At 43.3% G+C, this 57,671-nt stretch carries 54 protein-coding genes and 1 tRNA gene (1 of these 55 running past the window's edge); 28 read left to right on the top strand and 27 right to left on the bottom strand.

What is annotated here, in order from left to right; translation table 11 throughout:
• Positions 1-223: 223 nt before the first annotated feature.
• The 4 genes from cdaA to AC07NA_RS17000 form a co-directional block, all read right to left on the bottom strand.
• A complete protein-coding gene (gene cdaA / locus AC07NA_RS17015) occupies positions 224-1,015 on the bottom strand; it encodes a diadenylate cyclase CdaA (RefSeq protein ID WP_345210958.1) in 792 nt (263 codons plus the stop codon).
• A 207-nt stretch (positions 1,016-1,222) separates the two neighbouring features.
• Positions 1,223-1,711, bottom strand: coding sequence for a group II truncated hemoglobin (locus tag AC07NA_RS17010; RefSeq protein WP_494898803.1), 489 nt, complete (start codon positions 1,709-1,711; stop codon positions 1,223-1,225).
• Positions 1,712-1,778: 67 nt separating this feature from the next.
• On the bottom strand, positions 1,779-2,837 hold the full coding sequence (locus AC07NA_RS17005) for a TerC family protein (protein ID WP_494898802.1): 1,059 nt from the start codon (positions 2,835-2,837) through the stop codon (positions 1,779-1,781).
• A complete protein-coding gene (locus tag AC07NA_RS17000) occupies positions 2,838-3,809 on the bottom strand; it encodes a polyprenyl synthetase family protein (RefSeq protein ID WP_494898801.1) in 972 nt (323 codons plus the stop codon).
• A gap of 659 nt (positions 3,810-4,468) precedes the next feature.
• On the opposite strand from AC07NA_RS17000, the gene AC07NA_RS16995 reads away from it, so the two are divergent.
• The 3 genes from AC07NA_RS16995 to AC07NA_RS16985 all read left to right on the top strand — a co-directional run bounded on the left by AC07NA_RS16995 (position 4,469) and on the right by AC07NA_RS16985 (position 8,924).
• Positions 4,469-5,188 carry a pyridoxine 5'-phosphate synthase gene (locus tag AC07NA_RS16995; protein ID WP_494898800.1) on the top strand — a complete coding sequence of 240 codons (720 nt, stop codon included), beginning with the start codon at positions 4,469-4,471 and terminating at the stop codon, positions 5,186-5,188.
• Between the two features lie 182 nt (positions 5,189-5,370).
• Positions 5,371-8,262 carry an aminomethyl-transferring glycine dehydrogenase gene (gcvP, locus tag AC07NA_RS16990; RefSeq protein ID WP_494898799.1) on the top strand — a complete coding sequence of 964 codons (2,892 nt, stop codon included), beginning with the start codon at positions 5,371-5,373 and terminating at the stop codon, positions 8,260-8,262.
• A gap of 245 nt (positions 8,263-8,507) precedes the next feature.
• Positions 8,508-8,924 carry a response regulator gene (locus AC07NA_RS16985; RefSeq protein WP_345210964.1) on the top strand — a complete coding sequence of 139 codons (417 nt, stop codon included), beginning with the start codon at positions 8,508-8,510 and terminating at the stop codon, positions 8,922-8,924.
• 5 nt (positions 8,925-8,929) lie between these two features.
• Here the strand turns inward: AC07NA_RS16985 and AC07NA_RS16980 are convergent, their stop codons facing one another.
• Positions 8,930-9,700, bottom strand: a complete 771-nt coding sequence (locus AC07NA_RS16980; protein WP_494898798.1) for an MBL fold metallo-hydrolase — start codon at positions 9,698-9,700, stop codon at positions 8,930-8,932.
• Between the two features lie 193 nt (positions 9,701-9,893).
• Here AC07NA_RS16980 and recJ point away from each other — a divergent pair, with 193 nt between their 5' ends.
• The 4 genes from recJ (at position 9,894) to AC07NA_RS16960 (ending at position 14,674) form a co-directional block, all read left to right on the top strand.
• Positions 9,894-11,594: a single-stranded-DNA-specific exonuclease RecJ gene (gene recJ / locus AC07NA_RS16975; protein ID WP_494898797.1), complete on the top strand. Its 1,701-nt coding sequence runs from the start codon at positions 9,894-9,896 to the stop codon at positions 11,592-11,594.
• A gap of 107 nt (positions 11,595-11,701) precedes the next feature.
• Positions 11,702-12,442 (top strand): LPS export ABC transporter ATP-binding protein, encoded by a 741-nt coding sequence (gene lptB / locus AC07NA_RS16970; protein WP_494898796.1) that lies wholly within the window; start codon positions 11,702-11,704, stop codon positions 12,440-12,442.
• An 18-nt stretch (positions 12,443-12,460) separates the two neighbouring features.
• Positions 12,461-13,984: a GH3 auxin-responsive promoter family protein gene (locus AC07NA_RS16965; RefSeq protein ID WP_345210968.1), complete on the top strand. Its 1,524-nt coding sequence runs from the start codon at positions 12,461-12,463 to the stop codon at positions 13,982-13,984.
• A gap of 159 nt (positions 13,985-14,143) precedes the next feature.
• Positions 14,144-14,674 carry a transposase gene (locus AC07NA_RS16960; RefSeq protein ID WP_494898795.1) on the top strand — a complete coding sequence of 177 codons (531 nt, stop codon included), beginning with the start codon at positions 14,144-14,146 and terminating at the stop codon, positions 14,672-14,674.
• A 320-nt stretch (positions 14,675-14,994) separates the two neighbouring features.
• Here the strand turns inward: AC07NA_RS16960 and AC07NA_RS16955 are convergent, their stop codons facing one another.
• The 3 genes from AC07NA_RS16955 to ileS are packed head-to-tail and all read right to left on the bottom strand — an operon-like array spanning position 14,995 to position 19,369.
• On the bottom strand, positions 14,995-15,600 hold the full coding sequence (locus tag AC07NA_RS16955) for a lipoprotein signal peptidase (RefSeq protein WP_494898794.1): 606 nt from the start codon (positions 15,598-15,600) through the stop codon (positions 14,995-14,997).
• Positions 15,600-15,986, bottom strand: a complete 387-nt coding sequence (locus AC07NA_RS16950; RefSeq protein ID WP_345210801.1) for a TraR/DksA family transcriptional regulator — start codon at positions 15,984-15,986, stop codon at positions 15,600-15,602. The genes AC07NA_RS16955 and AC07NA_RS16950 overlap by 1 nt, the downstream gene beginning before the upstream one ends.
• A complete protein-coding gene (gene ileS / locus AC07NA_RS16945) occupies positions 15,986-19,369 on the bottom strand; it encodes an isoleucine--tRNA ligase (RefSeq protein ID WP_494898793.1) in 3,384 nt (1,127 codons plus the stop codon). Before ileS ends, AC07NA_RS16950 begins: the two co-directional genes overlap by 1 nt.
• A gap of 139 nt (positions 19,370-19,508) precedes the next feature.
• Between ileS and AC07NA_RS16940 the strand changes: the two genes are divergently transcribed.
• On the top strand, positions 19,509-19,877 hold the full coding sequence (locus AC07NA_RS16940; RefSeq protein ID WP_494898792.1) for a diacylglycerol kinase family protein: 369 nt from the start codon (positions 19,509-19,511) through the stop codon (positions 19,875-19,877).
• Entirely contained in the window at positions 19,867-20,592 is a 726-nt protein-coding gene (recO, locus tag AC07NA_RS16935) for a DNA repair protein RecO (protein ID WP_494898791.1), read from the top strand. Before AC07NA_RS16940 ends, recO begins: the two co-directional genes overlap by 11 nt.
• 174 nt (positions 20,593-20,766) lie before the next feature.
• On the opposite strand, the gene AC07NA_RS16930 is transcribed toward recO, so the two are convergent.
• A complete protein-coding gene (locus AC07NA_RS16930) occupies positions 20,767-21,009 on the bottom strand; it encodes a hypothetical protein (RefSeq protein ID WP_494898790.1) in 243 nt (80 codons plus the stop codon).
• A gap of 582 nt (positions 21,010-21,591) precedes the next feature.
• Here AC07NA_RS16930 and AC07NA_RS16925 point away from each other — a divergent pair.
• The gene (locus tag AC07NA_RS16925) at positions 21,592-22,065 is read left to right on the top strand and encodes an OsmC family protein (protein WP_494898789.1); all 474 of its coding nucleotides are present in this window, start codon (positions 21,592-21,594) and stop codon (positions 22,063-22,065) included.
• A gap of 127 nt (positions 22,066-22,192) precedes the next feature.
• Complete coding sequence (locus AC07NA_RS16920; RefSeq protein ID WP_494898788.1) at positions 22,193-22,810, top strand: hypothetical protein; 618 nt, start codon at positions 22,193-22,195, stop codon at positions 22,808-22,810.
• A gap of 7 nt (positions 22,811-22,817) precedes the next feature.
• Here the strand turns inward: AC07NA_RS16920 and AC07NA_RS16915 are convergent, their stop codons facing one another.
• Together AC07NA_RS16915 and folP are read right to left on the bottom strand one after the other, a co-directional pair.
• Positions 22,818-23,381, bottom strand: a complete 564-nt coding sequence (locus AC07NA_RS16915) for a hypothetical protein (RefSeq protein ID WP_494898787.1) — start codon at positions 23,379-23,381, stop codon at positions 22,818-22,820.
• Between the two features lie 360 nt (positions 23,382-23,741).
• On the bottom strand, positions 23,742-24,593 hold the full coding sequence (folP, locus tag AC07NA_RS16910) for a dihydropteroate synthase (protein ID WP_494898786.1): 852 nt from the start codon (positions 24,591-24,593) through the stop codon (positions 23,742-23,744).
• Positions 24,594-24,645: 52 nt separating this feature from the next.
• On the opposite strand from folP, the gene AC07NA_RS16905 reads away from it, so the two are divergent.
• The 6 genes from AC07NA_RS16905 to AC07NA_RS16880 all read left to right on the top strand — a co-directional run bounded on the left by AC07NA_RS16905 (position 24,646) and on the right by AC07NA_RS16880 (position 28,613).
• Positions 24,646-25,185: a DUF1599 domain-containing protein gene (locus tag AC07NA_RS16905; protein WP_494898784.1), complete on the top strand. Its 540-nt coding sequence runs from the start codon at positions 24,646-24,648 to the stop codon at positions 25,183-25,185.
• On the top strand, positions 25,182-26,330 hold the full coding sequence (locus AC07NA_RS16900; protein WP_494898783.1) for a BT_3928 family protein: 1,149 nt from the start codon (positions 25,182-25,184) through the stop codon (positions 26,328-26,330). Before AC07NA_RS16905 ends, AC07NA_RS16900 begins: the two co-directional genes overlap by 4 nt.
• Before the next feature lie 4 nt (positions 26,331-26,334).
• Positions 26,335-27,393 carry an ABC transporter permease gene (locus AC07NA_RS16895; RefSeq protein ID WP_494898781.1) on the top strand — a complete coding sequence of 353 codons (1,059 nt, stop codon included), beginning with the start codon at positions 26,335-26,337 and terminating at the stop codon, positions 27,391-27,393.
• 32 nt (positions 27,394-27,425) lie between these two features.
• Positions 27,426-27,965: a shikimate kinase gene (locus AC07NA_RS16890; RefSeq protein WP_494898780.1), complete on the top strand. Its 540-nt coding sequence runs from the start codon at positions 27,426-27,428 to the stop codon at positions 27,963-27,965.
• Between the two features lie 51 nt (positions 27,966-28,016).
• Entirely contained in the window at positions 28,017-28,334 is a 318-nt protein-coding gene (locus AC07NA_RS16885; protein WP_494898779.1) for a hypothetical protein, read from the top strand.
• A gap of 201 nt (positions 28,335-28,535) precedes the next feature.
• Positions 28,536-28,613 (top strand) — tRNA-Val (locus AC07NA_RS16880).
• A gap of 144 nt (positions 28,614-28,757) precedes the next feature.
• On the opposite strand, the gene AC07NA_RS16875 is transcribed toward AC07NA_RS16880, so the two are convergent.
• Complete coding sequence (locus AC07NA_RS16875; protein WP_494898778.1) at positions 28,758-29,120, bottom strand: VOC family protein; 363 nt, start codon at positions 29,118-29,120, stop codon at positions 28,758-28,760.
• Positions 29,121-30,239: 1,119 nt separating this feature from the next.
• On the opposite strand from AC07NA_RS16875, the gene AC07NA_RS16870 reads away from it, so the two are divergent.
• The 3 genes from AC07NA_RS16870 to AC07NA_RS16860 all read left to right on the top strand — a co-directional run bounded on the left by AC07NA_RS16870 (position 30,240) and on the right by AC07NA_RS16860 (position 35,709).
• Positions 30,240-30,695, top strand: a complete 456-nt coding sequence (locus AC07NA_RS16870; protein ID WP_494898777.1) for a discoidin domain-containing protein — start codon at positions 30,240-30,242, stop codon at positions 30,693-30,695.
• 129 nt (positions 30,696-30,824) lie between these two features.
• On the top strand, positions 30,825-33,866 hold the full coding sequence (locus AC07NA_RS16865; RefSeq protein WP_494898776.1) for a SusC/RagA family TonB-linked outer membrane protein: 3,042 nt from the start codon (positions 30,825-30,827) through the stop codon (positions 33,864-33,866).
• A gap of 34 nt (positions 33,867-33,900) precedes the next feature.
• The gene (locus AC07NA_RS16860; protein WP_494898775.1) at positions 33,901-35,709 is read left to right on the top strand and encodes a RagB/SusD family nutrient uptake outer membrane protein; all 1,809 of its coding nucleotides are present in this window, start codon (positions 33,901-33,903) and stop codon (positions 35,707-35,709) included.
• Positions 35,710-35,815: 106 nt separating this feature from the next.
• Here the strand turns inward: AC07NA_RS16860 and AC07NA_RS16855 are convergent, their stop codons facing one another.
• The 4 genes from AC07NA_RS16855 to AC07NA_RS16840 all read right to left on the bottom strand — a co-directional run bounded on the left by AC07NA_RS16855 (position 35,816) and on the right by AC07NA_RS16840 (position 40,328).
• The gene (locus AC07NA_RS16855; RefSeq protein WP_494898773.1) at positions 35,816-37,135 is read right to left on the bottom strand and encodes a leucine-rich repeat-containing protein kinase family protein; all 1,320 of its coding nucleotides are present in this window, start codon (positions 37,133-37,135) and stop codon (positions 35,816-35,818) included.
• A 25-nt stretch (positions 37,136-37,160) separates the two neighbouring features.
• Positions 37,161-37,853 (bottom strand): LytR/AlgR family response regulator transcription factor, encoded by a 693-nt coding sequence (locus tag AC07NA_RS16850; RefSeq protein ID WP_494898772.1) that lies wholly within the window; start codon positions 37,851-37,853, stop codon positions 37,161-37,163.
• A 9-nt stretch (positions 37,854-37,862) separates the two neighbouring features.
• Positions 37,863-39,371, bottom strand: coding sequence for a sensor histidine kinase (locus AC07NA_RS16845; protein ID WP_494898770.1), 1,509 nt, complete (start codon positions 39,369-39,371; stop codon positions 37,863-37,865).
• A gap of 246 nt (positions 39,372-39,617) precedes the next feature.
• The gene (locus AC07NA_RS16840; RefSeq protein WP_494898769.1) at positions 39,618-40,328 is read right to left on the bottom strand and encodes a DUF4198 domain-containing protein; all 711 of its coding nucleotides are present in this window, start codon (positions 40,326-40,328) and stop codon (positions 39,618-39,620) included.
• 221 nt (positions 40,329-40,549) lie between these two features.
• Between AC07NA_RS16840 and AC07NA_RS16835 the strand changes: the two genes are divergently transcribed.
• Entirely contained in the window at positions 40,550-40,855 is a 306-nt protein-coding gene (locus AC07NA_RS16835; RefSeq protein WP_494898768.1) for a hypothetical protein, read from the top strand.
• 141 nt (positions 40,856-40,996) lie between these two features.
• Here the strand turns inward: AC07NA_RS16835 and AC07NA_RS16830 are convergent, their stop codons facing one another.
• Entirely contained in the window at positions 40,997-41,860 is an 864-nt protein-coding gene (locus tag AC07NA_RS16830; RefSeq protein ID WP_494898767.1) for a DUF6624 domain-containing protein, read from the bottom strand.
• 217 nt (positions 41,861-42,077) lie between these two features.
• On the opposite strand from AC07NA_RS16830, the gene AC07NA_RS16825 reads away from it, so the two are divergent.
• Positions 42,078-42,986, top strand: coding sequence for an EamA family transporter (locus AC07NA_RS16825; RefSeq protein WP_494898766.1), 909 nt, complete (start codon positions 42,078-42,080; stop codon positions 42,984-42,986).
• A gap of 71 nt (positions 42,987-43,057) precedes the next feature.
• On the opposite strand, the gene AC07NA_RS16820 is transcribed toward AC07NA_RS16825, so the two are convergent.
• From AC07NA_RS16820 to AC07NA_RS16805, 4 genes are read right to left on the bottom strand one after another with little or no spacing between them, the layout of a single operon-like run.
• The gene (locus AC07NA_RS16820; RefSeq protein ID WP_494898765.1) at positions 43,058-43,531 is read right to left on the bottom strand and encodes a hypothetical protein; all 474 of its coding nucleotides are present in this window, start codon (positions 43,529-43,531) and stop codon (positions 43,058-43,060) included.
• A gap of 43 nt (positions 43,532-43,574) precedes the next feature.
• On the bottom strand, positions 43,575-43,859 hold the full coding sequence (locus AC07NA_RS16815) for a GNAT family N-acetyltransferase (RefSeq protein ID WP_345210791.1): 285 nt from the start codon (positions 43,857-43,859) through the stop codon (positions 43,575-43,577).
• Positions 43,860-43,899: 40 nt separating this feature from the next.
• A complete protein-coding gene (locus AC07NA_RS16810) occupies positions 43,900-44,535 on the bottom strand; it encodes an alpha/beta hydrolase (RefSeq protein WP_494898764.1) in 636 nt (211 codons plus the stop codon).
• 1 nt (position 44,536) lies between these two features.
• Positions 44,537-45,472 carry a ring-cleaving dioxygenase gene (locus AC07NA_RS16805; RefSeq protein WP_494898763.1) on the bottom strand — a complete coding sequence of 312 codons (936 nt, stop codon included), beginning with the start codon at positions 45,470-45,472 and terminating at the stop codon, positions 44,537-44,539.
• 358 nt (positions 45,473-45,830) lie between these two features.
• Here AC07NA_RS16805 and AC07NA_RS16800 point away from each other — a divergent pair, with 358 nt between their 5' ends.
• The 3 genes from AC07NA_RS16800 (at position 45,831) to AC07NA_RS16790 (ending at position 47,524) form a co-directional block, all read left to right on the top strand.
• A complete protein-coding gene (locus AC07NA_RS16800) occupies positions 45,831-46,421 on the top strand; it encodes a Crp/Fnr family transcriptional regulator (protein WP_494898762.1) in 591 nt (196 codons plus the stop codon).
• A 76-nt stretch (positions 46,422-46,497) separates the two neighbouring features.
• Positions 46,498-47,217 (top strand): pirin family protein, encoded by a 720-nt coding sequence (locus AC07NA_RS16795; protein WP_494898761.1) that lies wholly within the window; start codon positions 46,498-46,500, stop codon positions 47,215-47,217.
• Between the two features lie 4 nt (positions 47,218-47,221).
• The gene (locus tag AC07NA_RS16790) at positions 47,222-47,524 is read left to right on the top strand and encodes a hypothetical protein (protein ID WP_494898760.1); all 303 of its coding nucleotides are present in this window, start codon (positions 47,222-47,224) and stop codon (positions 47,522-47,524) included.
• 177 nt (positions 47,525-47,701) lie between these two features.
• On the opposite strand, the gene AC07NA_RS16785 is transcribed toward AC07NA_RS16790, so the two are convergent.
• The 3 genes from AC07NA_RS16785 to AC07NA_RS16775 all read right to left on the bottom strand — a co-directional run bounded on the left by AC07NA_RS16785 (position 47,702) and on the right by AC07NA_RS16775 (position 51,621).
• Positions 47,702-48,253, bottom strand: coding sequence for a cupin domain-containing protein (locus AC07NA_RS16785; RefSeq protein WP_494898759.1), 552 nt, complete (start codon positions 48,251-48,253; stop codon positions 47,702-47,704).
• Between the two features lie 71 nt (positions 48,254-48,324).
• Complete coding sequence (locus AC07NA_RS16780; protein ID WP_494898757.1) at positions 48,325-50,826, bottom strand: AsmA family protein; 2,502 nt, start codon at positions 50,824-50,826, stop codon at positions 48,325-48,327.
• 117 nt (positions 50,827-50,943) lie between these two features.
• Entirely contained in the window at positions 50,944-51,621 is a 678-nt protein-coding gene (locus tag AC07NA_RS16775) for an MCP four helix bundle domain-containing protein (protein WP_494898756.1), read from the bottom strand.
• Between the two features lie 173 nt (positions 51,622-51,794).
• Here AC07NA_RS16775 and AC07NA_RS16770 point away from each other — a divergent pair, with 173 nt between their 5' ends.
• Positions 51,795-52,607 (top strand): SDR family oxidoreductase, encoded by an 813-nt coding sequence (locus AC07NA_RS16770; protein WP_494898755.1) that lies wholly within the window; start codon positions 51,795-51,797, stop codon positions 52,605-52,607.
• 72 nt (positions 52,608-52,679) lie between these two features.
• Here AC07NA_RS16770 and AC07NA_RS16765 read toward each other — a convergent pair whose 3' ends face one another.
• The 3 genes from AC07NA_RS16765 to AC07NA_RS16755 form a co-directional block, all read right to left on the bottom strand.
• Complete coding sequence (locus AC07NA_RS16765; protein ID WP_494898754.1) at positions 52,680-53,399, bottom strand: basic secretory protein-like protein; 720 nt, start codon at positions 53,397-53,399, stop codon at positions 52,680-52,682.
• A 20-nt stretch (positions 53,400-53,419) separates the two neighbouring features.
• Entirely contained in the window at positions 53,420-54,367 is a 948-nt protein-coding gene (locus AC07NA_RS16760; RefSeq protein ID WP_494898752.1) for a hypothetical protein, read from the bottom strand.
• Positions 54,368-54,908: 541 nt separating this feature from the next.
• The gene (locus AC07NA_RS16755) at positions 54,909-55,955 is read right to left on the bottom strand and encodes a LacI family DNA-binding transcriptional regulator (RefSeq protein WP_494898750.1); all 1,047 of its coding nucleotides are present in this window, start codon (positions 55,953-55,955) and stop codon (positions 54,909-54,911) included.
• 206 nt (positions 55,956-56,161) lie between these two features.
• On the opposite strand from AC07NA_RS16755, the gene AC07NA_RS16750 reads away from it, so the two are divergent.
• Positions 56,162-57,490: an APC family permease gene (locus AC07NA_RS16750; RefSeq protein WP_494898749.1), complete on the top strand. Its 1,329-nt coding sequence runs from the start codon at positions 56,162-56,164 to the stop codon at positions 57,488-57,490.
• A gap of 1 nt (position 57,491) precedes the next feature.
• A protein-coding gene (locus AC07NA_RS16745; protein WP_494898748.1) for a trans-sulfuration enzyme family protein crosses the window boundary here: on the top strand, positions 57,492-57,671 show its 5' portion. The gene runs 984 nt beyond the window's last position; only the first 180 of its 1,164 coding nucleotides appear in the window; it begins with the start codon at positions 57,492-57,494; its stop codon lies beyond the right edge, outside the window.

Below are 57,671 nucleotides of genomic sequence, written 5' to 3'. Positions count from 1 at the left end.
ACTTGTTGCATGACGTGTTAAAAAACTGTCATTCTGAACGCAGTGAAGAATCTTCTTCGCTATGCTTATCTGCGATAGATGCTTCGTTCCTCAGCATGACAGTGGAGGGAGAGTGTAAGCCATCGTCATTTAGCCTTCAAAGTCCAGCGGATTGGCAAACTCGCAATGACGATAGTGGAATTCACAAATGAGTAATGACCATTGACTACTACCCAATGACCAATTAAAAATCTTTATTCAATAATTTTTCCAATTCGGCGAAGCTGATATTCATTTTAACGCGGCCTTGTTTGGCATAAGATATTTCGCCGGTTTCTTCTGATACGATGAGGGCTGTGGCTTCGTTGGCCTCGGTTACACCGATGCCAGCCCTATGGCGTAAGCCGAATTGTGCCGGGAGGTCGCTCTTTTCGGTAAGGGGTAAAATACAGCTGGCCGATTTTATTTTATTGCCCGATATTACTACCGCCCCATCATGCAGCGGACTATTCTTTTGAAAGATACTTTCCAGCAAACGTTTTGATATTTTGGCGTCCATCAGTTCGCAGCTGTTCTGGTAAAACTGTTCGTCGTAAAATTTAGCGAATACGATTAAGGCCCCGGTACGGGTTTGTTTCATGCTTTTGCAGGCATCAATAATAGGTTTAATGCGCGCGTAGTTGTTCTTTTCGGCCTCGGTTTTACCAAAAAAATATTGCCACCATGCACGGTTGCGCTGTAATGATGTGTTTTTACCTACCAGCAATAAAAACCGGCGTATCTCCTGCTGAAACACCACAATGATGGCAATGATACCCACATTCATGAAGTTTTTAAGGATGCCGGTAAGCAGTTTCATGTTTAGCGCATCTACCACAAAATACAGGGCGCAAACCACGGCCAGGCCAATAAATATATTGGCGGCGATGGTGCCGCGTATAAGATTATACAACTGATATATAATAAAGGCTACCAGCAGAATGTCCAAAGCATCGAAAATGCCAAACTTCGGGAAGCTGAAATCGAAAAAGTGCATTTACGAAGTTAAAAAGATTTGTATAATAAATAGTGCCTCAACCCATTGAAGAATGAGTATGACATTTTAAAAACTTTTGGGGACTCATCCCGTCATCGCTGCGCTCGACACCCTTCTCTGCTGTGCAAAGAAGGGAACTGCCTTATTCTGGTCGTGAAAAAAAGCCGATCCAGCGAAGCGTAGATCTGCACTTCAAAAGCTCCCCCTTCAGGGGGCTGGGGGGTAAGGTCCGCCCGGAACACCCCAACCCCATTCGGGCATTGGGTTATTGGCAGGCATATCAATTTCATTGAGCTGCGAGTTTAGTACGGCAATGCGTGTGCCCCATTCGAGATAAGCCACAAATGCAGATCTAAATTCGGGATCGGCGGGTAGCAACTGTTCATCGGCGGTTTCGAGCAGCAATTGTATCCAGCGTTTGCGATGGGCTTCGGTAAGGTATTTTTCAAGATGCTTTTTTATCATCTGGTAATGGTTGCCCTCACTTTCGCTGTACAGCTTTGGCCCGCCCAGTACTTCGGCCACAAAATGTGCTACATGTAACCTGTGCTGTGCCGACATGTGTTTGAAAACCGGTTCGAGCAGGTCATCGGCCAATACCTTATCATAAAATTGCTGAAACAGCGCCTCAAAGGCAGGCATGCCACCGGCCCATTCAAATAGGGTTGGCACACCGGGTTTATCAGTAACTGGCATAATGTGTTATTTATGAGTACTAAAGGTAGGCATCAGTATATTGAAAATGCTAATTTTCAACCGGAAATTAATGTTGCTTTTGAATAGTCTTCGCTTTCGGAAATGCCAATGACGCCACTACGCTTACGACTAAAATACCCACTATCACAATCAGCGAGTGCATGGTGGTAAAGCCCCATTGTTCGGCATAATGGCCGCCCAGCATTTTAAGGCCGATGAATACCAGCAAGGCAGAAAGTCCTACTTTGAGATAATGGAACTTCTCGATGATGTTCACCAGTAAAAAGAACATGGAACGCAGACCCAGTATGGCAAATATGTTGGAGAAAAATACGAGGTAAGGATCTTTAGTTACCGAGAATATGGCCGGGATGCTATCCACCGCGAAAATAACATCGGTAAACTCAATAATGAGCAGCACCAGGAACAGCGGCGTCATGAGTTTTTTGCCGTTCTGTTTTATAAAGAATTTGCTGCCCTCAAACTTAGGGTGCACGCCAAAATATCGCGAAGCAAACTTTACCACTTTATGGTTTTGCGGGTCGATGTGCTCTTCCTGGTTGCGGTTAACAAACATCATTACCCCCGTATATACCAAAAACGCGCCGAAGATATACAGCACCCAATGGAAGTTATCAATCAATGCGGCTCCCACAAAAATAAAGATGAACCGCATGATCACCGCGCCGATAATACCCCAAACCAGCACCTTGTGATAATACTTCTGTTCTACCGAAAAGGCCGAGAAGATGAGCACCATCACAAATATATTATCGACAGACAGGGCATACTCCACCACGTAACCGGTAATAAATTCGAGCGCGAGATTTTTACGGTAAAGCGCGAGGCTGCCCTCAAAATCCGCCGGGTTAAGTTTGAGTTTGTGAAAGTTGTCGAGATTTTTTTGTTGCAGAACGGCAAAGCTGTCCACATTATGCAGCAGGTGGCCGTAATTATAAATAAGCAGGTAAAAGCCGAGTGCCAGCGCTACCCAAACGCCGCTCATAACGGCGGCTTGCTTAATGCCCACGGGTTTATTGCTTCGGGTAAAAATACCGAGGTCAATAGCAAGCATCAGCATTATAAAAACTATAAAGCCGCAAATAAAAATAAGCTCGTTGGTCATTTATTTGTTCCGTTCGGTAGTGAAACGTACTAATTGTTCTAAACCTGTGCGCGAATCGCCTTCGGGGAAAGTGCTGAGGATCTTAAATGCCTCGTCCTGGTAAATTTTCATCTGGCTTTCGGCATATTGCAGTCCGCCGGTTTCTTTTACAAAATTGATGATCTGCGTAATTTTTGCAGGGTCGTCGTTATGGTTCTTTACCAGGTTGATCATCCGTTTCCTGTCGGCCGAAGTACAGTTGTTCAACGCGTAGATCAGCGGCAGCGTTACCTTCTTTTCCTTGATGTCAATTCCTAATGGTTTTCCTACATCATCTGTGCCAAAATCAAACATATCATCCTTTATCTGGAAGGCTATGCCGATTTTTTCGCCAAAGTCGCGCATTTTTTCAACCACCTCGTCGCTTGCCCCGGCCGATGCCGCCCCGCAGGCGCAGCAGGCCGCAATAAGCGAAGCCGTTTTCTGCCTGATCACCTCGTAATAAACAGGCTCATCAACATCCATGCGGCGTACCTTTTCTACCTGTAGCAACTCGCCTTCGCTCATTTGCTTTACCGCTTCAGATACTATTTTAAGCAGGTTGAAATCGCCGTTATTGATAGATAGCAGCAAGCCTTTGGATAGCAGGAAATCGCCCACCAAAACAGCTATCTTATTTTTCCATAAAGCGTTGATAGAGAAGAAACCACGGCGCTGGTAAGAGTTATCAACCACGTCGTCGTGCACCAGGGTAGCGGTATGTAATAGTTCAACAAGGGCGGCACCACGGTGGGTAGCCTCGGTAATGCCCCCGCTAATGCTGGCCGAAAAGAAAACGAACATAGGCCTTATCTGCTTGCCTTTACGCTTTACAATGTAGTGCGTAATACGATCAAGCAAGGGTACCGAACTTTGCATCGAAGCTTTAAACTTAGCTTCAAAAGCATCAATATCGGCAGCTATAGGTTTCTTAATTTCGTTAATGCCGGGCATTTAATACTAAACAAATTTATACAGCGCATTGCTACCTGGCAATTGCTTGGCAAACATAAGGTAAAATTACCTATATATATTATCATCAAAAATTTTTACATCCGTTAAACCTTTATGCCAATTTGCCATCTTACTAATGTTACTACCCAAAAAAGAAAATTAATTTTTATGTTTATGTGAGAAGCGGGGCCTTAACTGGCCTCGCTTTTTTTGTGGAGGGAGGGGGAGCATTTGGTTGGGGTCATGGTGAGCCTATCGAACTATGGTGCGGATGGCCTTTGCCTTAAGTGTTGATCAATGAAATGTTCGCTTGAGAGCGTAAATATTATAGCGTTATATCAACTCACCCCGACATCGCTTCGCTCGTCACCCCTCTCTCCGCAAGCGGAAAGAAGGGTTGAAAGTTATTTATTTTGCGAGGTTCTCCAGCCCTCTTTGCAAAGCAGAGAGGGTGGTCCAGCGAAGCGTAGACCGGGTGAGTTAACTATGCGCTTTGCTTTAACCATTATGTTGACGGCTATGTTCCAAAGGAGAGGACCTTTACTTACAGATGGTAAGTCATCATTATCTCAAAATACTGCAATCCAAAAAATGATTTTACTGTTTAAAAAGTAATTAATGATATTTGCCGTTTTAATTTTTTAAGCTGAAACATCACCATGACTCGTTTATCCGTCAATATCAATAAAATAGCCACGTTGCGTAATTCAAGAGGAGGTAACAACCCCGATCTGATACAGGTTGCTAAAGATTGCGAACGCTTTGGGGCGCAGGGCATAACCGTGCACCCGAGGCCCGATGAACGCCATATTCGGTATGATGATGTGTATAAGCTGAAAGAAATCGTAACTGCCGAATTTAACATTGAAGGTAACTGCCGCGAACAAAAATTTGTTGACCTTGTACTGGCCAATAAACCGCACCAGGTTACTTTAGTGCCCGATGCCGAAGGGCAGCTTACCTCAAACCACGGCTGGGATACGGTTGAAAATCAGGGTTACCTGAAAGATATTATCGGCGTATTTAAGAACGCCGGGATCCGTGTATCCATATTTGTTGATCCTGTGCCACGCATGGTGGAGGCCGCCGCTACCACCGGTACCGACCGTATTGAACTATACACCGAGGGTTATGCCACCCATTACGCGCAAGGGCGCGAACTGGCCGTTGCACCCTATATAGCCGCCGCACAGGTAGCGCAGGAGGCAGGGCTGGGCATCAACGCCGGGCACGATCTCGACCTGAACAACCTGCAATACTTTGCCGAAAATATGCCCGGATTACTGGAGGTGAGTATAGGCCACGCGCTCATCAGCGATGCCTTATATTATGGATTGGAGAACACCATACAAATGTATTTGAAACAGCTGGCTAAATAGTGCCTATTAATATATTGCCTAAGGGATTTAGTCGCGAATTTTTGTTGGTTATTTAACGTGGTGTGCAATTATTATTTGTCGCGAAGTATTGTTGTAAACATATTGTCAATTGCAGGTTACATAATTGATAGTCACTTGTTAAAATAGTACCTTTGCGGAAATATTAACAGGGCCACATTTTCATGAAGTTAAACACTGACTACCAGGAGAAATTCCAAAACCGTCACATCGCGCCAAACGAAGCTGACACCGCCGAAATGTTAAAAACTATAGGCGTAAATTCTGTAGATGAACTTATAGATCAAACAGTGCCTGCGCCGATAAGGCTGAAGGCCCCGCTTAACCTGCCGCCTGCAAAAAGCGAGTTCGATTATTTGAACACCTTAAAGCAAAAGGCATCAAAAAATAAAGTATTTAAATCATACATCGGTCAGGGTTATTATGATGTAATTGTACCCGGTGTAATTCAGCGTAATATACTGGAAAACCCGGGATGGTATACCCAATATACCCCGTACCAGGCCGAAATTGCGCAAGGCCGCCTGCAAGCATTGCTGAACTTCCAAACCATGGTACTTGATCTTACCGGTATGGAAATAGCCAACGCCTCGTTATTAGACGAAGGTACTGCCGCTGCCGAGGCTATGTTTATGCAATACAGCCTGCGCAAAAATCAAAAAGCTACCAAATTCTTTGTGTCTGAAGAGATCTTCGCGCAAACTATCGATATATTAAAAACCCGCTCGCAGCCTTACGGTATTGAGTTGGTGATAGGTAACCACCAAACTGTTGATCTTACCGATGATATGTTCGGCGCCATTGTACAATACCCTGCCAAAAACGGCGAGGTGTATGACTACAAAGGCTTTGCTGCCACCGGGCACGAAAAAGGCATTAAACTTACCGTAGTTGCCGATATTATGAGTTTGGTGCTGCTAACGCCTCCGGGTGAGTGGGGTGCCGATATCGTAGTAGGTACCAGCCAGCGTTTTGGTGTACCAATGGGTTTCGGTGGTCCGCATGCTGCGTTCTTCGCTACTAAAGAAGAGTACAAACGTTCAATGCCGGGTCGTATTATAGGTGTTACTATTGATAGCGCTAACAACTACGCTTTGCGTATGGCGCTGCAAACCCGCGAGCAACACATCCGCAGGGATAAAGCAACTTCAAATATTTGTACCGCGCAGGCGCTATTGGCTATTATGGCGGGTATGTATGCCGCTTACCATGGTCCTAAAGGTTTAAAACTGATTGCCGAGCGTATCCATGGTTTAACGGTATTGTTATCAAACTCGTTAGAAGAGTTGGGTTACAAACAACTGAACGCCGCTTACTTTGATACCATTCAGTTTGACCTTGGCGAGCTGGTTGGCCCGCTGCACGGCGAAGCGTTGAACAACGAGATGAACCTGAACTACAATGGTTCAATTGTAACTATCTCGCTTGACGAAACTACTTCACCTGAAGATGTTAAAACCATCACCCGTTTCTTTGCCAAAGTAAAGGCGAAAACAATTAACGATATTAATTTTGATGACCTGAAAGCTAACCTGGAAACTACTATTCCGGCTGGCTTGCAACGTACATCAGCATATTTAACACACCCGGTATTTAACTCGCACCATTCAGAACATGAAATGCTGCGTTACATTAAATCGCTGGAAACAAAAGATCTTTCGCTTTGCCACTCGATGATCGCTTTGGGTTCATGTACCATGAAACTGAACGCTACTACCGAGATGGTGCCTGTAACCTGGGCCGAGTTCAGCAAGATGCACCCGTTTGCACCGGTTGACCAAACCGGCGGTTACATGCAACTGTTTGATGAACTGGATAAATGGTTGAGCGAGATCACCGGTTTCGCGGCCATGAGCTTACAGCCAAACGCGGGCGCGCAAGGCGAGTACGCGGGTTTAATGGTTATACGCGCTTACCACCAGGATAGGGGCGACCATCACCGTAACATCGCGCTGATCCCTTCATCGGCACATGGTACCAACCCTGCATCGGCAGCAATGGCAGGCATGAAAATTATCGTGGTAAAATGCGATGATAACGGTAATATTGATGTTGCCGATATGAAAGCCAAAGCCGAGCAATACAAAAACGAATTATCGTGCTTAATGGTAACTTACCCATCTACACATGGTGTATTTGAGGAAAGCATCATTGAAATTTGCGAAATTATACATGCTAATGGTGGCCAGGTATATATGGATGGCGCCAACATGAACGCGCAGGTAGGTTTAACCAGCCCGGCTAATATTGGTGCCGATGTTTGCCACCTTAACTTACATAAAACATTCTGTATCCCTCACGGTGGGGGTGGTCCGGGTATGGGTCCTATCGGTGTAGCTAAGCACCTGGTGCCTTATCTGCCGGGCCACGCGGTAGTTGATATTGATAAAGGTAAATCAATCCCTGCTGTATCAGCAGCGCCATGGGGTTCGGCATCCATCCTTATCATATCACACGCTTATATAGCCATGATGGGCGGCGACGGTTTAACCAACGCTACCAAATATGCTATATTAAACGCCAACTACATAAAGAACAGGCTACAGGCACATTACCCTGTATTGTACAGCGGCAGCAAAGGCCGTTGCGCGCACGAAATGATATTGGATTGCCGCTCGTTCAAAAACTTTGGTGTTGAGGTAACCGATATTGCTAAGCGTTTAATGGATTATGGTTTCCACGCGCCAACGGTATCGTTCCCGGTTGCGGGTACGGTAATGGTTGAGCCAACCGAATCAGAGCCTAAACACGAACTCGATCGTTTCTGCGACGCGATGATCGCCATCCGTAACGAAATAAAAGAGGTAGAAGAAGGCACGTTAGATAAAGTGAACAATCCGCTTAAGAACGCGCCTCACACGGCAGCGGTAGTAACCGCCAACGAGTGGGAGCACCCATACAGCCGCCAAAAAGCAGCTTTCCCGCTGCCTTATGTAGCAGCCTATAAATTTTGGCCGTCAGTGGGCAGGGTTAACGATACTTACGGCGATAGAACGCTGATATGTTCGTGCCCGCCGATTGAAGATTACGCTTTTGAAGAAAGCGTAATTGAATAACAAAATTATTACAGACCCGGGCCAATAACCCGGGTCTTTTTTTTGTTCCATAACTTATGTGGTGTGTGTTAATGTCTTGTAAATAATTGGTGTATTTATAGTTAAAATTTTCCCGAAAATTAATCCGCTGCTGACTGAAATTATTTAAAACATTAGTACATTTACTGCGTATATACGTGTATAAAAACGTTTTTCACAACTTTTGGGAATAAAACCTTTTAATTATACTTCCGTATAAAGAAGATATGAACATACTCAACAAAACTATAAGCGTTCTATTGGTTGATGACGACGAGATCAATAATTTTATTTCGATAAAGTTGATTAAGAAGGCCATGCTCAATACGGATATAACCGCTTGTTTAAACGGTAAGTTCGCAATCGATCAACTAATAAAAATTCAGCAGGAGAACCCCGATAATTTGCCCGATTATATCTTGCTGGATATCAATATGCCTATCATGAATGGCTGGGAATTTTTAGATGAATATACCCGCCTGAATATCGATCCTCTCAGAAAAACAAAAGTATTCATCATATCGTCGTCGGTGTTCAGCAACGATATCAGCCGTGCAAAATCATACACCATAGTGCAAGATTTTATATCCAAGCCGCTAAACGTGGAGCGTATAAAAGAAATTTTTGAGGTAGATCAGCAATAATTAACCTATACGGGCTCTACTGTAAAGTGGTCGCCATCGTGTTTTACTGTACCTATAGCACTGTTGCGGGCATGATAAAACAAGCACTCCCAACCTTCGTCGGCTGCTTTTTTACCGTATTGTTCGCGTAGTTCCATCGCCTTGTGCCCATCATAATCATATTTGGCTACAAAGCGGCGTAGCAGTTGCTCGGGCTCGGGTAGTTCATCGCCGCCGAAGAAAATCTTTTTGCCTTCTATATCAAACCAAAATACCTGGTGATTTGGGCAATGACCGCCCGATAGTTCGTATTTAATGCCCGGTTTAAATTCGCCGTCGCCATCGGTAAAAGTAAATTTCACCTTGTCTTTAAGCGCCTCGAATATCTCTACGTGGTACGATGATGATTTACCTGTAAAGGCAAACTCCCATTCGCCCTTTTGCACCACGTGTTCGGCATTCGGAAAGCTGGGCTCCAATTGGCCGTTGCGCTCAACTACCAAACCGCCCGAATGATCGTAATGCAGGTGCGACATCAGTACCAAAGTAACATCCTCCGGATCGTAACCGGCGTTGCGAATGTGCTGGTGCAGGTAAAGCTCGTCGCGGGTATCTTTATAACCCAAACCCGCGTCAAGTAATATCAGGTCGGTACCGGTTTTTATCAGGAAGGGGTTAACATGGATGAACAGCGAACCAGGGCGATCTTTACGGTTATCAGTTTCGGGATTAAAGGGAATGAATTTCTTTGTAGCGTCAACAGAGTATGATCCTTCACCAAGTGCGTATGCTTCCATGTCAGTTATATATTAAGGTACTCAATTGGGCACCGGCTGCAAATATAAGGCTATGCGGCAAATACCTTGCCTTAACTATGCCGTAAATGAAACCTGCATGACGAATTATAATAAAATAGTCAACAATTTCTTTTGAACATTACAGTTTAATAAGCCAATACTTATATTTACTGTTTTTACCCTCAAAAATAATATGAATAAACGGTGGTCGATAAGGCAAAAAGCGCAGGATGATGAATTGAATAAGCTTGCTGCTGCATTAAGTATTGACACTGTTTTAAGCAACCTCTTGATAAGCAGGGGTATTAGTGATTTTGATGGCGCTAAATATTTTTTCAGGCCCGATGAACGCCACTTGCACGATCCGTTTTTAATGGCCGGTATGGAACAAGCTATTGAGCGCATAGAGCAAGCCATCGCCCAAAACGAAAAAATATTAATATATGGCGATTACGATGTGGATGGTACCACGGCGGTATCAACCGTGTATGGTTTTTTTAAAGATCGCTACCAAAATCTGGATTATTACATACCGGACCGTTATAAAGAGGGCTACGGAATATCAACCCAGGGGATTGATTACGCTGCCGAAAATAATTTTAGCCTGATAATAGCGCTCGATTGCGGTATAAAATCAATTGATAAGGTTGATTACGCCAATACCAAGGGAATCGATTTTATTATTTGTGATCACCATACCTGCGGGCCCGAACTGCCTGCTGCGGTTGCCGTACTCGATCCAAAACGACCTGATTGTAATTATCCCTATAAAGAGCTTTCGGGCTGTGGTGTTGGTTTTAAGCTGATACAGGCCTATGCCGAAAAGAATGATATTCCGCAAGAAGAAGTGTTTCGGTTTATTGACTTGGTAGCTATCAGTATAGCCTGCGACATTGTACATATTACAGGCGAAAACAGGGTGCTGGCCTATTTCGGTTTACAAAAACTAAATACCAATCCTTGCATCGGTGTAAAAACATTGATGGAAGTGGCCGGCAGAACATCTAATTACACCATTTCAGATATTGTATTTCTGCTCGGTCCGCGTATCAACGCTGCCGGCCGTATTGATGATGCCAAGCATTCGGTACAGCTACTGATAGCTTGCGATGAGAACGAGGCCAAAGAAAAAGGGCTGCTCATTAATGTGAAAAATGCTGAACGTAAAGAACATGATCTATCCATAACCGACGAGGCGTTAAGCATGATCGATAACAGCGAGGCTCTCATCAACCGTAAATCGACCGTAGTATTTAACGAGAACTGGCACAAAGGGGTGATCGGGATAGTGGCATCGCGTCTTACCGAAAAATATTACCGGCCAACCGTAGTGCTTACCCGCTCAAACGGGCATGTGGCGGGTTCGGCACGTTCTGTTTTCGGGTACGATTTGTACGAGGCGCTTTGCGAATGCAGTGATTTGTTGCTGCAATTTGGCGGGCACAAATACGCCGCCGGTCTTACTCTTAAGCCCGAAAACGTGGAGGCCTTTGCCGATAGGTTTGAAGAGGTGGTGAGCGCCAGCATCAAGGCCGAGCAACTGATACAGCAAATTGAAATTGACGATGAACTGGAACTAAAGCAGATAGACCCGAAGTTTTTCAGGATCCTGAACCAGTTTGCGCCGTTTGGCCCCGAAAATATGTCGCCGGTTTTCATAAGTAAAAATGTTTATGTTAGCGGCAACGCGGGTTTGGTAGGCAGCAACCATGTAAAAATGTTTGTGGCGCAGCCGGGTTCACCTATATTTGATTGCATTGCCTTTAACCACGGCGAATATTTGCCAAAATTAAAACAAGGCGTGCCGTTTGATATTTGTTATACCATTGAAGAGAACATCTGGCGCGAAAAACGCTCGGTGCAGTTAAATATAAAAGGAATTAGATTTAGTTAAGTAGAAAGTCAAAATTCAAAAGTGAAAAGTCAAAAACCAGGAGCATCCTACACGATGTTTTGAATTTTGAATTTTAACTTTTGAATTAAATATTGAATTGAAAAAGCATGATCCTCAGTGCAGAGCATTTAGTAAAAAAATATAAGCAGCGTACCGTTGTAAACGATGTATCGTTCAACGTGGCGCAGGGCGAAATTGTGGGTTTGCTGGGGCCTAACGGCGCAGGTAAAACCACGTCGTTCTACATGATTGTAGGGTTGATAAAGCCGAATGAGGGCCGCATTATACTCGAGGATCAGGAAATTACTACCGACCCTATGTACCGCCGTGCCCAAAAGGGGATAGGTTACCTTGCGCAGGAGCCATCGGTGTTCCGCAAGCTCTCGGTTGAGGATAATATTAAAGCCGTGCTGGAAATGGGCCCAATGCCCAAGGACGCGCAGCGCGATAAGCTGGAAGAACTGATTGATGAGTTCAGTTTGCATAAGGTACGTAAAAACCGTGGCGACCTGCTATCGGGTGGTGAACGCCGCCGTACCGAGATTGCCCGCGCCCTGGCTGCCGAACCTAATTTTATTTTGCTGGATGAACCCTTTGCCGGGGTTGACCCTATTGCCGTGGAGGAAATTCAGGCGATGGTGTATAAACTGAAGCACCGCAACATAGGTATCCTCATTACCGACCACAACGTACAGGAAACGCTGTCGATTACCGACAGGGCTTACCTGCTTTTTGAAGGTAAGATATTGGAATCGGGCGTGCCTGAAGTGCTGGCTGATAATGAAATGGTTAGAAAAGTGTATCTTGGTGCAAACTTCGTACTTAAGAGAAAAACATTCGCTAAGTAAAACCAATTATAGTAGCCTATGACCATCTTTAACTCCGTTTTTACCTGGTTCATGAAAAAGCGTATCCACCAGATAGAGCTTTTTATGAAGTACCCTAATGAAGTACAGGAAGAGTGGTTTGAGAGCCTCATCATTGGTGCCGAAAATACCGAATGGGGCAAAAAGCATGGCTACAAAAGCATCGAAAACCTCAGCCAGTTTAAAGAGCGGGTGCCGATACAAAATTATGATACCCTTAAGCCTTACATAGAGCGCATGCTTAAAGGCGAACAAAATATACTGTGGCCATCGGAGATTCGCTGGTTCGCCAAATCATCGGGTACTACCAGCGATCGTAGCAAGTTTATCCCCGTAAGTGAGGAAGCGCTGGAGGAATGCCATTTTAAAGGCGGTAAAGATGTTTTAACCATCTACTTTAATAACCGCCCTAATGCCCGCATGTTCACGGGGAAAATCCTAACCATAGGCGGCAGCCACCAGATCAGTCAGCTAAGTGCTGAAACTTCTTTTGGCGATTTATCAGCCGTGATTATGAAGAACCTGCCCTTTTGGGCCGAACTTTGCCGTACCCCCGATCTGGATATTGCCCTGCTGGATAACTTTGAAGAGAAGATAGAAAAGATGGCGCATGCTACCAAAGATGTTAATGTAACCAGCATCAGCGGTGTGCCCACCTGGAATATAGTGTTGTTTAACCGTTTGTTGGAGATCACCGGCAAAAAGAACCTGTTGGAAATATGGCCAAATCTGGAATTTTATTTTCATGGGGCGGTAAACTTTAGTCCGTACCGCGAGCAGTTTAAAAAGCTGATCCCAACGGATAATATGTACTACCTCGAAAACTACAATGCCTCCGAAGGTTACTTTGGGATACAGGATCTGGAAGAGCCGGGCGAAATGCTGCTGATGCTTGATTACGGCATTATTTACGAGTTTTTACCGGTTGAACACCTGCACGATGAAAACCCGCACACGCTTACACTTGATGAAGTAGAGCTGGATAAGAACTACGCCCTCATTATAAGTACCAATGCCGGTTTATGGCGGTATATGATAGGGGATACTATCAGGTTCACCAACCTGTCGCCGTTCAGGATACAGATCACCGGGCGTACCAAGCATTACATTAACGCCTTTGGCGAAGAGGTGATCATTGATAATGCCGAGCGTGCCTTGGAGGAAGCCTGCAAAAATACCGGAGCCATTATTCGCGATTATACGGCCGGCCCGGTTTATTTTGATGCCAAAAGCTGCGGTGCCCACGAGTGGATCATTGAATTTGTTAAGAAACCTGCCGAATTTGAACGCTTCGTTGACATACTCGACGAAACCCTGCGCAAAATAAATTCCGACTATGATGCCAAGCGCTTTAAAGATATGGCGCTGCGTCGCCCTGTAATACACCGGGCCCCCGAAAATACCTTCTTTTATTGGATGAAAGAAAAAGGCAAGCTTGGCGGCCAAAACAAAGTGCCCCGCCTGGCCAATAACCGCGAGTACCTGGATTCGCTCTTGCGGATTATGGAAGCGGTGGGGTCTTAAAAGTTCGCTGGCCGGAGGCCAGGGAATAGTTGCCACTCGGCCGGAGCCGAGCGGCGGCATTACAGAAATAAAAAGAAAGAAAAGCCACAGTCGCTTGGCTCCAGCCAAGTGACCACTATTACGCGGCCTCCGGCCGCACCACGTTAAATAAACCTAAACATGTCCGAAATTCGCAAAGCCAATACTGATCGTCCGTTTTTTATAACATTTACTGTTGTGGGTTGGCTTGATGTATTTACAAGAGCCGAATACTGCGAGGAGTTTATGAATAACCTCGACTATTGCAGAAAGAATAAAGATTTAAAAGTATATGCTTATTGTATTATGAGCAACCATATTCACTTAATTGTTGGTAGCGATGAAGCCAAATTGCAAGGCATCATAAGGGATTTAATGAGTTATACCGCTAAAAGAATTATCGAGATGATTGGCTCAAATGCTATAGAAAGCAGGAAAGAGTGGTTGCTGTATATGTTTAAATACTACGCCAACAGGCAACAGCAAAATAAAGAATATCAATTTTGGCAGAAAACTAATTTCCCTATTGAACTGATCACTGCCAAAATGTTTGATCAAAAACGCGATTATATACATCGTAACCCGATAGAGGCCCGAATAGTAAATGATGAAACTGCTTTTGTATATAGCAGTGCCAATCCTCATGCTTTATTTAAGGTTGATGAAAGTTAATTCTTATTTTGCTCGCTGCTGGCCGGAGGCCAGGGGATAGTTGCCACTCGGCTGGTGCCGAGCGGCGGCATTACAGAATAAAAAGAAAAAAGAAGCTGTAGTCGCTTGGCTCCAGCCAAGTGACCATTATTACGCGGCCTCCGGCCGCCTTTAATTCGCAGCATTTATTTTAATAGGGGGTACTTGACGGCAAATAAAAGCCCATAAAAACTCAAGCAACTCCCTACCTCTGCGAAAAACTCCGCGCACTCAGCGGTTAAAAATACCCCAAACAAAAAAGCCGCTAAAAGCGGCTCTTCAATATCTATATAAAGTATAATTTATTCTTCAACAACTTCGCTGTTGGGGCTGCTTACTTCGGGTTCTTCCTGTTTAAAGTAGCGCTTTTGGTATATCAGTATCAATATAACGCCTACCGATATGGCCGAATCGGCAAGATTGAATACCGGTCGGAAGAATACGAATTCTTCGCCTCCCCATACCGGGAACCATTTTGGGAAATGACCTGATAGCAGCGGGAAATAGAACATATCAACCACACGGCCATGAAACAACGGCGCGTATTTATAGATCACCCCGTAAAAGGTAGAGTCGATAATGTTACCTACTGCACCGGCCAATATAAGGGCCACGTTCATGATCAGTCCGCGGTGATACTTATGTTTAATGAGGTGTACCAGTCCGTAGCCTATAGCAATTACCGCTACAATGCGGAATAGCGTTAAAACAAGCTTGCCTATTTCGCCGCCCAGCTCCATCCCGAAGGCCATGCCGTTATTTTCGGTATAGTGCAGCATACCACGGTTGCCTAAAAACTTTATCTCTTCTTGCAGATACATGTGCGTACGCACCCATATCTTAATAATCTGGTCGGCAAGAATAATTAACGCGGCAACAAAAAAAGGTTTAGCGTACGAAGCTTTCATTAATTCTGCTTCAGTTTGGCCTCCATGCTGAGGGTAGTGTGCGGTACGGCGCGTAAACGTTCTTTTTGTATCAGTTTACCGGTTTCGCGGCAAATGCCATACGTTTTGTTTTCAATACGTACCAATGCTGCCTCTAACTGCTCAATAAATTTCTTCTGCCTTGCAGCTAACTGGTTGATCTGCTCTTTTTCAAGCGTAGCCGATCCATCTTCCAAAGTTTTGTAAGTACCGGCGGTATCATCAGTACCGTTAGCGTTTGGTGAGCTTAATGAAGTTGCCAAAGAGTTTAACTCTTCTTTAGCCACACGCAGTTTTTCAAGAATGATGTCTTTAAATTCTTTTAGTTCAACGTCAGAATATCTGGTTTTTACGTTTTCAGTTGCCATTATATTTTACTTATAGAAATCAATAGTTCAGTATCGTCAATCGTTACCTTTTCGCTTTCAGTCAGCTCATTATCAAGCACAATGCTTTCAGCTAAAATTTCGGCGCAAATGTACGATAAATTGTTTTGTATCGCTTCCCATATTACCGGGTTGCAATTAACGCATACGTTTATCTTGTCAGTTACATCAAAGTCGAGGCTCTTGCGTAAGTTCTGAACACGGTTCACAAACTCGCGCGATATACCCTCCTGTTTTAGTTCACCGGTAACGGTAACATCTAAGGCCACGGTTAGTTTGCCTAAATTTGCAACTTGCCATCCCGGTACATCTTCAGCAATAATTTCAACGTCGGTTATCTGTAGCTGATACTTGCCTTCCAACACATTTATGGTGCCGTTTGTTTCCAGTTCGGTAATATCGGCCTGGCTAAAGTTGTTTATCGCATCGGCTACCAGCTTCATATCCTTACCTACTTTTTGGCCCAGTGCCTTAAAATTAGGTTTTATCTTCTTCTTAATAAAGCCCGCAGCATCGGTAATATACTCTATATCCTTAATGTTGGTTTCGGATAATATCAGCTCTTTTACCTGGTCAACCTGGTGTGCAAAATTCTTATCCAATATAGGCAATAAAATTTTACTTAAGGGCTGCCTAACGTTTATACTTACCTTTTTACGTAATGATAATACCAGCGATGATATATCCTGCGCCATTTGCATGCGTTCTTCCAGGTCTTTATTTACCAGATCGTCATGATAAACAGGGAAGTACGCCAGGTGCACCGATTCAAATTCTTCCTTTTTAGTAACCGAGTTCAAATCGTTAAATAAACGGTCGGCAAAGAAAGGCGCTACAGGCGCAATCAGTTTAGTAATAGTAGTTAAACAAGTGTAAAGAGTTTGATAGGCCGATAGCTTATCATCTGAGTTATCAGACCTCCAGAAACGCCTGCGACTTAAGCGGATATACCAGTTACTGAAATGCGCGTCAACAAAATCCTGTATAGCGCGGGTAGCTTTGGTAGGCTCAAAATCAGCATAAAAACCGTCAACCTCTTTGCTTAATGTATTCAGCAGGGAAATGATCCACTGGTCAATCTCCGGGCGGTCTTTTATAGCTATTTCGGCTTCGCTGTAAGTAAACTTATCGATGTTGGCATACATCGCGAAGAATGAGTAGGTATTGTAAAGTGTACCGAAGAATTTACGGCGAACTTCATCCAACCCCTCCAGGTTAAATTTAAGGTTATCCCATGGCGACGCGTTGCTGATCATATACCAGCGGGCAGCATCGGCACCGTATTGCTCTAATGTTTCGAACGGATCGGTAGCGTTACCTAAACGTTTCGACATTTTGTTACCGTTCTTATCCAGCACCAAACCGTTTGATACCACGTTTTTAAACGCTATACCGGCATTGCCTACGGCTTTGTTGATGTCTTCTATCTCGTCGCTGCTTTCACTTAGCATTACGGCTATGGCGTGTAGGGTAAAGAACCAGCCACGGGTTTGGTCAACACCTTCGGCGATAAAATCTGCCGGGTAGGCATTTTTAAATTCCTCTTTATTTTCAAAAGGAAAGTGCCATTGCGCGTACGGCATAGCGCCGCTGTCAAACCAAACGTCAATCAGGTCAGGCTCGCGGAACATTTTGTTGCCGGTTGATGAAGTTAGGATGATATCATCAACATACGGACGGTGCATATCATCAATGGTGAACCCGGCAGGCATTAAGCCCGCGGCTATTGATTTTTCTATTTCCTGTTTCAGTTCGGTAATTGAACCGATACATTTTTCTTCAGGTCCGTTTTCTTCTCTCCAGATAGGCAACGGCGTACCCCAGTAGCGTGAGCGCGACAGGTTCCAGTCAACCAAATTCTCCAGCCAGTTACCAAAACGACCTGTACCGGTTGATTCGGGTTTCCAGTTGATGGTTTTGTTAAGAGCGACCATTTTATCCTTAACCGCGGTAGTGCGGATAAACCAGCTATCCAGCGGGTAATATAATATCGGCTCATCAGATCGCCACGAGTGCGGGTAGCTGTGCTCGTATTTTTTAACGTCGAAAGCCTTGTTCTCTTCTTTCAGTTTAATGGCGATGAGTACATCGGTCGGTTTAAAATCCGCTTCGGCACGTTCGGCATCGCTGTAATATTCTTCTTTAACGTAGCGTTTGGCATAATCGGTCACCTCATCAACAAAGCGGCCTTGTTTATCAACCAGCGGTACTTCTTTGCCTGCTTCGTCAAGTACCATTACCGATGGTACGTTGTTTTCTTTACAGGCCCTAAAGTCATCCGCACCAAAAACAGAAGCGGTGTGTACTATACCGGTACCATCTTCAGTAGTAACAAAATCTGCCGGTATCACGCGGAAAGCATTCGCTTCCAGATCGGCATTGGTTACATACGGCATCAACTGCTCATAATGGATACCTACCAGATGGCTGCCTTTGCATTCTGCTTCAATTTTGTAAGGGATCACCTTATCGCCGCCTTTATAATCGGCAAACGAAGCATTTTCGCCTTCGGCTTTAAAATATTTTTTAACCAGGTCTTTAGCCAACACTACGCAAACCGGTTGGTAAGTGTATGGGTTAAAGGTGCTGATTTTGGCATAAGTAATGTTTTCGCCAACGGCAAGGGCACAGTTTGACGGCAGTGTCCACGGAGTGGTTGTCCAGGCAAGTATAAACACATCGGTATCTACCCCTTCAAACAAAAACTCCGAATCACCATCGCGTTTTACTTTGAACTGGGCGGTAATGGTAGTGTCTTTCACCATTTTATAAGTGCCCGGCTGGTTCAGCTCATGCGAGCTTAAACCGGTACCCGATTTTGGCGAGTAAGGTTGTACCGTATAGCCTTTGTATAACAGGCCTTTATTGTAAAACTGTTGCAGTATCCACCAAAGGCTTTCAATATACTCGTTTTCGTAGGTTACATACGGGTTTTTAAGATCAACCCAGTAGCCCATCTTTTCGGTCAAATCGTTCCATACATCGGTATACCTCATTACCTCCTTACGGCAGGCATCGTTGTATTCTTTTACGGTGATCTTTTTGCCGATATCGTCTTTAGTAATGCCCAACGCTTTTTCAACGGCCAGCTCAATAGGCAAGCCATGGGTATCCCAGCCGCCTTTACGCTTAACACGGTAACCTTTAAGTGTTTTGTAACGGCAAAAAATATCCTTAATTGAACGCGCCATTACGTGGTGTATACCCGGCATACCATTGGCAGACGGCGGCCCCTCGTAAAAGGTGTAAGGATTATCAGCAGGACGGCTGCTGATACTTTTTTCAAATATGTTGTTGGCTTTCCAAAACTCAAGGATCTCTTTTCCGGTTTTAGATAAGTTTAACTGCTTATATTCGTTGTACATCAATATGTTCTACCTCGTTTTTTAGAGGTTGCAAAAATACGGAATTTTAACCAAAATATCTTATTTTGACGCATGAAAATTAAACCCCAATACCCGTTTAAATTTTGAAAAGCCCCATATTGCAGCAAGTTTTTACAGCATGAAAAAGGTAATACGCAGTTTTGGTTATGCTTTTAAGGGGATAGGCTACGCGTTTAAAACACAGCTTAACTTTCGCATACATACGGTTGCCACCCTTATAGCGGCGGCAATGGGTTTTTGGCTGCGCATCAGTACGGCCGAATGGTTATGGATCATACTTTGCATTGCCATTGTATTGCTTACCGAATTGCTGAATACCGCTATTGAAACGCTTACCGACCTGGTATCGCCCCAGTATAACGAAAAAGCCGGCCATGTAAAAGATGTAAGCGCTGCTGCTGTAGTAGTTAGCGCGGTTTTTGCGTTGATAGTTGGGGTGATGATATTTTTGCCAAAGCTTTGCCTTTTATTTTGCCATGCTGCATAAAACCCGCGGAATTGTATTTAAAACTACCGATTACAGCGAAAGCAGTGTAGTGGTGCAAATTTTTACCGAAAAATTCGGGCTGCAATCGTACCTCATTAACGGGGTAAAAAAGCCGAAGGCCAAAATAAGCCGCAACATGATACAGCCCCTGCACTTGCTCGATTTGGTGGTGTATCATAAAAACAACGGCGGGGTGCAGCGTATTTCAGAATTAAAAAACGCGCCGGTATTTAAAACCATTCCCTATGATGTGGTGAAAAGCAGCATCGCCATGTTTTTGAACGAAGTGCTGTATAAAGCCGCCAAGCAGCAAGCGGCAGATGAAAATTTGTTCAGCTTTATATTCAGCGCTATTGAATGGCTCGATCATCAAACCGAAGGACTGGCCAATTTTCACCTGCTGTTTTTGATACAACTTACCCGTTATCTGGGTTTTTATCCCGACAAGACCTGGGCAGGCAATGCCGATTATTTTGATATGAAGAACGGGGTTTTCAGTCGCATGAAGCCTGATACTACATTGTACCTTTCGCCCCCGCACACGCAGAATTTTTACAACCTGCTGCATTGCAGCTTCGAGAATGCCGCCAACATAAAACTGACTATAGATGAGCGCCGGTATTTAATTGCAAAGCTGCTGGAGTATTATGCCCTGCATATCGAAAACTTCGGGAATGTGCACTCGCACGAGATATTGGAAGAGGTGTTAGGTTAAGGTGCGCCCGGTAATAACCCACATGTATTAAAAAAAGTGTCATTTCGAACGAGGAACGAGGAGAAATCTTCTGCACAATGCTTGTCGTAAACTTACAGGGCGAAGAAGATCTCTCACTACGTTTCGAGATGACATAAGAGATTTACAGCCCCCTCCGGGCGCACCAATATGCTTTTATACCTGGTGACCTAATATTTGTTTTTTGATATAATCGATAGTAGATGCCGGGATGGGGGTACCTTCTACCTGCTCAATGCTGCCATCGTTATTGATCTTCAATTCGGCCTTGATGTTATCATCAATGCTCACGTGTAATTTGTCTTGCTCCTTTTCCACTTTGCAGTTAAGCTCGCGTTCGGAGTAGTTGATCCTAAATTCGTATTTGCCGTCTTTTTCGGCAGGTGTTATCTCGTTCATAACTCAAGTGTTTAAGTGTATCACATTAACAGCAAAAACTTAAGTTATGTTTAACCAAAGGGAAAGAAAATTTACCCGTTCAAACATGTAAATTTACAAGGCACAAAAAAAGAGAAAGCAGCAACTTTCTCTTTTTATATTAACTGACCTCATAAAATTTATCATAAAGAACAAGTTGTTTTAGGCCGATAAATTGTATGCTGCAAATATATATTCCTCATTTATTAAATGCTAATTTTTTAACGCTTTTTAACAAGAAATTAACAGAAAAAGATGTTTTTTTATAGTTTTTGAAAATTTTGAACTAAAAATGAATTTTTAAAAGCATTTAGCGAATAGAAAATTATCAATTTTTCAAAAAAAACAACACTTATTACTCATAATTGGTGTATAACTTAAAAAACCGGGCATTTTTCAACTACCTACTTGTAGGTATGCGTGTTTAAACATATCCTACCTATTAAATATACTTTGCAGCTTAGAAACGGCATTTCGCATGTTTTAACATCTAAATTTTGGTAATTGTTTGGCCAAAGCCAATATTTGATTGAGTAATTTTGGAAATAAAACCAAGGGCATAAAATGAGCAGGCAGCATCAATATTCGGCACGAATTGACTGGGTAGGCAACCAGGGAACAGGCACCAGCGGCTATAACGCGTACAGTCGGAACCACACGGTTTCGGTACAAAATAAGGCTGATATCTTATGCTCGTCCGATCCTTCTTTTCGCGGTGACGACACCCGGTATAATCCCGAAGAAATGCTGGTGGCTTCACTATCGAGCTGCCATCTGCTTTGGTACCTGCACCTTTGTGCCGAAGCCGGGGTAGTGGTGGTAAACTATACAGACCAAGCCACTGGTGTGATGCAGGAAGACAATAACGGCGGCGGGCGCTTCACCAGTGTAACCCTGCATCCCGAAGTAACTGTGAGCGATGCCACAATGGTTGACAAAGCCAATGAGCTGCACCATAAAGCCAACAGTTTATGCTTCATCGCCAATTCCTGTAATTTCCCGGTTCATCATGAGCCTGTTTGTAAGGTAGCCGAATAGGTAAGATCTTTTCAGGTAGAATAATTCTTTGTGTAAAAATTATTAGAGGCTGTCACATTCGTGAGAGAATATCCGTCATGGTAATACAAGCCGAGCACAGCTAACAGCTTGTTAATTAAATATTACAATGAAAAAATACCTGATCTTAACCACAATTGTTTTAACTGCAATGCTACAGGCATGCAAAGATGATAGATGCGAATGCGTCCCTGATGATGGTAACCATCCTGCCGAAATAATTCATCACGACATAAACGCCATAGTGGCCTATCAACACCATATTGAAATTGATATTGACCAAAATGGTGAATACGATTACTCATTTGGCAGTGTGCTGATTGAGGAAAATGATCAGCCCTATCTTTACCTCTTTGCAAACGGCGAAACTACTAACGGAAGCAAGTTGCTTTTGCAAAGCAGCCCCGAAGTACTTAACGCCCGATGGGCACGGTCACTGGAAAAAGGCGCTAAAATAGAGGACAATGCCGGTAACGGAAATGAATGGAACGTGCCGCAAATGCACGGCAACATTATTGGTGTAAGAGATAATGGCGTACAAAAAACCTATACTGGTCCGTGGATAGGCAAGCAACATGCTTACCTGGGTATGAAATTTAAGATCAACGGCAAATATCATTACGGCTGGATCAGGATTACCCACGCCACCGGTAAAGAGCAAATATTGGTTGAAGATTATGCCTACAACAATATCCCAGAACAGCCTATTTATGCAGGCCAGGAATAAGATTTGTTTATAATAGCCTGCGGAAGTTAAAGTTATAGGCCACTTTTAACCCGATAACAGGTGTTACCTTGGTTTCGTTGGATCTTAAATTAATAAGATCTGTCCGGAGGGTAAATTCAAGGTCGCTATGCCTGTCGAGCATAAGTTCGTACCCAGCTGCAAGCGCACCGCCTATACCGCCAGTCACCAGGTCTTCATTACCGCCGCCCAAATATAACATGGCGCCTGCGCGTGCAAAAAAACGTTCTTTAAAGTAATACTTAGCGCCTACACCAAGGTAAACCAGGCCGATATTCTCAACAGAATAAACCCGGTAACCATACGAATCATACACATTACGAAAGTTGGCGTTCAGCTTTTCATATCCCAGCGAAGGTGTTATGGCTACCTTATTGCTAACACGTATACTGCTTTGCAGGTTAAAGCCGCTGCCTGTTTTAAAATCGGTAGTCAGGGGTTTGTTAATACCATACGCCAGGCCAATTGAGCTACGAGCCTGCCCATAACTCTGCAAATAGCCAAGCGTAGCAATTACTATAATAAGTGTTATTTTGATTATAAAGCGCAGCATTTTGTATGGTTATATAAGATGCTATAAAATTAACCAATAATGCTTATTGTAGTGGAATATTAACAAAAAGGATACAGATATGTCTTTTAGCGAAATGTTATAGAAAGATGAGTATTTAAATGTGGTGCGGCCGGAGGCCGCGTAATAATGGTCACTTGGCTGGAGCCAAGCGACTACAGCTTCTTTTTCTTTTTATTCTGCAACGCCGCCGCTCGGCTCCAGCCCACAGGTGTTGGGAATAATAATTTTTTGTCATTTCTCCTCGTACCTCGTTAGAAATGACAAGTAGTCTTTCCAACATTTGCTGGCTCCAGCCGAGTGATAACTATTACGCGGCCTCCGGCCGCGCCATACTAAAAATCATCTGCACACTTCCCACAACTTTACCGCCTCAACCGCCGCTTTTACATCGTGCACCCGTAAAATGGCAGCGCCTTTACTTAGCGCTATGGTATTTAAAATGGTAGTGCCGTTAAGTGCTTCGGCAGGGGTGGTATCTAAAAAGTTATAGATCATTTTTTTGCGGGAAATACCAACCAGTACAGGCAACGCTAATGGCGCGAAATCCTGAAGACGGCGCATTAGTTCGTAGCTCTGTTCTGCTTTTTTTGCAAACCCAAATCCGGGATCGAGTATTACATCGTGCACGCCTAATTGCTTTAACTCGTGGTATTTGGTAACAAAGTAGTCGAACACCTCACTAAATACATCAGTATAATCGGTTAATTGAGTCATGGTTTGGGGAGTGCCGCGCATGTGCATCAATATGTAGGGTACTTGCAGGCGGGCTACGGTAGAAAACATGTCGACATCTAACTGGCCTCCGGCTATATCATTAATAATATGTGCGCCTGCTTTAATGGCGGCTTCGGCTACTCCGGCTCGAAAGGTGTCTATAGAAAGCACAGCATCCGGGTAAGCGGTAACAATGCCTTCTACAACAGGTATCAACCGGTCAATTTCCTGCTGTATGCTGATATCCTCGGCACCGGGACGGGATGAATACGCGCCGATGTCTAAAAAGGTAGCGCCATCGGTCAGCATTTGTCCGGCTTGTTGCACGGCATCGGCCACGGCGGGCTTGCGGCTGTCGGCAAAAAATGAATCAGGCGTAGCATTAATAATGCCCATTACCTTCGGACTGCTCAGGTCAATAAGTTTACCGCCTGCATTCAGGGTTGCCTTTTTATGAAAAAACGTATCTTTAGCCATTAGTTTTTGTTCCTTTGGGAACTATCAGCAAAAATATAACAAATACATCACCTTGGCCAATACAGCAGCAGAATACGAAGCAGTAATAAACGTATGTAAAGGTTTATTCATTAAAAAAACCCGCGATTACGGCACTGCCTGGCGCATATTACGCATCTCATCCATTACCGATCAAATTTTTATCAAGGCCCAGCGCATCCGCACGCTCGAAGAAAAAAAGGTATCAAAGGTAGGCGATGATATTACCGGCGAATACATCGGCATTGTGAATTACTGTGTGATAGCTATGCTGCAACTGGATTGTGAAGCCGATACCCCGCTCGAACTGCCTGCCGAACAGGTGAGCATTTATTTCGACGAAAAGGTAACCGAAACCAAGGAGTTGATGTTTGCCAAAAATCACGATTATGGTGAGGCCTGGCGCGATATGCGCATCAGTTCATTAACCGATTTGATATTGATGAAACTGCTGCGTGTTAAGCAGATTGAAGATAACCAGGGGCAAACTGTAGCATCTGAAGGTGTAAAGGCCAATTACCAGGATATGCTGAACTATGCCGTTTTCGCGTTAATAAAACTGGGGGTGAAATGAAAAATGCTGTAGTTTGGTTTTGCCGGATATTTGTAGGCTTGCTGTTTATCTTTTCGGGCCTTATAAAGGCGAATGACCCGCTTGGGTTTTCGTATAAACTGGTGGAGTACTTTGAGGTGTTCCATACCATGTTTTTGAACGGTTACGCTTTGGCCATAGCCATATTTTTATGCGCGCTCGAAATGCTGCTGGGTTTTGCCCTGCTGATTGGCGTTCGTGCTAAACTGGTAGTTTGGGGTTTGCTTTTGCTCATTATCTTTTTTGCCTTCCTTACATTTTATTCAGCCTATTTTGAGGTGGTGCGTACCTGCGGTTGCTTCGGTGATGCTATTCCGCTTACGCCATGGCAATCGTTCAGTAAAGACCTGGTATTGCTGCTGTTAACGCTGGTGCTGTTCTTCAATAAAAACAGCCTGAAACCGGTGTTAAATAAAAAGGCAGGGGATGTTGCGCTGGTTGTGGCCGCGATAGTTTCGGTTGGTGTGGGTGTATACACCTATAACTTTTTACCCGTGCTGGATTTTCTGCCTTATAAAATAGGTAACAACATTCCTAACGAAATGAAGACCCCGCCGGGTGCCAAGCCCGACGAATATGAGCAAACGTATCACCTTAAAAATAAAGCTACCGGTGCCACTAAAGTGATGACGGATAAGGAGTACATGAAAACCGGTATCTGGAAAGATGATAACTGGGAAGTAGTGGGCGACCCGGTAAGTCGCCTGGTAAAAAAAGGCTTCACCCCTAAAATACAGGACCTGAGCATACAAGACGCGCAGGGGAACGATTACACGCAGGAACTGCTGACCAATCCCTTTTATAACGTGATGATAGTGGCTTACAACCTCGATCATAGCGATGAGGCCGCCATGGCGAAAATTAATGCTATCGCCCTTAACCTTACCGAAAATTATAATGTACGTACAGTTTTGCTTACATCGGCATCGGCACAAAACGCCGAAGCTTATAGTAAAAGGCTAAAGCTGTTCAGCGAAATATTTTATGCCGATGAAGTACCGCTGAAAAGCATGGTACGCGCTAACCCGGGAGTGATATTGCTGAAGAACGGTACGGTGATCAATAAGTGGCATTACCATACGGTGCCTACCTATGACGAATTGGTAAAAAAATATTTCGCCCAATAAAAACATGATCAAATACCTGCTCCGCAAAACCGGTTACGGACTGGCAGTTATGCTGGGCGTTGTGGTAGTGGTGTTTTTTCTGTTCAATATTCTGCCTGTCGACCCGGCCCGGATGACACAGGGGCAGCGGGCAGATGTGCAATCGTTAGAGGCCGTACGCAAGGAGTTTGGGTTGGATAAACCCGTGCCTGTACAATTCATATACTACCTTAACGATCTTTCGCCGGTAGGTATACATGCCAATACTGCCGATGAGCAGCAACGTTATCATTACGCCAGGCTGGTCCCCGTATGGGGCAATAAAGTGCTGGCTTTAAAATGGCCTTATCTGCGCCGCTCGTACCAAACCCATAAGGATGTGGCCACGCTGCTTTTAGAGGTAGTGCCCAATACGCTGATACTCGCCACCACGGCCATGCTGTTCGCCATTACTGTGGGCGTATTGCTGGGCATAGTAAGCGCGTTAAATCAAAACACATGGATTGATAAGTTGTGCATCAGCCTGTCGACACTGGGGATCTCAGCACCATCGTTTTTCGCGGGTATTATTATAGCCTGGCTGTTTGGTTATATATGGAGTGCGCAAACGGGGCTGAATATGTCGGGCAGTTTGTATAGTTACGATCCGTTCAGGGGCGAAGTGCTTACGCTCAAGAACCTGGTATTACCGATGCTTACGCTGGGCTTGCGTCCGCTGGCTATAATTGTGCAGCTAACGCGAAACGCCATGCTGGATGTGTTGTCGCAGGATTATATTCGTACTGCCCGCGCCAAAGGCCTCAGTAGAAACGCCGTGGTATACCGCCATGCTTTAAAGAACGCGCTTAACCCGGTAATTACGGCGATTGCCAACTGGTTCGCTTCGCTGATGGCAGGTTCGTTTTTTGTGGAATATGTGTTTGGCTACAACGGGCTTGGCAAGGCCACGGTAGACGCGCTGGAAATGTCGGATTTTCCGGTGATCATGGGCTCTATATTATTTATTGCCGGTATTTTTGTGATGATCAATATATTGGTTGATATAATTTATGTTTGGATTGATCCGCGTGTTAAATTAGCCTGATCTGTTTTTTGTTTAAACCTGTTTACTGATAAATGTCTGATACTAACGAACTGCAAGTTGCCAAAGGTTTTGGCCGTATATTTTTTATAGGCTTTATGGGCTGCGGCAAAACCACCTGGGGCCGCAAACTGGCTACGCACCTTAATTGCCATTTTGTCGACCTCGACCACCTGCTGGAAGAAAAAGCAGGCATGGGCGTGGCCGAGTATTTTTCGAGCTTTGGTGAAGGTGCCTTTCGCCAGTTAGAATCAGACCTGCTGAAACAAACCGAATACCCTGCCGACGCCATTATATCAACCGGAGGCGGCCTGCCATGTTTTTTTGATAATATGGAATGGATGAACGCCAACGGAAAAACAGCCTATATCAAACTATCGCCTAAAACCCTGGCCCAGCGCCTGGAGGGCAGTAAAACCGAACGCCCTGTACTGCAAGGTAAAAAAGGCGACGAACTGGTGGAGTTTATTACCTCAAAACTGGCCGAGCGTGAAAGCTTTTACGAACAGGCTACCCATATTATTGATGGCATATCGCTATCGGTAGAACAGCTGGAAGAAGAACTGGCAAAATAATGCCGGCTAAAATAATTGAAACCATACACAAATAGTGTTGTTATAAAACTTATGGAACACAATGTGTATCTGTTAGCAACCGATCCGAAAGACCCTTGCAGGGATGTTATCCACTCAAGGGATACTGCACTCAAAGTACGGGTGTATTGCCTTAACCATGACAGGTTTACACCAAGTAGCAATGAGATACAGCTGTATGGCTATGCCCATAGCAAGCTGTATGCATTTGAAACCATCGATATAATGGCCGAGGACGCGCTCGACGTAGTTGGCGCTATACAATGGTATGCCGACTATATTGACTACCCCGATATGGAGATATTACCCGAAGACCCGCGCCCAAATAAGGGTCATGATGTAGCCATGTAAACTTTTTTATGGGCAATTTATGCCCGTTTATAGGCTGAAAGTGTATTTTTGAAAGCTGGATTAAATTTTTCGCCCTTAAAATCAGTAGCTTATAAATAAAGTAAAATATTTTTTGAAGATTTAAATAAGCTTTCTATATTTGCACACCCAAACACGGGGACATAACTTCAAAAAAGCCCACGGGTTTAGAAGTTAACAAAAGGGAGTTTAGCTCAGCTGGTTCAGAGCATCTGCCTTACAAGCAGAGGGTCACTGGTTCGAACCCAGTAACTCCCACCAAAAGAAGGCCTTTTTCGAAAGAATGAGGCCTTTTTTGTGTTTATAGGGTTTTTAAACGCCTGAAGAAAAATGCACCTGTCGACAGATTGCGAACTCCTTTTCCCATCTAACCGGTTCAGGTGAACTTACAAATCCAGTTATATATTACCATTGCTGAATTATAACACCCACTTGTTTATCCATCAGCGCGAATTCTTTTGCACCCCAGGGCCTGAGTGTTACAGCCGGAAGGTTGGGGTGTAAAAATTCCGGGTGAGATACGCTTACCTGCTTATAAACCTCTTCAATATCATCAGTTACCAATCTGAATTCGGGGTTGTGTTCCTTTGCTAAGGCTGTGTCTTCAAATAGGTTTATCCGCAGACCATCTTTTTCCAGCACACAAAATGGTTTTGACGAATTTAATTCGTTATGCGTAATTTCAAATTCAAGACAATTGACAAAAAGTTTCAGTCCTTCATTAATATCCAGGTAAAATACATTCGGAACCAGCTTTGAAAAATTCATGATGATGCTTTTTTAGGTGTTATACAAGTGCAAGATTGAATATATTCTAAAATTAAGCTAACCACAATAAATATCTTACTAAAATAAATATCTTACTAATTGGCTTAATACTATGTTAAAAGTATGGCGCAGCTAAATTTATAGCTTAAAGGTGATATAGATTAAGCCGCTGAAATAAGCCTAACTTATTGATGTCTTGATTTTTAGTATCAATGTCGTAATGAAATGATAAAACATTTTATCGAGAAAATAGTACGTTAGTCTTATTTGAAAGCATGCCTAACTCTGAAATTACAGGGCTTTAAACATCTCATTTTTATTTAAGGATGTTTTTATGTATTGTATTTTATTGAATAAACAATTGTAAACCCTTTTTTTATTAAAATAACATAGTTGTTACACTTTTTGCAAAACGCAGGGTTGTAACGTTTGTGAAAATGCCTGGTATTTTGATTGATAGGTGTTTTTGTTGGTGAAATAGCAGCCATTTTTTACTCATAATTGCATTGTGCCTCATTTTTTTTAATAAAATATAAAAAAAATGATGAAACGTTTTATCAAATCACATTCATTTTTATATATTTACCATCGTGAAAATCATAAGGGAACGCATTTGATCATCTTATCACATGATAAAACGTTTTATTTATGATTTGATTCTTAGTCGATTGCCACTTTAGGCTTATTTTATTAAAACCAAACGGAACTATATGGAGAAAATTTACATTACTTAAATTTCTGGCGGATAGATGATCTGGTTTGTATAAAAGGCCGCTGTTTTTATAGCACGGGCCGCAATCCGGTTGTCACTACTCCGTATTTACCAGGGTTGCCTTGGGGTAACATCGCTTAGCTTTTAGTTTATACCATTTACTTAAGAAACAGGAAGTAAATACTTAATACACGCTTTTTGAGCGTGGGTGCTTTGTATTGCCCTTTTTAAGGCGTTGAGTACCGCTGACAGAATCAACTAAATTATACATATGACTCAATTTTTTAAACTACCAAAACACTGATTTTATGAACGTTTTAAAACTAACCAGACAGCTATTAGCAATACTATGTGTTGCTATGATTTTGTTTTCGGGGTGTAAAAAGGACAAGCAAAGACATTACGATTTGCTGCCACCAGACCCGGAAGATGTAACTGCGCAAGGTATTATCACTACTGATAATGATAACAGCGGCGGCCCTACTGCAAATGAAGGTTCACCAAAGGTTACAGATGGCGACCTTGACAGTAAATTTCTGAACAACTATAAGCCATTTTACATTCAGCTGCAATTTAAAAAAGCGCAATGTGTTACCAGTTATTCACTTACGTCGGCAAATGACGCGGCAACACGTGACCCTAAAAACTGGACTATTTCTGCATCTAACGATGGCAATACCTGGACAGATTTGGATACCCGTACCAATGAAACCTTTGCGGCACGCAGACAAACTAATAACTATGAGTTTACAAACACTACTACCTATTTCTATTACAGGATAAATATTACTGCAAACGGTGGTAGCAGCTTGTTCCAACTGGCAGAGTGGCGCGTGGTAAGTATTCCTATTATCGAGCAATAGAATAATCCAAATTAAAGAAACAAAGATTTTTCAACCCCAAACAAAAAAACTATGTCTAAAAATCGACTTTTTAGTGTTTTTCTTGCCGGCCTGAAAAGTAATAAGTTAATGTATGTAATTATTATATGCATGGCATTTATTACTCAGGCTAAAGCGCAGGATACACAGTTACAGATAACCGGTACGGTTAAAGATGAACTGAACGAAACCCTGCCGGGTGTAAGCATAACTAACGGACGCACCAAAACAGCGGGCGTTACTGATATAAATGGCGCCTTTAAAGTAGCTGCAAGCCGTGGCGACTCACTGATATTTACCTATGTGGGTTACCGTAGATACGCTATGGTAGTAAAAGATGTGATTAATATCAACATTACCATGCAGGCCGCGAGCAACAGCTTAAATGAGGTTGCAATTGTAGGTTTCGGTCAGCAAAAAAAGAACAGCCTTGTGGGCGCGCAGTCAAGCGTAAACCTTGAAGATGTAAAGCAACCGGTAGCTAACCTGAGTGCTACGCTTGCAGGCCGTATCAGCGGTTTGGTTGGTGTGCAGCGTTCGGGCTTACCGGGCCAAAACGGTGCCGATCTTTGGATACGTGGTATCTCTACTTTCAATGCCAATAACTCTGCTGCTCCGCTTGTCGTACTCGATGGTGTGCAGGGCCGTGAACTTGATAACATTGACCCGGAAGATATTGCATCATTTACCATATTAAAGGATGCTGCAGCTACGGCCGTTTACGGTGTTGCAGGTGCAAACGGTGTTATATTGATCAATACCAAAAAAGGTAGTGCAGGTAAAACCAACCTGATGTTTAATTACAACCAGGGTATTACCCAGTTCACCAAACGCCCGGAGCTTACCGATGGTGTAACTTATATGAATTTACGTAACGAAGCGCGTTTAGCCAGTGGCCAGGGTAAGGAGTATAGCAACAACTATATCAACTCAACCATCCTGAACGAAGATCCTAACCTTTATCCTAATGTGGATTGGATGGACGCCTTGTTCAAAAATACCTCACAAAACAGAAGGGCGAACTTCAGCGCCCGAGGCGGTGGTGAAAGCTCTACTTATTATATTTCTGCCGCTTACTATGATGAGGAAAGTTTATTAAGAACTGACGCGTTACAAAGCTACAATGCTTCAACCAAGTTTAAACGTTATAACTTTACCTCAAACGTTACCACTAACTGGACGAGCACTACAAAATTTGAATTAGGTGTTCAGGGCAATATACAAAACCTGAACTATCCGGGTGTTAATCCTAACGATGCCTTTGCCAGTGTAATGCAAACCAACCCGGTTTTATATCCTGTAATGTATCCTGGTAATTTGGTTCCGGGCGTTAGTGCGGCCGGTGCACAGTTAAACCCTTATGCGCAAATTACACAAACAGGTTACCAAAATTCATTCAGTAACCAGGTATTATCAAACGCGAGGTTAACACAAGATCTGAAATTCTGGTTACCGGGCTTAACCTTTTCGGCCTTATATTCATATGACGTTTTTGCCGCGCATACTATAGCGCGTACAAGGAATCGCAGTAATTACATTATAAACAGGGCAAACCCTTACAACGACGACGGCACGCCAAATTTGAGCATTGTAAGACAGGGTTCTGACGAACTTGCTTATTCAAGAGGTAATGATGCTAATCGTCAATTTTATACAGAGGCATCATTAAACTATGACCGTACTTTTGGTGCTAAACACCACGTAACCGGTTTGGCATTGTTTAACCAGCGTGAAAGAGTGGTTGGTTTCGCAACTGACCTTGCATCGTCATTATCATACCGCAGCCAGGGTTTAGTTGGCCGTGGTTCTTACTCATACGATGATAAATATTTCTTTGAGGCAAGTTTTGGTTATAATGGATCTGAAAACTTTGCACCAAGCAAAAAATTCGGTTTCTTCCCGGCGTTGGGTGTAGGCTGGATTTTATCTAAAGAGAAGTTCTTTGAGCCGTTGAGCAACACATTTCAGTACTTTAAATTACGTTACTCTGATGGTTTAGTTGGCGATGGCGGCAATGGCGGCAGAAGGTTTGGTTTCTTAACCATTATCAATACAGGTGCCGGCGGCTATACTTTTGGTAACGGCCAGGGCGACAGAGGCTACGGCGGTACAGCAATATCTGATTACGGTACTGAAGTTCAATGGGCCGAATCTCGTAAAAGAGACTTAGGTATTGAGTTTTATACCTTAAATTCAAATTTAACTGTAACTGTGGATCTCTTTCATGAGAGAAGAACCGGTGTATCACTGCAAAGGGGAGCTTTACCGGCCCTGGTAGGTTTGGTAACTAATCCTACAGGTAACCTTGGTATCATGACCAATAAGGGTATTGATGCAACAGTACAGCTTAACCCAACCAAAATAGGCGATTTTACTTTAGATATGCGGGGTACTTTTACTTATAACCGCGATAAGGTAATTGAAAATGACCAGGCGCCTCAGCCTTTCCCATACATGGAACGCCGCGGTGTTAACTACCTGTCTACGTTTGGTTATGTTGCGGAAAGTCTTTTCCAGAGCCAGGAAGAAATTGATGCTGCACCTACACAGTCAGCTTTGGGCGCAGTTCGTCCGGGCGATATCAGGTACCGCGATTTAAATAACGATGGTAAAATAGACAATAACGATACAAAGCGTATTGGTAATGGTGACGTACCTACCACTATATTTGGTTTGGGTCTTAATTTACAATACAAACGTTTTTACATCGGAGTATTCTTTCAGGGCACCGGCGGTGCCGACAGACTGCTGAACGGCGATGGTATCATCCCTTTCAACAACAGTACCGGTGCCGAGCGTAGTAACCTTTTTGCCATAGCCGAAAGCCGTTGGACACCTGAAAATCCCGACCCGAACGCGTTTTATCCTCGTTTAGCTTATGGTAATGCTGCTAACAAAAATAATTCTGTAGCCTCAACATGGTGGGTTAAAGATGTGGATTTTATCCGTTTGAAAACAGCCGATTTTGGTTATAACCTGCCTGCAGGTACACTTAAAAGTATAGGTATGAAAAGTGCACGCGTTTATTTGCAAGGCTATAACCTGTTATACTGGAGCTCTTTCAAACTATGGGATCCGGAGCTTAATACAGGTAATGGAACAGCCTACCCTAATACAAGAACAGTTACATTGGGCTTGCAGGCTAACTTTTAAGCATACATAAAAACAGAAAAAATATTTGAACGATATGAAAAAGATTATATGTGCAAGTTTGCTTGTGCTGGTAAGCATGAGCTCTTGTAAAAAATATTTGAGCCAGGTGCCGGATGATATTCTTACGGAAGACAAGATATTTGCCTCAAGAAATAATACCAACAACTTCTTAGCTAATATCTATAATGCTATACCCAACGAATTAGAACAACGGTTTACGGGTAATGAAAATTCAGGGCCGTGGACGGCATCATCTGACGAGGCGAAGTATACCTGGGATTTCAACTATAGCAATACCATGATCACCAGTACATGGAGTAATACTGATGGAAGTGTATCTGTATTTTGGACAAATTATTACCGTGCTATACGTAATGCCACTTATTTTATACAACACATTGATGGTGCTAACTCCCTTGAGGTTGACGCTACTGTAAAGGTAAGGTATAAAGCCGAGGCGCGGGCTTTAAGGGCGATGTTCTACTTTTGGTTACTACGTACTTACGGACCGGTGCCACTTATCGGCGAACAGGTGCTTGACGTTAATGCACCTATAGGTGATTTACGTTTGCCTCGTGCACCATTTGATCAGGGTATTGATTACGTGGTTAGCGAATTAGATGCCGCTTATAATGACTTGCCTGTAACTCCGGTTAGTGCGGAGTGGGGTAGGATTACCAAAGGTATATGTAAAGCTTACAAGGTAGAAGCTCTATTATATAAAGCCAGCCCGCTTTATAATGGTAATACTGATTTTGCCTCATTAAAAAATGTTGATGGTACACAACTTGTTAGCCAAACATATGATGCGGCTAAATGGGCGGCAACAGCTACCGCGGCAAAAGAATTTATTAATGAGTTTGTACCGTCTACCTATAGCCTGTACACCGTAGCAAACAGCGATCCATTTGTGGCTGCTTATTTAGCATGCCGCAACGTAATGACTACAGATTGGAACAGCGAGTGGATCTTCGCCCGCTCAAGAAGCGGTAGCTATTCACAATACGATCGTACACCTAAGCACGTAGGTTCACCGGAAGCGGATGCTGCGCACCAGGGAGCCGGTTCGTTAGGTGCTACACAAACTATGGTTGATGCCTATTTTACGGCTAATGGCCGCTCAATTGATGATCCTGCATCAGGCTATGTATCTACAGGTTTTACCAATTACCAGGCACCTCTTGATAATGTTTCAAGAAGTATATACAGCCAATGGACAAATCGCGAACCTCGATTTTATGTAGGTATCACTTACAATAATAGTGCATGGCTTAACCCGTTAAGCAGCGGTGCGTTGATCACTAACTTCTTTTATAATGGTAATTCAGGCAGGGCGCAAAGTACATCAGACGTTTCCCCAACAGGTTATTGTGTACGTAAAAACGTATCAACCAGTGATAATGCACGTGGTATAGTTGCATTAAGGTTAGCCAATATTTATTTGGACTATGTTGAAGCACTTAACGAATCTGACCCGGGCAATGCCGATATCGTAACCTATTTGAACCTTATACGCCAACGTGCCGGTGTGCCGCAATATGGCAGCGCGAGCTTGCCTGCACCTGCCGGCCAGGTTGCTATGCGCGAAGCTATCCGTAAAGAGCGCCGTGTGGAACTTGCCTTCGAAAACGTACGTTTCTTTGATACACGCAGATGGAAGATAGCTGAAAATACCGATGGCGGTCAGTTCTTCGGTATGGATATGACTAAGAATGACAATACTTTTTACACCAGGGTTGTGGTTGAAACACGTACATTCAGAAAAGAACGTGATTACTTGTTCCCGATACCAAATGCTGAGGTGTTGAAAAACCCTAACATGGTACAAAATCCGGGTTGGTAATATCCCTCCTTGTAGTATCTTAATACTAATACCCCAACCGCTCCATATTAATTATGGAGCGGTTTTTTGTTTACCCGGTATTAGCTGTATGCCTGAAATAGCTAAATCAAGAATCCTGATGTAAATGCAATTTGCTCAATTCAATTTCCAAATATTCAAAATCAGGGCGCGACGCTACATTTTGTGTTGTACAAACATCTTTCAGATCAGCCAATCGCAATAGGGCAGCATCCGTACCTGCATCTTTGCATAAACCAAGCAGGTCATCCAGTAAATGGCCAAACGCGCTAACTTCTATCCGTTCCAGCAAACCTGCTGTTTCAGTGTCCTCTTTGTTATAAAAACAGGCCGCGCCAAAATCACCGAATAAGGTGTTCCCTTTTTCATCTACCAATGTATTATGGGCATACAGGTCGGCGTGCATAATACCTTTGCTATGTAGTTGCGCTGCCAATGATGCTATAGTGGCCGCGATTTTTATTACCTGTTGTTTAGACAAGCTCATGCCTGCATTAAATACATCGCGCGTGCAGCTCACAAAGCTGGGCGGGTTGCCAAGGTTAAAGAAACGCGGGGGGATCAGCGCCATTACCAAGCCTTGTTTTCCTTCGGGATGATGTGCTATTTGCCCGAGTAATTTTACGAGACCATCATGGTTGCCTGCCGCCATGTAGGTATACATTTCATCTTCGGGGAGGCCATCGCTGGTAACGGCTCCCTTAAATATCTTTACGGCCACTTCTTTGGTTGCATCATTGCCACGCCACCGGGCCTTTGATATAATGCCCGACGCACCTTCACCCAACAATTGGCCTAATTCTAATTCCGCGAAATCAATAAACGGGATAGCTGTTACAGCGGGCTTCACGTTAAATAAATTACCCGAAAACGCCAGCCACGAAAGCTTAGGCATGCTCAATAACCATTGCGGAAGCTGGCCTAACCGGTTAGCCGAAATACGCAAAAGCGATAAATTGCTGCATGTGCTAAGTTCAACAGGGAGCTCGCTTAGCCTGTTGCCCGCGAGCATCAGCTTTTGCATACGCATGCAAAAGCCAATTTGGGCAGGTAATTGCGTTATCCGGTTATTGGTTAATATAAGCCAGCGAATGTTAGGGTTGAGGGCTTTGACAGGTATCCCCTCAATAATATTCGCTTTAAAGCCTACAATATCCAGCAGGGGGCAATCGGCCAATACTTCCGGCAAAACGGTAAATGCATTTTCAGAGCAGAAAAAGATCTTCAACTTTTTCAGGCGACCAAAATCGGCAGGTAATTCACTTAAATTATTGAAAGAAAGATCGAGCAGTTCCAGTGTATCAGCCAATTCAAATATCTCCGGCGGAAAAGTTGTAAGCCCCTCGCTGAGTTTTAGTGAAACCGAGCCTTTTAACTCGCCGTTTTGCAATTGTTTTAGGGTTTGCATATAAATTTATGGCTTAAGTTTAAGGTTACCATGCCTTTTTAGCTATCAAATCCTGGGCGTACATAGCCCCTATCGGGATGATATGCTCGTTAATATTGATCTGCGCCCGGTCGAACTTATCTATCTTGTCCCAGGCCACAATAAATGCCCTGTGGGTGCGGATGAATTTTTTATCGGGCAGTAAAAGCTGCATGTCGGCCAGCGTAACGCGTGTACTTAACGACCGGTTGGCCATGAGGTAAAGCTTGGTGTAATTCCCTGCCGCCTCTACAAACAGTATATCATCCAGCTGCACTTTTACCTGTTCGTAACCGTCTTTCACAAAAATAAAGTCGGGCGTGGCATCAGGTGCCGGTTTATTGCGCAGGTTATACAATTCGTGCGCTTTGTTACAGGCCTTTAAAAATCGCGACAACGAAAAGGGTTTCAACAGGTAATCTATCGCGTCCAGCTCAAAACTTTTTACAGCATGTTCGGAATAGGCTGTGGTAAAAACCACCATGGGCGGGTTGCTCAGCGTGTTCAAAAAATCGATACCGCTTATATCGGGCATCTTAATATCTAAAAACATGAGGTCTACCTTGTTTTGCTGTAAATAGGCCAGGGCATCAAAAGCATTGGTAAAAGTTGCGGTAAGTTCAACAAACGGAACCTTGGCAGCGTGCGATCTTACCACGTCAAGGGCTATGGGTTCGTCGTCAATGGCAATGGCTATCATCCTTTAAAATTAACTATTAATATCTAACTGCAGGGTGAGGTGTATAAAAAACTCCTTGGCGTTTTCGCGTATAATAAGATCGTGCTTTTGCGGATATACCAGTGCCAGGCGTTGTTTTACATTCTCCAGCCCTATGCCGCTCTGGCCTTTCTCCGGGTCGTTTTCGTTACGGATATGGATGCTGTTATGCACATCGAAATACACCGTGTTGCCGCTTATTTGAAGCGTTACCCTTATGTGCGACGGATTTTGCAAACTGATGCCATGCTTAAACGCGTTCTCCACAAAAGGGATGAGCAGCATTGGGGCTATCAGCAGTTCGCCTGCTTCTTCGTCTATCTGGGTTTCAATGGTAACATCTTCAGATGTTGATGTACGCAGCTTTTGCAGCAGTATATAGTTCTTCAGGTAATCAATATCGCGCGACAATAATATTTTATCCTGCATGTTCTCCTGTAGCATAAAGCGCATCATATCGCCCAGTTTTTGGATTCCCTCGCCGGTACGTTCGGCATTTTCCTGCAAGGCGGTGCCGTACAGGGTGTTTAGAGCATTGAACAGAAAGTGCGGATTAATTTGCGATTTCAGGAAGTTGAGATTGGCATCGGTTTTACCCAGCTCGGTTTTTAACACTTTTATCTCTTCGTCGCGTTTGGCGTGGCGACTTTTATAAACACCCCGCGCCAGCGGACTGATAATAAGCAGTACCGAAAAGAAGTTGGTAACCAAAATGGTAATCATGCGCTCATCGTCAATTTTTTGCCACAAGTTTAGCCCCGTTAACTGAGTGAGCATTTGCTGAGGCAGTTGCCCCATAAAGCCGTTTGTATTATCCTTAAAGCACATGCATACACCATATAAGGCCAATGTTGATAACGCAGCCCAAAGCAATAACCTTGGTAAATAGTATAAGAAAGGACGTTTCCTCGTGGCCGATTTAGGCATTAAATGATGTACCAAATACAGGTACATTACAATGGCTACCGGTAAATTATACAGTAAATAATAATATAGCCATAGCGGGGTCGACATATACATCATCCCTACTCTTATAAGCAAGAAGGTTGCGGTGAGCAAGGCGACTTCGTGATATAGGGCATTATCTTTATTTTGCCGGTTACGCCCAAAAAACACGAAGAGTATCTTGATGGCCAGTAATGCCGCGAAGTGCATATTGATAATGCCCGCCATAAAGCAAACGGTAATAAAGATAAACACGAATATTGAGTTTGATGCCTTCTCATCCTGGCTTTCAAAGGCCGGTATTACATAGAAGCAAAGCATCAGATAACTCATCAGCGTGATAATATGATTAAAAAGTGCCGCTGTTAATGCACTGCCCACAGGTTGAACGGTTGGTATAGGAACCCCGTTGATGATAGCGCTGGCCGTATTAGCCGTGCCTGATCTGGCAATGTCTATCAGATCGAACAGGAGGGAGGCTGCTATACAGCCTATTACAATCCAAAATTCAATACGGGCCGTTTCTTTTAGCCGTTCGTTTATATACTTAATCATACTGCTGTAATATTGGGGTTATGTTTTACTCCCGCAATAGTACAGCGCCGTTTTTTTACTAAAATAAAAATGTGACGAACCCCGATAAAAATGTGATGAAAGCCGGCTATGTTTATCATCAGCGGGATATCAAACAAGAAAGGCCGCGCAATTACAGCGCGACCTTCTCTTTTGCATAGGTATAGAAATTTGTGCCTGCATTACCCTGTTAACTAAAAGTATACGGGGGTAAACAGGACTTTAATATTATTTATTTACCTCGAAGCTTGAGGTTGCGCCCTGCCATGTAGCGGTAAAGCTTTTGCCATAATGGTCGCCGGTTGTTTTTTCGTTATTGCTAACTTCAAGTACGTATCTGCCTGGCCAGGCCGGGGTAAAGGTTATCGCGCCATTTTCGTCGGTAGTAAATTCTTTTGTCCAACCGGCGGGGCTAAAAACAGTAACCGGTTTGTTGGCCAGCGGCTTATTATTGAGTACGGCTTTTAACTGTACAGGCGCGTTCAATTTGTAGTTTTTCGCTTCGGCAACAGCAACTTTTAAGTTATTGGGTATAGTTGCCAGGTCAATGGTTTTTACCGGCCCAACGGCTACGTTTGCCAATGATGAAAACTCGTATTTTGTAGTGCCGCCCAATTCTTTGGCCTCGTGTACTACGCTTATAACGTATACACCGGAACCTTCGGGTGTAAATGTTGCCGAATAAAAATTGCTGCCCGGAGTAGTAGTCAGTTTCACTTTCTCTTTGCCGGGCGCAGTTAGCCATAGCGTAAATTCTTTAACATCCGAATACCATTTGCTTACTTCATCGCGCTCGTTAGTGGCGTATTCGCCGTAAAATACTTTTACTTCATGTGCTTGTCCGGCTTTGCCTGTAGTATTGGTTTCAATCCATAAGGCGTGTGCCATAACCTGGTTTGCACCGATGATTAGTAATAGAGCGAGTAGTAAGGATCTCATAGTATTCATTATTTGTGATGTATTGATATTTAATTCTTATTTAGACTGATTAAAGTGAAGCAAATGTATAGAAATATATTTTTTTAACGAATATTATTTAGAGTAAATCTAAATAGTGTATTTTGATTAAGGATGCAAACTCAGGAGTTTTATTTAACGCATACACTTTAGAGCAATCGTCCGGATTTTTAATAAGTTTACCTTAATAAACCTGTATCATAATGAAGAATAGTTTATTGCTGTTGATGCTTTTATCGCTTGTGTGTTGTAAGCAACAAGTCCGGAAACATCTTAAACCTCTGAATAAATACAGGGTAGAGATCTACAAAAAAGTTTTAACCGGCAAATCAACAGACTACTCATTTGATATAAGAACCAGCGTGATAGTAGCCGCCAGCGATACACAAGCCTACAAAATGGGGTTGAAGATGTACAAGTCGGCGTGTATTGGAGATCAATTAAAAGAAAGCGAGGGCATGAAGTTGAAATCCCCTCACACACTCATTTATTGTAAAGAAATACATTAAAGGTTATGCGCCGACATCTGGAGTTGATATTGCAGATTCTTTGCCCCAAAACGTAACTGATAGTTTGAGAAGGCTGATATTTAAAAGGCCAGTAGATAAAAATGCTGATAAATTAATTTGAGGATTTTAAATAACCTGTAATTATTCTACAGGAGTAAGCCCTATGGCTAATCGTCTGTAGTTTAGGCTATCCTTATTAATTACGGGATCGCCGGGGCGGGTGCCGTAAATTTGGATTCCCTTGTCGGTAAAGGAAATCCTATCGGTGATGATGGCATAGTTTTCCGCATCGATATTGCCTTTTTTAAACGCGGTTGATATGAGCGGGTAGTAGCGTTTCTGGTCGGCAAAGTTGAGTTTGAGGTAGAGGTAAATGAGCGATTCTACTCCGTTTTCATCAATCTCCTCGGGACCGGGCCAGCCATAGGTGTGAATAATGGATTTCAGTTTCAGCGCGTTCACAGCATCTTTAGCAAATACGGTATCCTGGTAAAGTTTGTATTCGTTGGAGTTTGTGCCGAATTTTCGGGCTAAATCTATCCTTGTGAGGTCCATGCGCATACGCTCTTTGCGTAAGCTTTCCAATTCGTAAGGTACCGAAGCATTAAAGCGCTTCTTTGCCTTTTCCATTTGTGCCAATAGCAGCTGCCATCTTTTATCGTGCCATAACTGTATAAACTCGGCTTCATGAACAATGGCATTATAAAATGTGCGTGGTTTCCGGCTTACAATTACCGATAGGAACGCGAAAGCGCTATCAACCTGCTGACTATTGGTGCATGCCTTTGCCGCGTTCAACAGGTTTATATCCGTTCGGGTGACGGGCGTTTGTGCAAACGATCTTAAATAATATTCGGCCGATCTGTTATAGGATTTTATCTTGAAGAGTGAGTCGGCGGTTTTTATACCTGCGCTATTGCCCGGCAGGGTTTGTGCTTGCAGCAAGCTTGCGCCGAAACAAATGAAAAAGGAGGCGATAAGGGTTCTAATAAAAGCAGGCATCATCTTTAACCGAACTTATTATGTTTAGGTGCGTTTGTGAAAAAGGGATCATCAATTTGTGGTGATAACAATTATTAAAACGGAAAACAGGTACAGAAATTGCAAACGGTTCAGATAATGTATTTTAATATCTGTTATGCTGTAAAATCATAAAACTGTATCTGTATTGCTTTGTCGGTTTTCCTGATATTTGCAAGTATAAAAGGAGGATAAGTATCAGATGAAGGATGCAAAATATTACCTGGCAGCTATTGTTGCCTATACAACCTGGGGTTTTTTCAGCTTGGTTTTAAAACCCATACATGCTTACGCGTCGTTAGATATTCTGTTTTACCGTGTATTTAGCTGCGCAATATTAATGCTGCTGATCACTGTTTTGTTTAAACGCGCAGCTTTAGGTCAAACAATAAAGGCATTTAACCAGCTCCCCAAAAATGAAAAGCGCCGCACAGCCTTGCTAAACATTGGCGGCAGCGTGTTTTTATGCATCAACTGGTTCTCTTTTATATATGTAATGAACCATGTGAGTGTAAAGGCAACTTCGCTGGCTTATTTGGTTTGCCCGATACTAACAACACTGCTGGCCTATTTTCTGCTGCGCGAAAAATTGAATAAATTTCAATGGATAGCAATTGGGTTAAGCGTTACAGGCTGTATCCTGTTATCGTACGCCAATATTATAGATATGTTTTACAGCATGATCATCGGCCTTAGCTATGCCAGCTATTTGGTGAGCCAGCGCCGCAATACCGGGTTCGATAAGTTTATTACGCTTACCTTCCATATTGTACTTTCGGCCATTATGCTGCTGCCATTCTACCCCCAATTTTCAGGACCGGTACCAACGGAATTTAAATTCTATATGTATATAGAAGTGATAGCCGTAGCTTTCACTATTATCCCTTTGTTCCTGAACCTATATGCCCTTAAACGCGTTAACTCATCAACGGTAGGTATGTTGCTTAACATTAACCCTATCATAGCGTTTATGCTGGCCAATTTGGTATATCACGAGCAAATGAGCTTTTTGCAGGTGGCATCGTACGGTATTATATTTATTTCGGTGATCGTGTTTAACGCGCACCACATTGCCAAAGTAAGGCAGGTAAATATGAGCTTGAGTAAATAAGGTTCATCTTAATATAATACATTACAGTTGAAATAAAAAAGGGGTTTCTTGTTTTAAGAAACCCCTTTTAGTTACTCTATAGTGTAAGAGAAATGACTGACCGTCCATACACTGTCTGTCTTTTTTAATTTGAAAGAATAGTCGGACCGCTGATTTACGGCGTATACTGTTACGTTGGATGAATCATGGTCAATAGAGAATGAAGTCACTATGTATCTCATGGGCTTATCATCTATTCGGTTATTAAACTGCAAGCGCTTCGTTGTCTCCGGAGTTTCATCCCAATAATCAATTTTTATTTTACCGGCATATTTAGGCCATGAAGAATTGTATTTAGCTCTTTTCGTTTTTATAATAAAAATGGTATCAGGCTTAATATACATATCCTCAACAACCTTATCATACGTAAACACCAGGCTTAGTATTTTAGCAGTATCTGTACCTGTTGATCTTTTTGAGGCATCGTTTTTAAACGTGCATGACAGCAATAATGAACCAAAAAGAAGAAATAGCAAGAGCCTGTTCATGCGCAAAATACTATCCATCTTTATTATAAGCCGTTAAACAATAGTAATTGTAATTATCTTATCAGGCTACCAATCTGTTCCACTCGGGGTGGCGTTTTAAAAAACCTTGTATGTATACGCAAAGCGGTACTATCTTTTTGCCTTGTGCCTCAATATAGGTAAAGGCTTTTTCTACCAGCGCGCCTGCTACGCCTTTGCCTTCCAGTTCCTGCGGTACTTCGGTATGTATCAGGTAATACTTATCGTGTTTCAGCAAGTAATCGATAAAGGCACGGTGCCCCTCAACAGTGAGCTCGAAATTATGAACAGGCTCGTTGTTGATCAGTTCTACTTCTTCGTATTTCATGGTATTCAGGTTTTAATTACTGCAAGATAGTTAACTAAAATCAATTACCTATGGTAGAAAATATAAGGCTATCAGCCAAATCTATCTCCTGTTGGGTAATGGTATGCGGCCTGCCTTTAAATACCTTTACCGTGGTTTGGGCATTTAAATCAGTCAATATAACATTGCTTTCTTCCACGCGACTTACAGGCACATGCGGGTCAGGATCGCCGGTGGTAATGAGCACCGGGGTGTTCTTAAAATCACCCGAGTAACGGGAAGTTATCAATTCCTGACCGATCAACCCGCCCGTGAAAGCTACCACGCCGCCATATTGTTTGGCATTGCGGGCTACGTATTCGAGCGTTAAACAAGCCCCCTGTGAAAAGCCCAGGAAATAGATCTTCTCTGCCGGTATGCTATCTGCTTCAATCTGTTTTACCAGTTCGCCTATGTTTTCCAGTGCCGAATCTAAAGCCGGTTGGTTTTGGCTTTCGGGTGCAATAAAACTATAAGGATACCAGCTTTGGTTAGTAGCCTGCGGCGCGTAAATGGCCAAATCCTTAGTGTTGAGTTCGCGGGCCAGGCTCACAATGTTTGCGGCTGTACCGCCCCGGCCATGTAGCATGACCAGGGCGCCTTTAGCCTCTTCTGCGGGTGTCCCGGCGGTAATATATTGTTTAGTGTGTTGGTACATTTTAATATAAGCTTGGTAATGTTTCTTCTAACTGGGTACGGTATTGCTCGTATTGTGCAGGTAATTTTAAATGGCTGCCCAATTCTTCTACCGGTTCGTCTACGCTGAAGCCCGGGTTATCGGTAGCAATTTCAAACAACACGCCACCCGGTTCGCGGAAGTACAGTGAATAGAAATAGTTACGGTCAATTTTTTCGGTAATGTGTAAACCCAATGCGGCTATTTTATCCCTGTATTGCATTAACACTTCCTCATTTTTAACCCTGAAAGCTACGTGGTGTACAGACCCTCCGGCTACATGGCCTGCTATTTCTCCGGGTACTTCTACCAGGTCAACAATGGCCGCGTTATCAACCGCGTCGGTAATAAAACGGAAGCGGTTTACATGCTGCTCCAGCAAACGGTAGCCAAATACATTAGTTAAAATATCGGCAGTTGGCTGCATTTTGTTGGTAGTGATGGTTACGTTGTAAAAACCCCTTGTAGCGTTTTCGGCTTTCACCTCATCGGTTTCCCATGGTAAGCGGTTATCCGGTGTTTTTGAAGCAATCAGTTCCAGTTTCAAACCGTCGGGATCTAAGAAGGTAAGGTATTGCTCACCGAATTTTTCAGAGATCTTGTTGTAAGTTACATTATGGTCTTCAAAACGTTTCAACCAAAAATATAAACTGCCTTCAGGTACTGAGTAACCAATTTCGGTTGCTTGTCTGCTGCCTCTTCTGCCGGTTTGTATATTGCCCCATGGGAAGAAAGTTAACACAGTACCCGGTGTTCCTTCTTTGTCGCCATAGTATAAGTGATATGTTTCGGGATCATCAAAGTTCACCGTTTTTTTGATCAGGCGTAAGCCTAAAGTTTTGGTATAAAAATCGTAGTTGCGTTTGGCATTGCCTGCTATCGCAGTGATGTGGTGGATGCCGTTGATTGTATTTTCCATGTTGTGTTTTGTTTTCGTGTGTTATGATTTGTGATTTAACACTACAAAAGTACCACGCGTTTTTACGCCCGCACTTGACGTAGGATAAGAAATGAATAGAGGGTAATTTTTGATTTATTTTTTGAAAGATTGATCGATGAAATGCCGACTCACCCCGACATCGCTGCGCTTGTCACCCCTCTCTCCGCAAGCGGAAAGAAGGGTTTTGAAGTTATTCATTTTGGAAGGTCCTTCAATCCTCTTTGCGAAGCAGAGAGGGTGGTCCAGCGAAGCGTAGACGGGTGTTTATATACGCTTTGCATTCGCATCTACCCCTTAATAATACATAAATGCTTAAATTGCCCTGTCAATTACATATATGGAAACCAGTCTTATTCTGCAAAGTATCTCTAAATACATTCATCTTACGCCCGAAGAGGGCGCGTATTTTGTTACCCTGTTGCAGACCAAGCAATTAAAACGCAAAGAGTTTTTGCTGGAAGATGGCGAGATATGTAAGTACTCGGCCTTTATTACTTCGGGATGTATGAAGGGTTTTACGGTAGACCACAACGGCTTTGAGCACGTAATGAATTTCGCGCCGCCGGGCTGGTGGATAGCTGATATGTATAGTTTGATCAGTCAGAAACCTGGCAACCTGAATATTGAAGCTAACGAACCTACCGATATACTGCTGCTCTCGAAAGCCAACCAGGAAAAGCTGTACATACAGGTGCCCAAGTTCGAGCGCTTCTTTCGCATCATTACCGAAAATTCATTGGTAGCCTACCAGCAAAGGCTGATGGATAACCTGAGCCTCGCGGCCGAAGAGCGGTACAATAATTTCTGTAAGCGGTACCCATCGCTTATCAACGCGTTGCCTAAAAAGGATATCGCCTCGTATATAGGTGTAACGCCCGAATTTTTTAGCCGCATGCAGGCCAAAATACTGCGTAGCCCGGCTAAGTAATTTCATTTCTTAATCTACATCAAGTGCCTGCGGGTTTGGTGGCCGTACTTTTGTTGTATCAAATAACAAAAAGATCATGGCAAAATCAATCATACACAAGGCAGCAACAAGAGGCTTCGCAAATTTAGGCTGGCTTAAAAGCTACCACACTTTCAGTTTTTCGGGTTATTATAATCCCGAAAGGATACAGTTTGGAGCGCTAAGGGTTTTGAATGATGACACTGTTGACGGCGGCCGCGGTTTTGGTGATCACCCGCATGATAATATGGAGATCATTTCCATACCGCTATCGGGCGAATTAAAACATCGCGACAGCATGGATAACGAAGCCGTGATAAAGCCCGGCGAAATACAGGCCATGAGCGCGGGTACAGGGATTTACCATACCGAATTTAACAACAACCCTAACCAGGCGGTTAAGTTTTTGCAGATATGGCTTTACCCCAATAAGCGCAATGTGCAGCCACGGTACGACCAGGTTGCTATAAATACTACAGAAAAGAATGTGCTGCACCAGATATTATCGCCCAATGCCGATGATGCAGGCGTGTGGATACACCAGGATGCCTGGTTCCATACAGGGCAGTTAACTGCGGGCACAACTACTACATACAATATAAAGAAAAACGGTAACGGGGTATACGTGTTTGTGATAAGCGGGGATGTTACCGTTAATGGCCAAAGCCTGAACGAGAGAGATGGAATGGGAATTTGGGATACCGACGCTTTAGAAATAAAGGCCGATAGTGATGTTCAGGTGCTTTTGATGGACGTACCAATGGTTGTTAATGTTTAAGGGGATGGAGAAGAAGGAGATTTTAGTGATCGGGACCAATCCCGGCATTATACAAACCATTGTGCGGCTCATCAATAATAATGAGCAATGGAACGGCACCGGCGTACTCAGCGCCGCCGATGCTGTTAATGCTTTTGAAAATAACCCGTTTGATGTGGTGCTGTTTGGCGGCGGCCTGCTCGATGATGAAGAGAAAGAGCTAAGCATCATCTTCAGGGATATTAAGGCTGATATTCCGCTGGTTAAACACTATGGCGGCGGCAGCGGGCTATTAAGCTGCGAAATATACCAGGCGCTGGGCGCATAGGTAAGGTGTTGGCAGACAATCAATGTCATGCTGAACTTGTTTCAGCATCCCACGAACTGGGTAAACACTTTGCTTATTTGAGACTTTTCTAATGAGATGCCGAAATAAATTCGGCATGACGGGTTAAGAAATTAGTCTTTCCCAACACCTGTGGGCGTGTCGGGTAAACTTCAATAATTAATCTATATATTTTTTATACGTAGGTTTATAACCAAGCAAACAGGCAAAAGGTGTTAATACACCAAATACTATCTTTTGCACCAAATAGGGCGGTTTTATCAGCCTGAAAACATCTGAAAACTTATTTACGGTAAGTGCAAGCTGCAAAATATTGGGCATGCCCTTATCATTTACTTTACCATCGGTCGCCAGTCCCCAGGTGGTTTCGAACAGGTATTCGGTTTGCATAGCTGGGCGTACCTGCCAGTTGATAACTGCTTTGTTGCTGCTATCGTTCCACATGGCATGTACTTTGTTAAGCGGGATGTGCAGCGTATCGCCTGGTTTCAGGGTACGTATTTCGCCATCTATTTTTACACGTAGTTCTCCCTCCAATACTTCAAAATCTTCCGACTGATAGGGATGATAATGTTCCGGTGGCTCGGTAGAGCGGGCATGGTAGGTACTCTCCATTTCCAGCAGTTTGCCCTGGGTATCGTTATACGTTTGTATAAATTTTATGTGCTGCCCGGTTATGGGGTTCTTCAAAATTTTGCCGCTGTATGCCATAAGTATTTAAGGTTAATAAATACATTACGCACACAGCGGCAAAACATTACAGCCGCAATTGATATTTCTATTTAGCTTTCCTTTTTAGCAGCTTCTTCCTGCTGCTCCTTCTCTTTATCGTCTTTATCCTTGTCCTTATCTTTTTTGCGGTTACGGTTCAGTTTGATCTTTATTTTGCCGTCGTCGCCATCGGTAGCCAGCAGGTGTATCACTATACCTTTCATACGTTTTTTATCACGTTCGGCTTTGTCGGTTATTTTATAGTCGTCCTTTGGGTTACGTAGGGGAACATCCAACGCGATATTTGTGCCTGTGGTAAGCGAGTAAATACCGGCAATATCCATATTCAATACGCTCGAATTGATCTGCATAGGATTAATGGTGATCAGGTTGCCGCGCAGATCGAATTTTCCACCCAAATTAGAGAATTTGATGTTATCCAGATCGCGGAACGGAAAGGCGAACTTACCCACGCTTTTGATAGGGGCGAAGGATAGCAACGCGCCCTCTTTAAGGTTAAAGGTGATGGTGCCATTCACCGATCGCGGTACAAGGTCCCCGGTATTGCTGATGCGCCCGCTCACATTAGCTGTTGACGACAGGTAGCCCCGCAAGTTGCTGGATGTTAAACTGGTTAAGCCGAAATTACTGAACGCGTAAAAGAAATGGCTGATATCTACATTGTTTACCTTGCTGTTAATAGCAAAGCTGTTGTATGGCCCGTTCTGGATGATCTTACCATTAAGGTTGAGCGAACCACCCGCGTGTTTAACACTCACATTGCGGATGAGCAGGCTGTTATTGGCCAGCAAAATATCCGCTTTGGCATCGGTAGCTAAAAACTTTTTATAGTATACCTTATCCACACTCAGGTGCATTTGGGCGCTACCTTTTTCAAATATGGCGTTCACCTGGTCGGCCAGGTTTGATCGGCGTGGATTGCGTTTCACCGGGCGTTTTACCACGGTACGTGCGTTTAGTATCCCCAGAAACTCACCCAAATACATTTGCGGACTACGGATATTCCATGTCAGCAGGATCTTTTCGGGCGCGTTATAATAAAGGTTCAGGAAGTTGCTGATCTTTCCTTCCATCAATACTACGCTGCGTCCGCTTTGCAAACGGATGTTGTTCAGCATCAAGTTATCACCCGCGAAATGTATTGACAGTGATGTATTTTTCAAGTCGAGGTTACGCGGCAGGTATTTAATATCGGCATTGCTGATGCTTACAACTCCGGTAAGTATGGGTTTGTTTAGTTTATAGTCAACAACATCGGCGGTATAGCGCAGCTTCAGTTTGGCATTGCCTTTACTGAATTTAAACGCTTCTTCACCCAAAACAGGGTTCAGCCTGATCAGCGGAAAATCTGACCGGAAGGTACCGATCACCAATGGCTTGTTAAGGTTAGCGATAATAGAGGTATCGGCCGTAAAAGGTATATAATCGTATTTGCCCGTAAAGCGGAAAAGTTTAATAGCCGAATTTTCATCGCCCAAACCTTTGCCCTTTACATAGTTGTTGGTAAATACCCCATCGAAATTACAATCCTCCACCGTGCCACCCGGACTGGTTAAGGTGTTGTTGCGCACTTTGCAATCCACATCAATAGCCGGATCGCCGCCGCCGCCAAAATCGCCTGCTATGGTTGCGTTTACCAGCAATGGTTTGGCCAGGTTAAACATGTTCAGTTTTTCGGTAATGTTAGGTGCCAGTAAAGCGCCGGCATGTCTCCATAATAGCTCATCGGCATGTATCTTAATGGTGAAGTTAACTGGGTCTTTAGCCATATTAAATACTGCGCCAATGGTGAACAGATCTTCACCAATGTATAGCTTATTAGGCGCCACATTGATCACCTGGCTATCTGAAGTATAATCGATATCGAACGGACCCTTCAGCACCTTATCCTTAATAAAACTACCACGACGGGTATTAAAGGCCAGGCTTACCACGCGGGTATCCATATCCAGGTGCGCTTTCCATCCTTCGCTCGGATAATCAACCTTACCTTTTAACGAGCGTACCTCAAATTTGAATAGCTTGTATGCCTTGCGGTTGTCTACCGCGAATTTTACATTATTAAAGTTAATGCGTTGTATAATGGGTGGCTCGCTGCTTTCAGTGTCTTTTGGTTTATTTGGGTCGGGTTTCTTTTTGCCGAACACTGCCGTATTGCTGTAGCCGGTGCTATCGGTAAACAGATCGATAGAGGCGTTATTGATCACAATTTTATTAATATCCACATCGCCCATCAATAACGACAACGCGTTTACTGATACGCCTACATCGCCTGCTTGCAGTAAAGTATGATGGTGTTTTGCCCACTGATTGTCTTTCAACAATACATTTTTTAACGATACCGATACACCTGGGAAGCCCGAGAAAAAGGTAGGGTCGATATCGCCGATGGATAATGAACCATCAAGGCTTTTATTGAGCGTATTGGTTATCAAGGTTAATACCTTTTGCTTGTTATAGCTCACATAAATAGTAAGGCCTATAAAAATAATTATAATAAGAGCCACAAAGCCCCCTAATACCTTAAGCGTAGTTTTTAACCATTTGGGCATAAAAATATATATTGAAATGCGTGTACTAAAGATTATATGCCTGTTAAGCAAAATACATTCCAACACCCGGGCTTAAACCCAACAGGAATATTTAAACAATGGGTAATGCCGCCCTGCTTAGTTCATATTGTATTTTTTATAAACGGTATTGTTAAGTTTTGAGGCGATAACCAGCTTAATAATAAGCACCCCGATAATTACCGATACCAGTATTTGCAAGGTTGACAGCAGGTTGAAACTACTGGCGTTAAATGCCGATTGTTTAATAAGGTCTTTACCTACGGCAGATTGTATATTCATGAGTTTGCTTAACAGTGTAATGTTGTTTTTGTGCGTGTTAAGCACGTTTTGATCATAAATAGCTTTGGCTTCGGCATGTTGGTTAGCGGCCAGCAGCCTGATGATGCTTGCTTCGGCTACGGTCAATAATTTGTTGTTATGCTTAAGTTGATCTATAAATTCGGGTTCGCTTTTTACCAGGTAGGTGCCCTCAAACTGTGTGATAAGCTTGCTGATGCTGGCGTTGATATGCTTAAGTTGCTGATGGGTAGCCGTAACATTTTCGCTATTGTTCAGGGCGCTTTCGAGCAGTGCCTTTTTACTATGCAGGTTGTCGCTTATATAATACAGATCGGTAGCCGGAATCAGCCTGTCGTTATAAATTGATTTTACCGAATAATTGATATTATCGAGGTTGCGGCCGCCAATTACACTGGTCAATATCGCGAAAAGCATGATGCAAAAAAGCAGCATGGCAACTTTTGTCTTCTGCTGAATAAAGAGCGTCCATTTCATAGCTGTAAAGATTAATAACCCTGCGGGGAGGATGGTGGTTTATAGGTATGCAATACAATATCCGTATAAATTAATTGTAAAGCAAGGGTTTCGTTATGGGGATATTATTGTGAAGAATATTTAAGTGTAAGCAACAAACAAAAAAGACCTCTATCCGCTTAAATTAGCAGAAAATGAAACGTATGGGGCAATCACTCAATAATCAATCAGCATTAATTACGGGCGGCGATAGCGGGATAGGCAAAGGTGTGGCAATTGCCATGGCCAAAGCCGGGGCAAGGGTAGTGATCAACTACGCTCACAATGAAGAAGCCGCTAATGAAACCGTAAAGGAAATTACAGCAGCCGGTGGCGAAGCCTACGCCCACAAAGCCGATGTAAGCAGCGAAAACGATGTGCAGGCCATGTTTGCTGCCATGTTTGAGCGTTACGGCACTATTGATATACTGGTGAGTAATTCGGGCATGCAAAAAGATGCTAAGTTTGTTGATATGACGCTGGATGAGTGGCAGAAGGTGATCAACGTAAACCTTACAGGCCAGTTCTTATGCGGAAGGGAGGCTGCACGGGAGTTTATCCGGCGAGGTGTGGTGGAGGGCAGGAGCAAAGCCGCCGGGAAGATCATTTGCATGAGCAGCGTACACGAGGTGATACCATGGGCTGGCCATATTAACTATGCGGCCAGCAAAGGCGGTGTAATGATGATGATGAAAAGTATGGCGCAGGAACTGGCTCCGCATAAGATACGTGTGGTAGGCATAGGCCCCGGCGCTATAAAAACCCCCATTAACAAAGCCGCCTGGGAAACCCCCGAAGCGATGGAAAAACTGCTGGAACTGATACCTTACAACAGGATAGGCCAGCCCGAAGATGTGGGCAAACTGGCCGTATGGCTGGCATCTGACGAGGCCGACTACATAACCGGTACCACCATTTTTGTAGATGGCGGGATGACACTCTACCCCGGCTTTGCCGATAACGGTTAAACATAAAAAAGGCCTGCGTTTTTAGTGCAGGCCTTTAATTGTGTGGTAATATTAAACTGTGGTAATACAGTATTATATAACTGGGTTTTTAGCGTAATCAGCCCAAAGCTCATCAACGTTTTTACCGGTAAGTTCTTTCCAGGTATCGGCAGTGTAAGTGTGAGCCCTTAAGCGTTTATCAAGCTCTACAACCAGTTTTTTGTTGTTGGTTTTTTCTATCCAAACAAAAAAGCGTGCGGTAATGCGGTAGCTGTTTTTATAGCTTTGGGTTTCTTTATACTCGGGCATGGTCCATTTTGAGCCTTCGTTATCCACACCAAATTTAAAGCGTACATAATCGGCAATACCTTCGGTTAACCAAACCGGACCGGCACTGTAACCGTACTCCTGTACAATGTGCATTACTTCGTGGGTAACCACATCAACATCGGTAGGTTTACGCAACATCCATCCCGGGTTAAAGCGGATAATGCCATCGCTGGCAGCTGCCACACCTTTGTAGCCGGGGTCAACAATAAAGGTTACCGTACGGGTGGTTTTCTTGTTGTATTTTTTCGCTTCGGCAGGGTATACTTTAAAAAAGGCGTCTATCATACGGGTTTTAACCGAATCACCGGCGGCCTGCGCGAAGGTTGAATCTTTGTTAATGAATATCAGCGTATAACCTTTTTTAGTGATAGAATCGCGGGTAAGATAAGTGCCTATGGTGGTCCATTTACCTTGCGCGCTTGCCGTTAAAGCCTGCATGCAGCATAATACGGCAATTGTAAATACGGTAACTTTTAATTTCATTTTTTTGTGCTTGATCTTGATTAATATTTAACGTTAGGGAAGTCTTTTTGAGCTTGTTTAAACTGGGTTTCCCATTCATCGGGCCAGCCGAATGCTATGGTAGCCTGCTCTTTTAGGTTAACACCTGCGGCACCGCTCCAAAAGTGGATAAACTCGCCCCAGTTTAAGTCGCGACTATACTCTTTACCATTTTTAGGGAAATTGGCAGCCAGTAAAACAAAGTATTTGTTTAACACTTTAGCGCCGCCGTATTTGCTGTAAATAGGGTAGAACCAGTTTTTAAACCATTGCGAACCTGCACGCGGGAAATCGTCTTCTTTGGTTTGCATTTCAACGAAGATTTTGTCCGCTTCGGCCTTTTTATCCAAAGCCAGCAATACATCGTAAATGTAGATCTCCATCCATTTGCTATCGCCCCACAGCGGGAACGAAGGTGAATTTTTGATGCCTTTTGATGCGCCTTCTACAATGTGGCCAACCTCGTGGATAGGGATGGCGATATCTGTACCGGTAGGGTTTTGCCACGCGTTGAAATCGCTCGAACCCATATCAACCACATTACGGTTATCGTGGCTGGCATCAAAGTACGATGCCGGGTGCCCGCCGCTATATTTACCCGCGTGGAAGATAACGTAAAGGCGTTTGCCCGTACCGAAATCACCATAAGTTTTTTTAGTGTAGCGCCATACATCGCCCATAACTTTGTAAGGCCAGGTAATGCTGCGTTTTACATCAGCGTCATAATAAACAGCAACAACACTATCATAATACACGCGTGTAAGGTTTTGATTGTGTTCAAACCAATGCTCTTTCCATCTTTCGGGCGGAGCGGCTTCACCCGTTACAGGTGTTTTGGTGGTGTCGGGAGGATTGGTCGTATTGGACGGCTTGGCCTTATCCTTACTGCACGAAATGCATAATTCGCCAATGATCAATGCTGCAATGGCGGCTGATTTTATGATGGTCATATTAATAAATGGGGTAGTTTACGGTTTATTAAAAGGGAAGCATCCCTCGCGAACACTTCCCAAATATAATTAACTAATCTGTAAAACGATATAGCATGCTAAAACCTACGGTAGTGCATCTGTTTCACATATATTAGTTTTTATACTCGCGGGTGGCACTACGGTAGTTTAATAAATAATTCATAAACATTAATGCTTATGAAAAAGAACTCAAGTGTTTTGTGCCTTCTTGTTGGGCATTAATAATGAGTTGTATTTTAAAATTCGAATTGATAAAACGTTTTATCAATTTTGATATGAAAAATGCCTTATATCGTAATGATTTAAAGCTCGATTTTAAAATACAGTTGTTTTGGATGTTTATATTTTAACAAATATATAATAGTAAAAGCTTTTATCAAATAGCTGTCCTTTATTTTTTGAATATTTTGGCTTTGAAAGCGCGTTTTTGCCTGTTTTGTTAATAATTATATTGTTTGTTTAAAATTATATGCAATTGTACAGGTCTTCTTTAGATAAAAATAAGCTAAAGTCGCTTTTATCAATATGCAACCTCTTTAACCAATGCTTTTTTAGTACGGGTTGAACCTCGTTCAATAATGGTCGACGGAATTTGCAATTTCAGATCAGAAATATTGGTTCTGTTTTGCATTAATTGCGACAACAGGATATCAATGGCCGATTTCGCAATTTCGTAAGTGGGCTGTTTGATAGAGGTAATGCCCGGCGGGTAAAGGTCGAACAATTCGTTATCATCAAAACTGATTACCGCTATATCATCCGGAATGCTCAGGTTAAGTTCCTTTAAGGCTTGTAAGCCCAATATGCCCAAATAGTTGGTAGCGAAAAATATGGCATCGAGGTTCTTGTTTTTCAGGATATAATCTTTAATCACCTCTACAGCATCATACTTATCAATATCGAAAGGCAGCTTCAGGATGTTTTTCTTAACCTCTTTAATATTGTTTTGCTTCAGGGTATCGCTGTAACCCTGCAACCTTTCATTTAATTGCACCAGCTCAATATCCACGGTTACAAAACCTATTTTTTTATAACCCTCTTTTATAAAGCAGTTAATGCCGTTTACCACACTGCCGGTGTTATCAACCAGTACATGCGGTATGTTAAGGCCCGGGAAATAACCGTCTATCAGTACAACCGGTTTGTTATTGTTCACCAACGCCATTACATCATCCTCTAAACCTTTAAGCGGGGTAATAATATAACCATCAACCAATTGCTGCGACAACATTTTTATAACTTCCTGTCCTTTCTGTATATCGTTATTGGTGCTGCAATAAATAATGCGGTAGCCATGTTTTTCGGCTTCTTCTTCAATTACCTTGGCCAGCGCGCCAAAAAAGTGACCGCCAATGTTTTCTACAACAAGGCCAATAACTTTTGAAACACCCGTGCGCAAGCCTACGGCCATACGGTTAGCTTGGTAGCCATTGGCGGTGGCCACGTCTAAAATTTTTTTTCGGGTGGTTTCGCTAATGCGCCCCTTTCCGTTTAAAACAAAAGATACCGTGGTGATTGACGCATTGGCCAGTTTGGCAATATCTTTAATTGACACCGATTTTTTCATACAAAAAGATGTGATAATTATAGGGAACTATAATTGGTTAAACAAAAAAATATACAGAAATAGTGGTTTATAAGCAATAATAAGCAGTTTTACAGGTGGTATGATGCCATCATAAATGTAAAAACTGATTTTATTTGCCTTAAATATAGTAAAACCTTTTACTATATTTAAAAAATGCAAGGAATATTTATATAAGAACGGCATTTATGGGGATAATTCCAAAACTTAACCGTTTTGATCTGTACATGATCGTTATCAGCCTTATTATAGGCATGGGTATTTTTGCTACACCTTACGAAGTAGCCAACCATACCGATAATGTGTACCTGTATTTCGCGGTGTGGGTGTTTGGCGGGGCGGTAAGTTTGTGCGGCGCGCTCACCTTCGCCGAAATAGGTTCACGGTACCCCAATACGGGTGGTTTTTATAAGGTGGTATCTTACTGCTTTAACCCGGCATTCGCGTTCATGATCAATTGGGTGCTGGTGATCAGCAATGCCGCTTCGGTAGGGGCGGTGGCGCTTATCGGCGCGACCTACATCAATCCCTTGCTGATGCCGGAGGGCTTGCAAAATACCATGGGCGTACGCATACTTACGGTATCATCGGTATTTATATTATATATTATTAATTATATAGGTATAAAAATGAGCGCCCGAACCCAAAACGCGCTCACCATATTTAAAGTGGTATTGATACTGATATTGTGCACCGCCGTGTTTAAAAGCGACGCCACATTACCTGCTCTGGAGGCCACCCGTCACCCCGCCGGTAAATTAAGCGCTTTGGGGCTAAGTTTGGTAGCGGTGTTTTTCACCTATGGTGGCTATCAGCAAACCATAAATTTCGGCGGCGACATCATCAATCCCAAAACCAATATACCCAAGGCCATTTTTTTAGGCGTAATAACGGTGGTGGTATTGTACCTGCTTATAAACTTCTGTTATATAAAGGTTTTAGGCCTGGGCGGTTTGCAGGGCGATCAGGCTATTGCGGCCAAACTCGCCGGTGTATTGTTTGGTGTTACGGGGTATAAAATAACATCTATACTGATGTTCGCATCGGTGCTGGCTTACATCAATGTAAACATTATGGCCAATCCGCGGGTTTACTATGCAATGGCCGAAGACGGCATTTTACCCCAATTATTTAAACGTGTTAACAGCAAGAGCCAGGTGCAGGAGTTTGGCCTTACATTTTTTGTAGGAGCCATATTGGTGATTTTACTGTTTGTAAGCTCCTTTAAAAAGATGCTGGATTATGTGATGTTTTTTGATACCATAGGCCTTTCAATAGCGGCAAGCTCCATTTTTATTTTACGTAAAAAGAAGGAGCAGCACGATATAAAAGGGATCTACAAGATCAAACTGTTCCCGCTTATTCCGCTGATATTTATCGCGTCGTACCTGTTTGTTACCGTTACCATATTCATCAATAATCCTCGGGCCGCAATAGTTTGCTTCTGCACATTTGTTGCGGGCCTCATCATATATTATCTAACCAAAAGAAACCAAAAACCAATCCCCAAACCCTAAAATGGAACTATCATTTATCCTAAACGAGTTAGGAGAAGACCGCGAGAACTACTTTAATGCCATTTCGCCACCTGTAATGCAAAGCAGTAACTTTGCTTTTAAAACCGTGGCCGATTTCAGGCAGGCTATGGCTAATGAATTTGAAGCCGGCATTTACTCGCGCGGGCAAAATCCTACGCTC

The organism is Mucilaginibacter sp. GW821-FHT07G05 (assembly GCF_059418565.1).
The sequence above is the reverse complement of the archived record's forward strand: the minus strand, read 5'-3'. Positions and strand labels throughout refer to the sequence as shown.

What these genes read in the sequence shown, in the direction of transcription:
- AC07NA_RS16915 (WP_494898787.1), bottom strand. Translation starts at nt 23,381, where the DNA reads ATGCTGCGCTTTATAATCAAAATAACACTTATTATAGTAATTGCTACG.
- AC07NA_RS16775 (WP_494898756.1), bottom strand. Translation starts at nt 51,621, where the DNA reads ATGAAATGGACGCTCTTTATTCAGCAGAAGACAAAAGTTGCCATGCTG.
- AC07NA_RS16875 (WP_494898778.1), bottom strand. Translation starts at nt 29,120, where the DNA reads ATGAATTTTTCAAAGCTGGTTCCGAATGTATTTTACCTGGATATTAAT.
- AC07NA_RS17000 (WP_494898801.1), bottom strand. Translation starts at nt 3,809, where the DNA reads ATGCCCGGCATTAACGAAATTAAGAAACCTATAGCTGCCGATATTGAT.
- AC07NA_RS16895 (WP_494898781.1), top strand. Translation starts at nt 26,335, where the DNA reads ATGATCAAATACCTGCTCCGCAAAACCGGTTACGGACTGGCAGTTATG.
- AC07NA_RS16770 (WP_494898755.1), top strand. Translation starts at nt 51,795, where the DNA reads ATGAAACGTATGGGGCAATCACTCAATAATCAATCAGCATTAATTACG.
- AC07NA_RS17010 (WP_494898803.1), bottom strand. Translation starts at nt 1,711, where the DNA reads ATGCCAGTTACTGATAAACCCGGTGTGCCAACCCTATTTGAATGGGCC.
- AC07NA_RS16985 (WP_345210964.1), top strand. Translation starts at nt 8,508, where the DNA reads ATGAACATACTCAACAAAACTATAAGCGTTCTATTGGTTGATGACGAC.
- AC07NA_RS16900 (WP_494898783.1), top strand. Translation starts at nt 25,182, where the DNA reads ATGAAAAATGCTGTAGTTTGGTTTTGCCGGATATTTGTAGGCTTGCTG.
- AC07NA_RS16930 (WP_494898790.1), bottom strand. Translation starts at nt 21,009, where the DNA reads ATGAACGAGATAACACCTGCCGAAAAAGACGGCAAATACGAATTTAGG.
- AC07NA_RS16955 (WP_494898794.1), bottom strand. Translation starts at nt 15,600, where the DNA reads ATGAAAGCTTCGTACGCTAAACCTTTTTTTGTTGCCGCGTTAATTATT.
- AC07NA_RS16925 (WP_494898789.1), top strand. Translation starts at nt 21,592, where the DNA reads ATGAGCAGGCAGCATCAATATTCGGCACGAATTGACTGGGTAGGCAAC.
- AC07NA_RS16850 (WP_494898772.1), bottom strand. Translation starts at nt 37,853, where the DNA reads ATGATAGCCATTGCCATTGACGACGAACCCATAGCCCTTGACGTGGTA.
- AC07NA_RS17005 (WP_494898802.1), bottom strand. Translation starts at nt 2,837, where the DNA reads ATGACCAACGAGCTTATTTTTATTTGCGGCTTTATAGTTTTTATAATG.
- gcvP (WP_494898799.1), top strand. Translation starts at nt 5,371, where the DNA reads ATGAAGTTAAACACTGACTACCAGGAGAAATTCCAAAACCGTCACATC.
- AC07NA_RS16815 (WP_345210791.1), bottom strand. Translation starts at nt 43,859, where the DNA reads ATGAAATACGAAGAAGTAGAACTGATCAACAACGAGCCTGTTCATAAT.
- recO (WP_494898791.1), top strand. Translation starts at nt 19,867, where the DNA reads ATGCTGCATAAAACCCGCGGAATTGTATTTAAAACTACCGATTACAGC.
- AC07NA_RS16805 (WP_494898763.1), bottom strand. Translation starts at nt 45,472, where the DNA reads ATGGAAAATACAATCAACGGCATCCACCACATCACTGCGATAGCAGGC.
- AC07NA_RS16800 (WP_494898762.1), top strand. Translation starts at nt 45,831, where the DNA reads ATGGAAACCAGTCTTATTCTGCAAAGTATCTCTAAATACATTCATCTT.
- AC07NA_RS16795 (WP_494898761.1), top strand. Translation starts at nt 46,498, where the DNA reads ATGGCAAAATCAATCATACACAAGGCAGCAACAAGAGGCTTCGCAAAT.
- AC07NA_RS16780 (WP_494898757.1), bottom strand. Translation starts at nt 50,826, where the DNA reads ATGCCCAAATGGTTAAAAACTACGCTTAAGGTATTAGGGGGCTTTGTG.
- AC07NA_RS16865 (WP_494898776.1), top strand. Translation starts at nt 30,825, where the DNA reads ATGGCATTTATTACTCAGGCTAAAGCGCAGGATACACAGTTACAGATA.
- AC07NA_RS16790 (WP_494898760.1), top strand. Translation starts at nt 47,222, where the DNA reads ATGGAGAAGAAGGAGATTTTAGTGATCGGGACCAATCCCGGCATTATA.
- AC07NA_RS16830 (WP_494898767.1), bottom strand. Translation starts at nt 41,860, where the DNA reads ATGATGCCTGCTTTTATTAGAACCCTTATCGCCTCCTTTTTCATTTGT.
- AC07NA_RS16940 (WP_494898792.1), top strand. Translation starts at nt 19,509, where the DNA reads ATGAAAAAGGTAATACGCAGTTTTGGTTATGCTTTTAAGGGGATAGGC.
- AC07NA_RS16785 (WP_494898759.1), bottom strand. Translation starts at nt 48,253, where the DNA reads ATGGCATACAGCGGCAAAATTTTGAAGAACCCCATAACCGGGCAGCAC.
- AC07NA_RS16960 (WP_494898795.1), top strand. Translation starts at nt 14,144, where the DNA reads ATGTCCGAAATTCGCAAAGCCAATACTGATCGTCCGTTTTTTATAACA.
- ileS (WP_494898793.1), bottom strand. Translation starts at nt 19,369, where the DNA reads ATGTACAACGAATATAAGCAGTTAAACTTATCTAAAACCGGAAAAGAG.
- AC07NA_RS16750 (WP_494898749.1), top strand. Translation starts at nt 56,162, where the DNA reads ATGGGGATAATTCCAAAACTTAACCGTTTTGATCTGTACATGATCGTT.
- AC07NA_RS16950 (WP_345210801.1), bottom strand. Translation starts at nt 15,986, where the DNA reads ATGGCAACTGAAAACGTAAAAACCAGATATTCTGACGTTGAACTAAAA.
- AC07NA_RS16890 (WP_494898780.1), top strand. Translation starts at nt 27,426, where the DNA reads ATGTCTGATACTAACGAACTGCAAGTTGCCAAAGGTTTTGGCCGTATA.
- AC07NA_RS16755 (WP_494898750.1), bottom strand. Translation starts at nt 55,955, where the DNA reads ATGAAAAAATCGGTGTCAATTAAAGATATTGCCAAACTGGCCAATGCG.
- AC07NA_RS16835 (WP_494898768.1), top strand. Translation starts at nt 40,550, where the DNA reads ATGAAGAATAGTTTATTGCTGTTGATGCTTTTATCGCTTGTGTGTTGT.
- AC07NA_RS16840 (WP_494898769.1), bottom strand. Translation starts at nt 40,328, where the DNA reads ATGAGATCCTTACTACTCGCTCTATTACTAATCATCGGTGCAAACCAG.
- AC07NA_RS16825 (WP_494898766.1), top strand. Translation starts at nt 42,078, where the DNA reads ATGAAGGATGCAAAATATTACCTGGCAGCTATTGTTGCCTATACAACC.
- recJ (WP_494898797.1), top strand. Translation starts at nt 9,894, where the DNA reads ATGAATAAACGGTGGTCGATAAGGCAAAAAGCGCAGGATGATGAATTG.
- cdaA (WP_345210958.1), bottom strand. Translation starts at nt 1,015, where the DNA reads ATGCACTTTTTCGATTTCAGCTTCCCGAAGTTTGGCATTTTCGATGCT.
- AC07NA_RS16845 (WP_494898770.1), bottom strand. Translation starts at nt 39,371, where the DNA reads ATGATTAAGTATATAAACGAACGGCTAAAAGAAACGGCCCGTATTGAA.
- AC07NA_RS16920 (WP_494898788.1), top strand. Translation starts at nt 22,193, where the DNA reads ATGAAAAAATACCTGATCTTAACCACAATTGTTTTAACTGCAATGCTA.
- AC07NA_RS16860 (WP_494898775.1), top strand. Translation starts at nt 33,901, where the DNA reads ATGAAAAAGATTATATGTGCAAGTTTGCTTGTGCTGGTAAGCATGAGC.
- AC07NA_RS16810 (WP_494898764.1), bottom strand. Translation starts at nt 44,535, where the DNA reads ATGTACCAACACACTAAACAATATATTACCGCCGGGACACCCGCAGAA.
- AC07NA_RS16765 (WP_494898754.1), bottom strand. Translation starts at nt 53,399, where the DNA reads ATGAAATTAAAAGTTACCGTATTTACAATTGCCGTATTATGCTGCATG.
- AC07NA_RS16995 (WP_494898800.1), top strand. Translation starts at nt 4,469, where the DNA reads ATGACTCGTTTATCCGTCAATATCAATAAAATAGCCACGTTGCGTAAT.
- folP (WP_494898786.1), bottom strand. Translation starts at nt 24,593, where the DNA reads ATGGCTAAAGATACGTTTTTTCATAAAAAGGCAACCCTGAATGCAGGC.
- AC07NA_RS16885 (WP_494898779.1), top strand. Translation starts at nt 28,017, where the DNA reads ATGGAACACAATGTGTATCTGTTAGCAACCGATCCGAAAGACCCTTGC.
- AC07NA_RS16855 (WP_494898773.1), bottom strand. Translation starts at nt 37,135, where the DNA reads ATGCAAACCCTAAAACAATTGCAAAACGGCGAGTTAAAAGGCTCGGTT.
- AC07NA_RS16980 (WP_494898798.1), bottom strand. Translation starts at nt 9,700, where the DNA reads ATGGAAGCATACGCACTTGGTGAAGGATCATACTCTGTTGACGCTACA.
- AC07NA_RS16965 (WP_345210968.1), top strand. Translation starts at nt 12,461, where the DNA reads ATGACCATCTTTAACTCCGTTTTTACCTGGTTCATGAAAAAGCGTATC.
- AC07NA_RS16820 (WP_494898765.1), bottom strand. Translation starts at nt 43,531, where the DNA reads ATGGATAGTATTTTGCGCATGAACAGGCTCTTGCTATTTCTTCTTTTT.
- lptB (WP_494898796.1), top strand. Translation starts at nt 11,702, where the DNA reads ATGATCCTCAGTGCAGAGCATTTAGTAAAAAAATATAAGCAGCGTACC.
- AC07NA_RS16760 (WP_494898752.1), bottom strand. Translation starts at nt 54,367, where the DNA reads ATGACCATCATAAAATCAGCCGCCATTGCAGCATTGATCATTGGCGAA.